Raw genomic sequence first — 40,950 nt, forward strand, 5'->3', positions numbered from 1 at the left:
TGATCAGGCCGACACGTTCCTGTACCGAGACCAGCTGGGTTTCGTATTCCTTGGTGTTTGTCCTGGCGGGCCGGCGCGCCGGGCGCCGGCCCGGTGGGATCATTTCAGGGTGATGGTGGTGTTCACCGCGCCGCCGACATCGTCCTCGTCGAACCAGCGCTGGGTGATGGTCTTGGTCTGGGTGTAGAACAGCACCACTTGCTTGCCGTAGGGGCCGAGGTCACCCAGCTTGGAGGCGCGGGAGCCGCTGAAGGAGAACAGCGGGACCGGCACCGGGATCGGTACGTTGATGCCGACCTGGCCAACGTCAATCTCTTCCTGGAAGTGACGCGCGGCGGCGCCGGAACGGGTGAAGAGGGCGGTGCCGTTTCCGTTCGGGTTGGCGTTGATGAAGGCGATGGCCTCATCCAGGCTGGCGGCATTCACCACGCAGAGCACCGGCCCGAAGATTTCTTCGCGGTAGATGGTCATTTCCGCGGTCACGCCGGAGAAGATGGTCGGACCGACGAAGTTGCCGTCCTCGTAGCCGGGCACTGTCGGGTTACGACCGTCCAGCACCAGCTTGGCGCCTTCCTCGATGCCGGTGGCGATCAGGCCGCTGATGCGGTCCAGCGCGGAGCAGGAGACCACCGGGCCGATGTCGGTGCCCGGCTCGATGCCGGCATTGACCTTGAGGGTCTTGGCCTTTTCCACCAGGTCCGGCAGCCAGTTCTGCGCCTCGCCTACCAGGATCACCACCGGCAGGGCCATGCAGCGCTGGCCGGCTGCGCCGAAGGAGGCGCCCAGCAGGTTGTTCAGGGTCTGCTGCTTGTTGGCGTCGGGCAGGACGATGGCGTGGTTCTTGGCGCCCATCATGCATTGCGCGCGCTTGCCGTTCAGGGAGGCGCGGTTGTAGACGTGAGTGCCCACCTTGGTGGAGCCGACGAAGGACACGGCCTTGATGTCCGGGTGGTCGCAGATGAGGTTCACGGCATCGACGCCGCCATGGATCACGTTCAGCACGCCTTTCGGGATACCGGCTTCCAGCGCCAGTTCAACCAGGCGCATGGTCACCAGCGGGTCCTGCTCGGAGGGCTTGAGGACGAAGGTGTTACCGCAGGCGATGGCCATGGGGAACATCCACAGCGGGATCATCGCCGGGAAGTTGAACGGGGTGATGCCAGCGCACACGCCGATCGGTTGCAGTAGGGTGTAGGTGTCTACGCCATTGGCCACGTTATTGGCCAGCTCACCCATCTGCAGGGTGCCGATGTTGGCGGCGTGCTCCACCACTTCCAGGCCACGGAAAACATCGCCCTCGGCGTCCGGCAGGGTCTTGCCCTGTTCGGCGGTGAGCAGGGCAGCCAGCTCCTTCATGTTTTCGCGGATCAGCTGCTGGTACTTGAGGAAGATGCGGGCGCGGGCGCCGATGGGGGTCTTGCGCCAGGTCTTGAAGGCTTCCTGGGCGGCAGCGACGGCGGCATTCATTTCGTCCTGGGTGGCGAAGGGTACGCGAGCCAGGACTTCCTGGGTGGCCGGGTTGACCACGTCACGCCATTGCTGGGTCTTGGATTCGACGAATTCGCCATTGATGAGCAGCTTGACGCTGGGAACGCTGGAAGAAGTCATTTACGGGTCCTGCCTGCTTTCGTTGGGTCGAGTGAGTCCCCTCGGTGCCAGGCGCCGAGCGGTCGGGTTTTCGGTCGGGAGGCCGGCGTTGGTGCCGGCCGGTGGTCAGCCCTTGAGTTGCGGGAAGTCTTCTTCGAAGTACTCCTGCTCGCCCCGTGCATCGCTTTGGCGGCGCTGCACTTCCATCTGCCGCAGTTCCACCCGGCGGATCTTCCCGGAGATGGTCTTGGGCAGTTCGCGGACGAACTCGATGCGGCGCACCCGCTTGTAGGGCGCCAGGTGTTCGCGAGCGAAGGCGAGGATGTTGCAGGCCAGTTCGGCGTTGCCGGGCTCGTCATGGGCCAGGATCAGGAAGGCCTTGGGCACCGCCAGGCGCACCGGGTCGGGGCTGGGCACGATGGCCACTTCCATCACGGCGGGGTGTTCGATCAGGGCGCTTTCCAGCTCGAAGGGGCTGATGCGGTAGTCCGAGGCCTTGAACACGTCATCGGCGCGGCCGACGAAGGTGATGTAGCCCTCGTCGTCGATCTGCGCGGTATCGCCAGTTCGGTAGTAGCCGTCGCGCATCACTTCGGCAGTTTTCTCCGGGCTGTCCTCGTAGCCGAGCATCAGGCCCAGCGGGCGTACATCCAGGGGCAGGGCCACTTCGCCTTCGTTGCCGGGTTGGCCATCGGGGTCGAGCATGGTCACCCGGTAGCCCGGCAGTGGTCGACCCATGGAACCCGGTTTGAGCTTCTGGCCGGGGGTGTTGCCGACCAGGGCGGTGGTTTCCGACTGGCCGAATCCGTCACGCAGCCACAGGCCCCAGGCGTGATGGATCTGCTCGATGATTTCCGGGTTCAGCGGCTCGCCGGCCCCCACCAGTTCCCGCAGGCGCAGGCGGCCACGGTAGTTGGCCAGGTCCTCCTGGATCAGCATGCGCCACACGGTGGGCGGCGCGCAGAGGCTGGTGATGCCATAGCGTTCCAGCACTCCGAGCAGGGCCGGGGCGCTGAAGCGCGAGGTGTTGTGGATGAAGATGCACGCACCCGCGTTCCAGGGGGCGAATAAGCAGCTCCAGGCATGCTTGGCCCAGCCCGGGGAGGAGATGTTCAGGTGCAGGTCGCCGGGCTGCAGACCGATCCAGTACATGGTGGAAAGGTGGCCGACCGGGTAGCTCTGGTGGCTGTGGAGGACCATCTTCGGCTTGGAGGTGGTGCCGGAGGTGAAGTAGAGCAGCATCGGATCGGCGGCGAGGGTTACGCCATCGGCCTCGAACTCGGCGGAGTATTCCAGGGCGGCGCTGTGTGGAATCCAGCCCTGGGCGTCCTGGCCGACGCTGATGCGGGTGCAGCCTTCGGCCAGACCGTTGAACTTCTCCAGGTTGGCGCTGCCGACCACCAGGTGGCGGACATGGCCGCGCTCGATGCGGTCGCGCAAGTCCTCGGGGGTGAGCAGGGCGGTGGCGGGAATCACCACGGCGCCCAGCTTGAAGGCGGCCAGCATGGTCTCCCACAGGGCGATGTCGTTGCCCAGCATCATCAGGATGCGCTCGCCCCGCTGCACGCCTTGGGCACGCAAGTGGTTGGCGACGCGGTTGGAGCGTGCGGCCAGTTCCTCGAAGCTGTAGCGGCGCTCGCTGCCGTCTTCTTCGACTATCCAGAGCGCCGGCGCCTGGTTGCCCTTGGCCATGTCGTCGAAGTAGTCGAGGGCCCAGTTGAACTCGACCAGTTGCGGCCAGCGGAAATCACGTACGGCGGTGTCGTAGTCGGTGCGGTGGGCCAGCAGGAAGTCACGGGCGGCAAGGAAGGGGAGGCTGTTGGGGGTCATGGTGCGTGCCCTTGATTGTTTTTGTCGGGTCTTTCGGCCTATGGCCGGGTTGGTGAGTTGAGTATAGGTGGGCGCAAATAAAATAAGAACGCGCATAAAAACCGATGCGATGTGCAAAAAAGCCATACCAATGACGTAGCAAGGGACTGCTGAAATGCAACCGGGCCGCGACCAAAACTTCTGGTGGCGGCCCGGCTTGGGGCGACTGCAAGTTAGCGCCAAGCGCTGCTTGTCCTTACCAGAGTGGCAAGGTGTAGCTGAGGATCAACCGGTTCTCGTCGAGGTCGTTGCCGAAGTTGGTCGAGCGTACGGTGGCGTTGCGCCATTTCACGCCGAGGTTCTTCAGTGGTCCGCTCTGCACCACGTAAGCGATGTCGGTGTCGCGTTCCCACTCCTTGCCATCCTCGCGCCCGGCGCCCAGTTCGACATCGTCGCCCGAGAGGTAGCGGGTCATGAAGGTCAGGCCCGGAATGCCCACAGCGGCGAAGTTGTAGTCGTAGCGGGCCTGCCAGGAACGCTCCTCGCGGTTGGCAAAATCGCTGATCTGCACGAAGTTCACCAGGTAGGCGTCGCTGCCGTTGACGTAGGCGAAGCCGGTGTCGCCGCTCATGCGCTGGTAGCCCAAGCCGATGGCGTGGCCGCCCAAGCCATAGGTGAACATCGCGCCGAAGGCCTTGTTATCCACATTGCTGCCACCGTCGTCGGTGGATCGGGCGAAGCGCAGGTCGCTCTTCAGGCTCTGGCCGTCACCCAGCGGCAGCAGGTGGTTCAGGGTCAGGTAATGCTGGCGGTAGAAGTCTTCGAGGCGGCCGTAGCCGTAGCCGGTCGTGAGGGCGTCGTTCCACTTGTAGCTGAGGTTGGCGAAGTCGAAGGCGTCGCTGGTGGTCTGGCGTGCGCGGATGTTCTTTACGCCGACGGTGGTGATGCCCATGTCCTCGTAGTCGGAGGAATCACGCTGGTTGACCTGAGTGAGGCGTCCGGCATCGAAGGTCAGGCCGTCGATCTCCAGGGAGTTGAGCTGGCCGCCCTCGAAGGTCTGCGGCAACAGGCGCGAGTCGTTGGCCAGCAGCACGGGGACTTTGGGCATCAGGGTGCCGAGCTTGAGGGTGCTTTTCGAGGCACGCAGCTTGGCGGTCAGGCCCAATTCGCCGTATTCGTCCTGGGCACGCTTGGGGGCTTCTCGGTCGCGCTTGAGCAGGCCGGATCCGGCGCGGTCTGGGCTGGAGTCCAGCTTCACGCCAAGCAGTCCGATGGCGTCCAGGCCAACGCCGATCTGGCCTTCGGTGAAACCCGACTCATAGCGCAGCAGGAAGCCCTGGGCCCATTCCTCGGCCTTGGCCTGGGGTGCGTTGTCCTGGCGGAAGTCGCGGTTGAAGTAGAAGTTGCGCAGCTCCAGGCTGGCCTTGCCGTCCTCGATGAAGTCCGCCAGGGCGGGGGCGGACAAGCCGAGGGTGCCGCCGACGAGCAGCAGGCTGGAGGTGAGGGTGTGGCGATTCATGGAGGCCTCTTGTTGTTTTTAGTGGACGAGCGAATCCGTATCGGCCCGAGCGCCGGTAACGGGGTGAGTCGGAATTGAAAAGGGGCACGCCCCAAAGGAGCGACGGGCGTGCCCGCTAACCTGTCTGCGCGAGACGCGTCAGTGGTTGCTGGCGGCGGCGGCCCCCAGGCCGGTCTGGGCGCGCACGAACTGGTCGGCGTAGGCGGCGCGTTCGCGACTGGCGCGGGCGCTTCGGTCGAGGTTGGAGACGACGACTATCACCAGGAAGGCCAGTGGCATGGAGAACAGCGCCGGTTGGTCATAGGGGAAGATCGCCTCGGCATGACCGAGTACCCCGACCCACACCGCGGGCCCGCAGATCACCAGGGCCATGGCGCTGACCAGGCCGGTGAGGCCGCCGCAGAGGGCACCACGGGTGGTCAGGCCCCGCCAGTACATGGCCATGATCAGTACCGGGAAGTTCGCCGAGGCGGCCACGCCGAAAGTCAGGCCCACGAGGAAGGCGATGTTCATCTGCTCGAAGAGAATGCCCAGGCCTATCGCGACCAGGCCGATGGCGACGGTGGCAATGCGCGACACGCGCATCTCGTCCTTCTCGCTGGCGCGGCCTTTCTTCAGCACGGTGGCGTAGAGGTCGTGGGAGATGGCGGAGGCACCGGCCAGGGCAAGGCCCGCGACCACGGCGAGGATGGTGGCGAAGGCCACGGCGGAGAGGAAGCCGAGGAACAGGTTGCCGCCTACCGCCTGGGCCAGGTGCATGGCGACCATGTTGCCGCCTCCGACAATGGCGCCGCCCAGCTTGCCGTCGACGAAGTACTGAGGATCGGTGCCGACGATGACGATAGCGGTGTAGCCGAGCACGCAGACCACCAGGAAGAAGAACCCGATGAACAGGGTGGCGAAGAGCACCGAGCGACGCGCCTCCTTGGCGTTGGGCACGGTGAAGAAGCGCATGAGGATGTGCGGTAGGCCGGCGATGCCGAACACCAGACCAAGCGACAGGGATACCGCACTGATCGGGTCTGCCAGCAGGGAACCGGGACCCATGATCTTCGCACCGCTGGCGTGAACGGCGACAGCGCGCTCGGCCAGCTCTTCGAAACTGAAACCGAACTCGCTCATGGCCATCAGCACCAGGGTGGTGCCGCCGGCCAGCAGCAGGACGGCCTTGATGATCTGCACCCAAGTAGTGGCGATCATGCCGCCGAAGATGACATAGACCAGCATCAGCACGCCGACCACCACCACGGCCAACTGATAGTCCAGGCCGAACAGCAACTTGATCAGTTGGCCGGCGCCGACCATCTGCACCACCAGGTAGCAGCACACCACGGTCAGCGAGCCAATCGCGGCGAAGCTGCGCACACTCACCTGGTCCAGCCGGTAGGAAACGATGTCGGCGAAGGTGTACTTGCCGAGGTTGCGCAGGCGCTCGGCCATCAGGAAGGTGACGATGGGCCAGCCGACGAAGAAGCCGATGATGTAGACGAAACCGTCGTATCCCTTGGCGAATACCAGGCTGGACAGCCCCAACAGGGTGGCCGCCGACATGTAGTCGCCGGCGATCGCCAAGCCGTTCTGGAAGCCGGAGATGCCGCCGCCGGCGGTGTAGAAGTCGGCGGCGGAGCGGGTGCGGCGGGCCGCCCACCAGGTGATGGCCAGGGTGGCGAGGACGAAGACGAAGAATATACCGATGGCATGCAGGTTGAGCGGTTGCTTCTGCGCTGTGATGGTGTCGGCAAAGCTGCTCAGCGGTGCCAGGGCGAGGAGGGCGAGGAGGGCTTTCATGCTTGGCCCTCCGCGAGGATTTCCGCGCTCAGTGCATCGAAGCGGGTGTTGGCGTGGCGCACGTACCAGGCGGTCAGCAACCAGCAGAGGATGATGATGGCCGCGCCTACCGGGATGCCGCGGCTGAGGTGACTGCCCTCATAGAGTGGCAGGTGCAGCCAGCCGGGTACGAAGGCCACCAGCATGATGAACAGGTAATAGATCGCTAGCACCAGGGCGCTGAGGGACCAGGCGAGGATTGCGCGCTGGCGGGCCAAGCGCTGGAACTTCGGATTGGCCATGATGCGCTCATAGGCCGGGGAGTGGGGGGAGTGGTGAGGTGTCATATCGGGCTCCGCTTTAGTTGTTGTTGTCGTGCCTTTCGCTGCTGCCTTTTTTTGGCCATGCAGCATTCCCGGCAGCGCCCCTGGGGGCGTCGCCAAGTTCTTCGTCATTGCTCGAAATTTGGTAGTCGTTACTGACCGTCGCCCCCTCCTGGGGCCTGCAGTCGGTGGACGCAATGGGAGGGTTCGGCGTGGCGGCCGTGGTCCGAACGGCCGGCCGTGGGTTGGGGAATGGGGAAACTGAGGGCGGCCCGGCAGGCGCTGGTCATCCTTGATGGGAGCGCCGGGAGTGCGGCGCTCTGGCAAGGCATGCGCCTGGCATGAAGGCCGGGAATCAGGCATGTGCTCATGCTCTTAGCCCTGAGTTCTTGTCGGTTGAGGGGCTGACACGGCCGCGAAGAAAACACTTGGCCGTGGGGCGATGGCTGTGAGTATATGTAGGTATTCATCCACTAATGAACAGGCAAAAATCCCTGATGGACATGCAAAAAAATTCCAGGCTCGATCAGGTGAAATGGGATGACCTCCGATTCTTCCTGGAAGTAGCGCGAACCCGCACGGCAACCGCTGCCGCCCGGCGCCTGGGGGTCGACTACACCACCGTATCCCGGCGCGTACGCGCCCTGGAGCAGGCGCTTGGCGCGCTGCTGTTCGAGAAGTCACGGGCCACTGGTTTCGTCCTCACGGTGGAGGGCCAGCACCTGCTGGGCCACGCCGAGACGCTGGAGAGCACATTGCAGGCGGCGTGCGAGCAGGTTTCCGGCACGCGACTGGGGCTTTCCGGTCATTTGCGCATCGGCTGCACCGAAAGCTTCGGTTCGTACTTCGTCACGGCGCAGATGAGCCGCTTCCTGGAGCGCTATCCGCATATCTCCGCCGACATCCTGCCGGTGCCGCACTTCGTCAACCTTTCACGTCGCGAAGCCGACATCGCCATTACGCTGGAACGGCCCGAGCGCGGCCCTTATGTCTGTTCCAAGCTGGCCGATTACCGTCTACGCCTATACGCCTCACCCGAGTATCTGGCGGCGCATCCGCCTATCGAAACGCGTGACGATCTGGCCGGGCATCCCTTCATCACCTACGTCGAAGACCTGGCCTTCAGCCCCAAGTTGCTGTACCTGAACGACCTGTTGCCCGGCGCCATGAGCCAGTTGCGCAGTACCAGTGTCATCGCCCAGTACCAGGCCGCCTTGCAGGGACGGGCGCTGGCCATCCTGCCGTGCTTCCTGGCCGGACCCGACCCGCGCCTGCGCGAGGTCTTGCCGGAGCAGGTCGATGTCATCCGCCAGTTCTGGCTGTCCTACAGCGAGGATCTGCGCAAGCTAAAGCGCATTACCTTGGCCGCCGAATACTTGCGCGCCTGCGCTGACCTCAACAGCCCGCTGCTGATGGGCGAGGCCGCGGAGATGCGGTACCTGCCGGCCGACTGACGTCGCGAATGCTTGCCGTAGCGCCAGGCCAGCGGTGAGCTGACTGTAGCCACCGCCGTAACCCTCGGCTTTGATTTGCGCCAGCAGCAAGTCGACTTTAGGCGCCTGCTCCAGCATTGCGTGAAAGGCACTCAGTTTGTTGAAGACCGCGCGGCGTTGGTACATCGGCTGCTTGGCCTCCGGTGCCTTGACCCACTTGCGAGTCGTGTTGCGCTCCAACCCGGTGTGCGTGGTTATCTCATGCCGCGAGTGATCCGAGGGCCAAACAATAGAAGAACAGGGCAATGGCGCTCAGAACAAGGTGATCTGTTTACTGTGGCGCCAGCCCCGACCGGCTTCGTGGTGATGCCTAAGCGCTGGGTGGTGGAGCGGACTCATGCCTGGAATGAGAGGGCTCGGTGACTGATCATGCACCACGACCGACTGCTCGCCGTGAGCGAGGCGTGGGTGTGGCTGGCCGAGGCACACATATTCGCACGCCGACTGACGACATGATTTTGTCTACACCCTCCTAGGCCTCCGTCCAGATGAACCAAGGGCCCATATCAAGACTGGCGGATGGATATCTTTTTGTCAGAAACGATGTTCAGTGCTTCTCGTTCACGCCGAAACTGCATGATTTCGGGCAATCTTTCTTCAATCCAGTCAGCCAACACCTGGACATGCGCCGCTACTTCCTGACCAAGTGGCGTCAGGCTGTATTCCACATGGGGCGGTACTACGGGAAGCGAGTATCGTGCCACGAAGCCATCCCCCTCTAGTCCTTGGAGGGTCTGGGCAAGCATCTTTTCGCTGACGCCGCCAATCTTTCGGCGCAGGTCGCTGAATCGATGGACCCCGTCTACCAGGATGATCAGCACGAGCACGCCCCAGCGGCTTGTCACGTGCTTGAGTACTTCCCGCGACGGACATTCAGCACTCAGCAATTCTCCGCGCCTTGCTTGCGTAGAGAAGGCGGTGAGAGGTGGCTCATCTTGCGTTTTCATCATACTAACCTTTATGTATGTACTTACTTTTAGTTTGTTAGTGGGGGTATGGTGACGCCTCCACTCCGACTAAACAAGGTGAAAACTGATGATCGCCATTACGGGTGCCTCTGGACAGCTCGGCCGATTGACTATTGAGGCACTACTGAAGCGCCTGCCGGCTTCGGAAATTATTGCCCTCGTCCAGGATCCGAAAAAGGCTGAAGACCTCGCCGAACAACGCATCGGGGTGCGCCAGGCTGACTACAATCGGCCGGAAACTCTCCGGGAGGCTCTGGTTGGGGTTAACCGATTGCTGTTGATTTCTTCCAGTGAGGTGGGGCAACGAGCCGCGCAACACCGCGCAGTGATCCACGCTGCGAAGCAGGCAGGTGTCGAGTTGCTGGCCTATACGAGTTTGCTTCATGCCGATAAATCAGCGTTGGGCCTTGCGACTGAACATCGAGATACGGAACAGGCCCTGAGAGAATCGGGTATTCCACATGTCCTGTTGCGTAATGGCTGGTATCACGAGAACTACACCGCGGGTATCCCGGTCGCTCTGGAGCATGGTGCGTTGCTGGGTTGTGCCCAGAATGGCCAGATCGCTTCCGCCGCCCGCGCTGACTATGCCGAAGCGGCAGCTGTGGTGCTCACCAGTCAGGACCAGGCGGGACGCGTCTACGAGCTGGCCGGAGAGCCCGCATACACGCTCACCGAATTTGCAGCTGAGGTAGCGCGTCAAGCAGGCAAGACGGTCGTGTATTCGAATCTATCTGAGTCCGATTACCGAACTGCACTGATCAATGCAGGCCTTCCGGATGGTTTTGCGGCATTGCTGGCGGACTCTGATGCAGGGGCAGCCAAGGGGCATTTGTTTGATTCCTGTGGCGACCTGCGCATGCTGATCGGCCGTCCAACCACCCCGATATCGAAAGCCATTGCGGCAGCAATCGGCGGTTGAAACAGTGTTTCTGGCTTCTGAGTGAGGTCCGGGAGGACAACCCGGGCGTCCCGTGCCCCTCAAGATGTGGCGGGTAGTGGCCTAACCCGCTGCCGCTTGCCCGGCGGGGCGCACTCTATTGGATGACTATCAGCTTCCTGGTGCCGGCGTCTTGTTGGGGGCCAAACAGTGCGAGGGCAACGGCTCAAGGATGAGTTCAATCAAGTACTGTCGCGGGCATATCACCGTGCTGGACCGCCCCAAACTCGAGGAGTTGAGTTGCGAGTGTCACGCCGTCGTCAGATAAGAGACCGACCGTCTTCTACCTTACGCGCTCCCAATTCAGCTCAAGAAACAGGACGAGCACTTTAGAGTGGCGTACGGCTAGCCTATGTCTGCTCCGGAAACCTGTTCTGTCCCTTTCTGAGTGGGCACGCCAATAAACGCCCTCAATTAGCGCAGCCATCCTTTACGTTTGATGTATACAAGCGGAAGAATCGCTGCCGTCAGTGTCAGCCCCATCGAATAGATGAAACCGTACTCCCACGAAAGCTCTGGCATTACGGCGAAGTTCATGCCGTAAAAGGTGCCCACCAATGTCGGAGGAAGGAAGACCGCAGTGATAATCGTGAAGATCTTGACGATCTGATTCTGCTTGACGTTGAGGATATTCGTCACGCCGTTTTGCAGGTAGCGGACTTTTTCGTGTTCGAAATAGGCATGCTCCTTCACCCCTGCAACGTCGGCGGCAAGTTCGTTAACAACTGCCTGTAATTCCGCTTCGCTGACGTTATCGACCTCGCCACTGAGATAGCGCACAGCGCGCGCAAGCGACAACAGCGCTTCGATGCACAACGAAATCAATTCTTCTTTTTCGTTGAGGCTACGCATCGTTTCGATCAGGTCCGGCACACCGAGCTCTTTACCACTGGAGTCGTAGCCATCGGATATTTCATCGATTTCCTCGGTACTTTTTTCTAGTTCGTCAGCTATGCGGTCGATGACGGCGTCAGCCCCATCGTTGGCCATCTGCAGTAATACGCGTAGCACTCCTTTCGGACTGTGGGTACTGGCAGGTTTGCGATGCAAGCGTTGCAGAGCGACTTCGAAGGGACGGAAGTCCGCATCATCGGAGAGGATTGCTACCACCTGTTCGCCCAGCGCGAAGGTCACATCTCCAAAACTAGGAGTTCCGTTTCCACCCAGCGCGAGCAGCTTGGAACGCATATACAGAAAATTACCGTCCTCTACGACACTACTGCTTTTAGGGGCAGTTTCAATGCCAAAACGCCGCTGCAGACTCGTACTCTCCTCGGTCGTGGGTGCGTTGACCTCAAGCCAAACCACCTCACTGTCATGTTCTGCCTGGGGTAGCCCCTGGACGATGGAAAGTGATGCGTGATTCCTCAGAATGCTTCGGATCATCTTTGAGTACTCATGCGCTTGGCGGTATGTGGGCAAGTACTCTTATCTTGCCTTTGATTTTTGCGTGGTATGGGAAGGCGAAGTCGATGATGTTGTCGTCTCCTGCTCAGACGGTTGCGTGTAGTGCACCACCGACATGACTATGGCGAGCAACAGGTACAGGGCGATCACCGCTACGATGACTTCGTTCTCAAGGCTATTGCGACTTGGTGGGTGATTCTTTCCCATGGCAAGCTCCTGGACTCGCCTCTCAGAATGGCGAAAGGCTCCCATATCGACAGAGTAGCGCTCGCTGCCAGCGAAGGTTGAATCGGGCATCAGCGGTGGGTATTTCTGGGGGGACAAGAGACTCAAGAGACAGCAGAAACCATCGGGCTGAGCAAGGGCGCGAGGATATGTGTTTTGCAGGCGGCTGACCTCTGGCGGCGATCCGCTCACAGTCCCATTACCGGCTCGGTCTCCGGAGCTGGCAGCAGAAAGAAGAACAGTCCCTGAGGTGGGGCGACCAGTGTGTCGGTGATCTTGATGCTGCTGCCCTTGTGGCGCTTCTTCTTGCTGTCTTTGTCCTCGGCGAGGAGATCACCGTTGGAGACGGCGATGTCCAGCGCCTGCTTGACCCGCGACTCGTCCGCCATCGTGTAATTGGCCAGCGCAACCTTGATGCAGCCCACCACTGGGTTCTAGGTCATTTCCATCCATTCGATGCTGGTCTGCGTACTCAGGACACCGTCAGTTCTGTCGCGCGTCAGGGCGGGCCGGGTAGGTCGGGCAGTTCGACGTGTTCCTCACTGCGGCCGTAGACATCGTCCAGGCGGGTGATGTCATCTTCGCCAAGGTAGCTGCCGGTCTGCACTTCGATGAGCACCAGCGGAATCTTGCCGGGGTTGCTCAGCCGGTGGACCGACGCAATGGGGATATAGGTGGACTGGTTCTCGGTAAGCAGGAACACCTTGTCGTCACAGGTGACCTGGGCGGTGCCGGAGACCACGATCCAGTGCTCGGCGCGGTGATGGTGCATCTGCAGCGAGAGCTGGCCGCCGGGGTTGACCGTGATGTGCTTGACCTGGAAGCGCCCACCGGTATCGACCGAGTCATAGGAGCCCCAGGGCCGGTAGACCTGGCAGTGGTTCTCGGTTTCGCTGCGCCCCTGTGCCTTGAGCCTTTCGACCAGTTGCTTGACCTCCTGCACGCGGTCTTTTCTGGAGATCATGATGGCATCCTTGGTTTCCACCACGACGATACCTTCCAGGCCGATCACCGAGACCAGCTTTCCGATGCCATGCACCAGGCAGTTGCGGCTGTCCTGGAGTACCACATCGCCCTTGATGACATTGCCGTCGGCATCTTTCTCGTGCACGTCCCAGATCGACGCCCAGCAGCCGACGTCGCTCCAACCGGCGTCCAGCGGCACCACGCAGGCGCGCGCCGTCTTCTCCATCACCGCATAGTCGATGGAGTTTTCCGGGCAGCTGGCAAAGGTGGTTTCGTCTATCTCGATGTACTCGCCGTTCCGCTTGCTGTGTTCCAGTGCCTGCTGGCAGGCATCGTGGATCTCGGGGGCGTGCTCCTTCAGTTCCTCGAGGTAGCGGCTGGCCTGGAACAGGAACATGCCGCTGTTCCAGAAGTAGTCGCCGGATTGGACGAACTCCCTGGCGCGTTGCGCATCGGGCTTCTCGACGAACTGGGCGACGCGACTGACCCCCTCCGGCAATTGCGCGTCGGGCTCGGAGCGAATGTAGCCGTAGCCGGTTTCCGGCCTGCTCGCCGGCACGCCGAACAGCACCATCTCGCCGTTCTCGGCGGCGTCGCTGGCAAGCGCCACGGCTTGCTGGAAGGCCTCCTGGTTTTCCAGCACATGATCGGAGGGGAGCACCAGCAGCAGTTCGTCGCGGCCGTCGTTGCTCAGTTGCATGGCGGCGATGGCCACCGCCGGCGCGGTATTGCGACCGAAGGGTTCGAGCAGGATCGCCTGGGTGGTGAACTTCAGTTCGGCGAGCTGATCCTGGACGATGAAGCGGTGGTCTTTGTTGCAGACCAGCAAGGGTGCCTGCATGCCTTCGAACGCCAGGCGCTGCAGCGTCTGCTGGAACAGCGTGTGCTCGCCGGTGAGGACGAGGAATTGCTTGGGGAATTGCCGGCGCGATAGCGGCCAGAGTCTCGAGCCGCAACCACCTGACAGAATGACGGGGATCATGGGGTCTCTCCTGTTGTGAACTTGAAGTTGTTGCATGGCCTCTGCCCTCACTCATTGGCCAGTGGGCGTTTGACCCAGACCGGCGCGAGCCTGCCGCCGCTGCTGGTGACGTACAGGCACACGACCTCGCCGCGATCGAGGGAGACCGGCTTCAGGTCACTGACTTTCTGGTTGCCGGCGAACAGCGCCAGGTTGACCTTGACCGGGTTGATCTCGCGGTCGCCATAACTCTGCGGAGCGACGTTCTCCACCACCGCGGTCTTGCCGTCGGCGGTTTTCAGGCTCAGTGACTTGTCGCTGAGGTTCTGCACCCGAACCAGGGCCTTCTGCTTGTTCCGGTAGGGCTTCTCTTCCACCAACCGCGGCTGGCCAGTGGGCAGGTTGACCAGGGTGTAGAAGCGGCCCGCACCGAGCTGCACCGGCAGGCTCTGGCTGCCGACCTGGGCGCTGTAGTTGCCGCCGGGAAGGAAGCTGAAATCGGTGCTGGCCAGTGGGCCGACATCCTCGAGCCTGGCGCTGCCGACATTGGCGCTGACCTCCTGGTTGCTGGCGTTGTACAGGCGCACGAAGGTCGAACCCTTGGGTGCGGCGGGGCCGTAGAGGGCGGCGTCGTCGGCTTGTGCCTGCCAGGTGAACAGGCTGGCGAACAGCAGGGCGCCGGTGGCGATCAGAGGGTGCCTTGAGCGTGGGTGGGTCATGGGTTTCATGGTCGGTTGCTCCTCGAGGGGCCGAATCGATCGGCCTGGGTAGCCAGGCGTCGACCTGCCGCGCCATCGGCCTCGAGCTGGTCGATCCAGGTCGGATCGAATTGGCTTAGGTCGGGGGCCATTGGCAGGTAGCGTTCGGGGAACTCCCAGATCAGCAGTTGCGGCGGGGAGTCCTTGAACGCGTCGGATTGCAGGTACTTGAGCATCGGCAGCAGCGGTCCCTGGCCGCTTTCGGCGAAGTTGAGGATGTCGCTGCCCAGGGCTTGGCGCAGGGCGCCGAGGAAATTCCAGTCGGGCGCGGCGCTGTAGCTGGTGCCGACCAGCACCACCGGGAAGCGGATATCGGCGAACAGTGCGGTGGCGTCGTCGCCGGGGCCGGAAGCCAGGCTGTGGGTTCGACGCGGCTGCAACTGGTCCGGTGGCGGCAGCAGGCCGCTGAACAGCGGATCGAGCGGGAGGAAGCGCACCAGGTCGCCCAGGTAGGGCTTGCCGGCGGCCTGTTCGGTGACGAAGCGCTGCCGCTTGCCAGCCAGCGGCGCATGGCGTTGCACGGCCCGGGCAAGGTGTTGGGCAACCCGCTCGGCGCCGTGTGGGGTCCAGTGCGTATCGGTACGCAGGAACAATGCATCCCTGGCCTTCTCCTGCTGCAGGTTGGCGAGCAGGTCGGGGGCGAGGATGCCGTTGCAGTGCGCCGCGTCGTGCAGCCGCCGGTAGAGCCCGCGCTGTTGCCGGCCCGGCCGCTCCTCGCCGAGGTGCTCCGGGTACAGGCGTGCCTTCGCCGGGACGATCGCCAGCAGCAGCTTCACCCCATACTCGTCGAGCCGCTGCTGGACGCCCCGGATCAGCCTGAGGTTGGCCTCGATATGCTGCATGCCGTGGGCCACAGGCTTGAACTCTTCATCACTGAACAGCCAATCGTGACGGCCCAGCATCACCCCCGGCCGGCCTTCGTCGAAGACGCTGTAGTCCAGTGCCGCCCATAGGTTGGTGCCAGGGCGCTTGAGGGGGAACTTCGCTTCGTAGTGGGTTTCCACCGCCTTGGCCAGGGTGCCATCGAGCAGGGACGCATCGGCAGGCAGGCTGACGTCCATCAACCCACGCAGTGACCAGGCGCCGATCCCCAGCAGCGGGGCCAGGAACAGGGCGATATGGGCAAGGCGTGAGGTCGGACTCATGACGCGCCTCAGAACTGGAAGTACAGGAAGGGCGAGTAGCTCTGCGCCGAGAGCTTCAGCACCGAGGCGCAGAACAGCAGGAGCAGCAGTGGGCGCTGCAGCGCGGCGGACCAGGCCAACAGGCGGCCGCTTCGGCTGGCGCTGACGGCAGGTGGCAAGGCCTCTCCGGGCGGCTCTTCGGCAGCGACCTTGGGTGCGGCATGGGCGAGCGGCTTGCTATAGAAATCGTGCAGACCAAAGAGCGCGAGACTGGCATAGGCGACTACCAGGGTGACGACCTGGAGGTCGGTGAGGCCCGCCTGGCCGAACTCCGATAGCTGCCAGCCGCCGAAGCTGAACATCGCCTGGTACATGCGCGCGGCGACCTGCAGGTTCTCCGCGCGGAACAGTACCCAGCCGAGAATCACCACCAGGAAGGTGGCGCCCCACTTCAAGGGGTTGAAACGCTGCGGTGCGGCGTCGACGCCAAATGCGCGCTCGATCGCCAGCCAGAGGCCGTGCCAGGCGCCCCAGAGCACGAAGGTGAAGTTGGCGCCGTGCCACAGGCCGCCGAGCAGCATGGTCAGCATCAGGTTGCGATAGGTGGCGAGGGTGCCACCGCGGTTGCCGCCGAGGCTGACGTAGAGGTAGTCGCGCAGCCAGGTCGACAGGCTGATGTGCCATCGCCGCCAGAATTCGCTGATCGACTGGCTGATATAGGGCTGCTTGAAGTTCTCCAGAAAGCGGAAGCCCATCATCAGGCCGAGGCCGATGGCCATGTCGCTGTAGCCGGAGAAGTCGAAGTACAGCTGCGCGGTGTAGGCCAGAGTGCCGAGCCAGGCATCGGCGGCACTGGGGTTTTCCAGGGCGAAGCAATGGCTGACCAGCGGCGCCAGGGTATCGGCGATGAACACCTTCTTGATGAATCCCTGCATGAACCGGGTGCAGCCCTCGGCGAACTTGTCGAGGTTATGGGTGCGGTGGTGGAACTGGCCGGCCAGGTCGCGGAAACGCAACACCGGGCCGGCGATGAGGTGCGGGAAGATCGCCACGAAGGCGGCGAAGTCGATCAGGCGATGGGTGGCCGGGGTGTCGCCGCGGTAGACGTCGATGATGTAGCTGATCGACTCGAAGACGTAGAAGGAGATACCGATCGGCAGCAGGATGTGGCTGATCACGAAGGGTTGCATACCCATCGTGGCGATCAGCGCATTGAAGCTGTCGACGCCGAAATTGGTGTACTTGAAGTAGCCGAGGATGGCCAGGTCCGCCGCCACGCCGAGCAGCAGCCAGTGCCTGGCGGACAGGGTGCGTACGCCCGCGGCGCCGACCTTGAGGCCGATCCAGTAGTTCCACAGGGTCACCACGGCGAACAGGGCGAGGAAGTCGACCCGCCACCAGGCGTAGAACAGATAGCTGGCGATCAGCAGCAGCAGGTTGCGATAGCGTGCCCCGCACAGGTAGTACAAGCCGAGAAAAGTCGGCAGGAACAGAAACAGGAACACGTTGGATGAAAACACCATCCGCGTTTCCTCCATTGAAGAACTGTCAGGGCCAAGCGGCCCACCCGTTTCTCCCCTGGTGTTGCAAGGTCGTGCGCCCCGCCGCCTCTAGGCGCGATCGGGGGTGTTGCGCCGCCCCGTGTGTGGGGCGGATACAGGTTCTTCGTTTGCCGCGGATGCGTCCGCCGTACACACCCTGTTTGTCTCAGCCCTTCCTCGCTGCCGAGGGATCGAACAATCGGGTCAGGTCGCCGCCGAGGCGGAAGTTCCTGAACGGCTGCATCGACTGCTTCCACTTCAGCGTTTCTGCGCTGCAGCGGTAGAGCGTGCAGTAGGGTTCCAGCCAGGCGAACTTGCCGTCTTCCTTGAGCTCGGACATGGCCTGGCGCTTGCCTGCCTTGTCGGCGAAGGCGTCCGGGTCATCGAGGCCCTGCAGCACCCGCTCGGCCAGGCGGCGCAGCGCGGCGTCGTGGTCTTCGCGCAAGTCGACGCCGTTGGCCTGCGCGAAGGCGGCGATCATCGCCAGGGGCGGCAGGCTGTAGTTGTGGTAGGCGAGGGCGCGCTGCTCGCGCTTGAGTTCGTTGGGCAGGAAGCCGTCCCGGTCGACCTGGCCGGCGGCCACGCGGAACTGCGCCACCGACCAGTCGAAGAGGTCGCTGCGGTCGGTCGCCACGGCGGTTGCCATCACCGACCAGGCGGCCCAGTAGGAGTGGTTGTTGATCTCTTTCAGCGGCAGGTCGCTCCAGTCCTTGACCGTCTGCTCGGCCAGCTTGACGAACCACGACTCGATCAGCCGGCTCTGCCGGGCATAGGGTTCGAGTGGTTGCGACCTTGAGAACTTCAGCCGCAGCCAGGCGGCGGACAGGCTGCCCAAGGCCCATTTGCGCATGGACTTGCCGGTGTGGTTGAAGTTGGTGGACAGCAAGGCGTTGGCCCGGGCCCAGTCACCGAGCCACTGCAAGGTGCATTGCAGGCTCTGGGGCTGGCCATCGCGCATGTAACGCATCACCTGTTTGTTGACGCCGCGTTCGAGATCGTTGATGGCCTTGGTCTTCGCGCGGAATTCCTCTTCGGCCTCGCGATTGAGGGTCGCGCGCGCCCCGTCGGAACCTTCGTACTTGCTGCGGAAGACCAGGGCGTCGGTATAGGGCTTCGGCGTCGCCAGGGTGCAGTCCTGCGGGTCACCTTTCCTGTCTCGTTCGACCGCGGCGTAGTACCCGGGCGGCGGCACCAGTCCGGCGCCCTGCACGGCGCCGCTGACGAGCAGGGTGCAGGCCAGGAGGCCGGGCAGCAGGCGTTGCGCGTGCATCATGTGCTCCTCATGGCTTGCTCTGGGCCGTCTGCTGCGCCGGTGCGGTGAAACGGTTGCGCTGGCACACCTTGACCTCGACCTCGAGCGGCTGGCTGCCCGCTGCCGGTCCTTGCAGCTCGAGGGAGAGCAGGATCAGGTCGGCCCAGTCCGAATCCGAGCGCAATTCGAAGGCGAAGCGTCCGTCGGTCTCGCTGGACCTGGGTTTCTCGATCTTCAGCGTCTCTCGCCGGCCGTTGAGGTGCCAGAGGGAGGCTTGCAGGGTCTTCACCGAGGTATCGGCGAAGCGGATATCCACCTGGTATTGGCCGTTGCGTACGTTCTTCAGGCCGTCCTGGCCGTTGACCAGCACCTCATTGCTGCCAGGGCGCAGCTTAGTCTTGGCCGAGAGTATCGCCGGCTTGCCGACGCAGCCGTTGTCGAGCATGGCGAAGATCTGCCGGTAGATGGTTTCCTGGTCCAGGCGGTAGAGCGGTGAGAATTCCCAGATCAGGATCTTCGGCGGGTTGTTCAGGAAGTCCTGGCTGCCGAGCAATTGCAGCATGGCCTCTTCCAGGCCACCGCCGGGCAAGGCGGCATTGAACACGTCGGCGCCCAGGTGTTCGGCGAGGAAGCCGGCGAAGTTGTAGTTGGGCCCGCTATGGCTGGTGCCGATCAGGACGATCTCCGGGGTGCCGGTATCGCCGAAGAGCTCGTCGTTGCCGCTCGCAACCTTCGGTTCGGTGACGAACTGGTCGGTGTATTCAGGGGCGTAGCTGATGTTGCACAGCTGCCCGGCGACCTTGTGCAGGGTGCCTCTCTTGCCCATGCGGCCGACCACCTTGCTGACGAATTCGCGTTTGGGGATGTCCTGGTAGGCAGGCAACTGCTTGATGGTGTCCGCCACCAGCCTGGCGGTGCGATCCGCGCCATAGGGGGTCCAGTGCTGGTCACCGCGGAAGTAGAAGGCACGCTCTTCCTTTTCGCCGGCCAACTGTGAAAGGTCCGGCACGGCGAAGCCCATCCGCCGGAAGCGGCCGAGCATGGCCTGGTAGTTGGTCAGCGCCCGTTGATAGTCGAAGCTGGCCATCTGCGCGGGATTGAGCTTGTCGCGATTGACCAGGCCGCGAGTCGGTTGATAGACCAGCACCACCTCGATGCCCTTGCTCTGGAAGGCATCGTGCAGGCGTTGCAAGCGACGGTAGCCGGCCGGAGAGGTTTTGAACTCGGTGCGCAGGTCCTCGCGGGTGCGGAACAACCAGTCACCCTGGGCCTGCACCAGGGTGACGAAGTTCTTCTGGTAATCGGTGGTGTACAAGTTGGGGTTGTGTGCCGCCGGGCACAGGCTGCAACAGGGCGTTGCCCGATAGACCGGGCCTTCAGCCTGCACGGCACTGGCGGCAAGCATCATCAGGATCAGCGGCAGGTAAAACAGTGGAGTTGCGTTCATAGGGTCACCTCAGTCCTGAAGTCCTGCCTGGCTTTCCACCAGGCCGATTCGCACGGCCTTGCGCTGGCGCACCAGCAGATCGAGGATTTCGTTCTGGCGCTCGCCCAGGATGCCGCTGAGGCTGATGCCCGAGGATTTCCCCGGCAGCGCCATGTCCACCCGGTACAACTCGATGGAGAGCGGCGAATCGATTGTCAGCGGGGTGCTGCCGTTGCCGGACAGCTGACCGCCGACCAGGGTCATCGACACCTTGGTGTCGTAGGGGTCGATCTTGAGGTTGCGGCGCTTATCGGTGAGCTTCCTGGTGTGTCCGTATACGCCGCTCAAACCATTGCCGACGACGAAGTTCTCGTACAGGCGGATATCCACGCTGTTGCGCAGGCGGATACCGTGGCGGGCATTGCCGATCACCCGGTTGCCCCACAGCAGGTTGTCGGAGCTTTCGTAGAGAGTGATGCCATCGGCCCGGTTCTCGTACACCTCGTTGTAGGCCACCAGGTTGTTGCGGCTGTTTCGGTCGAGGACGATGCCGGAAAGCTGGTTGTCATGGATCTGGTTGTTGAAGATCCAGCTGTGGTCGACCTCGCGGGAAATGATGATGCCGTGCTTCTCGCGGGTCCCGCTCACGGTGTTGTTGGCGATGACCAGCCCCTGCGAGCGGTCGTGCGGGTCGATTCCGTAGACCTGGCTGTCGCGGTAGGTATTGCCCTTGAGCACCACATCCTTGGCTTCGTAGCAATAGAAGCCGAACCACAGGTCGGCGAACTCGGAATCGAGGAGCCAGCCCGTGGGCGCAGCACGGCGCAGGCGTCTGCTGATGTCCGGCGTGTGCTGCGACAGGGACATGCCATAGGACTTGTTGCTGTTGTAGCCGAGGCTACCGAGGAAACTGTTGACGATGTAGGTCTCGGTGCCGCCCCAGGACAGCACGAACGGGCGGAATTCCCCGGGTTTGCGCAGGGTCGCCGCGGCATTGTCCTTTTCCCGCCAGCCGATGATCTTGCTGTCGGTGACGAACAGCTTGCCGTCGTTGATCAGGAAAGCGCCGCGCTCCTGCGACAGGCGCAGGGTCTGGCGGTCGATGTGCAAGGTCGCACCGTGGGCCACGACGATCGGCAACCGTGCCAGGTAGATGCCCTCGGCGGCGTTGTTGAAATGCTGCTTGGGCAGCTTCTTCGCCAATGTGGCGAGGTCGACGTAGCCGCCTTCGATGAAGATCGCCTGCGGCATGCCACGCTGGCGCCTGACCCACTCGGCGAGGCGATTGTTGCCACCGACGAATTGCTTCAGCGTGTCCTGTTGCAGCATGCGCCGCAGCGTCACCCGGCCGGTTTGGTCGCGTTGGATCCTGGCCTGCACGGCTGCGGCGGTGTAGCCCGACAGGTCCGGCAACTTGGGTACGGCCAGGCTCAGCGGCCCGACCGGCACACTGGTAACGGTGTAGGTCGGCGCCTTGCGAACCTCCTGGGCAGTGGTGTCCACCGATGGCGCGCTCGGCTGTCCCGCCGGTGCACTGCTGGTCAGCAATGCCCCAATCACCAGGACCACCGTGGAGCAGCATGCGCGCCACCGGGTGTACATCTTTGCAGTCCTCCTCAGCTCATGGGCGTCAGAATCGCCAGATCACGTCCACTATGGCGCGGTGCATCGTCGAGTCGACGCCACTGCCATAGGCATCGCCGGAGAAGAACAGGCCGCCACGCAAGCGCACCAGCGCTGAGGGTTCGTCGATCGCCTGGCTCATGGAGGCCGGCAGCAAACCCTCCTTGAAGTACTTGGTGAGCACCAGGTCGACCTCCTGGCCGATGTCCTTGTCGTCTTCGGTCAGCGCGGCGTTGATTCCGCTGTCGCCAAGCGGCTGGTCGCCGTCGACGCGCCAGAAGCGGTGGTAGACCAGGCTCGCATCGTATTCATCGCGCAACTGCCAGGAGCCGAACAGGGTGGCTACCTGCAGATTGCTCAACTCGCCGCGGAAGGCTTCGCCGAAGCGGTGCACGCGCGAACGCGTCCCGGTGAAGTTGTTGCGATTGCTCTCCAGGCCGGTCTGCTGGAAGTTGTCCTCGCCGTCATCTCCGCCGCCGCTGCCACGGGCGTAGGCGATACCGGCCCGCCAGCTCGGGTCGAAGCTGAAGCGCAGGCCGAGGTCGGTGCCCCAGGCGTTGACGTTGGCGCTTTCCTCGCCGCTGGCAATGGGCTGGCCGCCGGGCCCGCTGGTGGTGAGCAACTGGTCGCGGTCGCCGCTCAGCCAGATCACGCTCGCCCAGTAGTTCAGCTGTTGCTCGTTGCGCCAGTTGAACGCGTCGCTGTTGGCGCCCAGGCCAACCCAGGTGAGGTCGCCGGTGGTGTCCTTGTCCAACTGATCGACCTCTTCGCCAGGACTGGGCAGGTCGCCGTCGTCATGGCTGTAGTGCAGGTTGAGACCGACCCAGTGGCCGGGCGTCCACTGGGTGGCGATATCGCCATAGAGGTGCTGGCGGTCCTCGTCCTCCGGCGCCAGTTCGTCGATATCGGTGCGGTACTCGCTGAAGCGTTCGGCCAGCCCGAGATGGGCGCGGAGGAGGGTGGTGTCGAAGGTCCAGTTCAAGGCTTCGATGTTGGTGTCGCGCCAGAAGCTGTCGTCATTGCGCAGGCGCTGGCGGCCCAAGCGCAGCTCTTCGCCCGGATAAGCGGTGAAGCCGGAATAGCCGATCCAGAATTCGCGCATGGCCAGGTAGCTGTCATCGGCCTGCCGGTCGTTGTCATTGTCGCTGCTGGCACCCTCTTCCAGGTCGGGGGATTGCAAGGGGTCGGTTTCGATGGTGTCGGTGGCCGCCACCGCCTGGGCCATGGCGTAGGCGCTCCAGTCTCCGCGCTGCAAGTAGAACCAGGGGCGCACGTCGATACCGATGCCGCTGACGTCGCCACCGTTGCGGGTACCGAGGTCGCGGTCGTCTTCGGACTGGGCGGTGATCTTGATGTCGAGCCCGAACGGCTTGTCGTTCGTCGTCGCGGCCCATACCGGTGCGCCGCAGAGTAGTGGAACGGTCAGGCAAACCCGGATCCATTGATGTCTATTCATAGTCTGTACCGTTAGGGACGAAGGTCGGCGGTGTTGCTGGCGGCCGGTTCGACGCTGAGAACTTCGCCGCTGGCCGCACGGAGCATAGTGCTATCACCGCGAAACTGCCGCTCCTCCTGTAGCCGCTTTTGCGCCTCGGCGCGCTGGGTCGGCGACAACTGCTGCGCCAGTTGCGCCGAAAAGGCCGGCGCTTCGGGCTTGCCGGCCTGTTCCGCGAGTTGGCTGAAGACATAAGCGTTGATCAGGTCCGGCTGGACACCGCGGCCCTGGCTGAACAGCTGCGCAAGGGCGAAATCGGCGCTGGCGTGGCCGCTGCGGGCGGCACTGAGCAGGCGGTCGAGAGCCTCGTCCGGGTCGACCTCGCCGAGGTAGCCGCGGCGATAGATCTGCCCCAGGTAATAGTTGGCACTCGGCTCGGTAGCCGCGGCCTTGAGCAGGTGTTCCTCGGCCTTGGCCGGGTCCTGCGGTACCACCTTGCCTTCGTAGTAGAGCTTGCCCAGCAGCAGCTCTGCGCGCGGTTCGCCGGCATCGCGGGCGCGTTGCAGGTATTCCAGCATCTGCTCGGTATTGCCCGGGGCCGGGTCGTCGTAGAGCAGGCGGGCGAGGCTCACCCAGGCCGCCGGGTAGCTCGGCGCTATCGGTTCCAGCAAAGCGGTTGCGGTCTCGATATCAGGCGTGCCGAGCGTCGGGTCGGCCAGCACCTGGGCCACCGAATCGACCCGTTGGGGTGGTACCCGGCCGTTCTGGTAGGCGTTCTGCAGCTGGGCGATGAGGGCTTGCTGGTGTTCGCGCTGCCCGCGCTTCTGGTAAACCGTGGCCAGCTCGACGTAGCAGGCATCCTGTACCGTGAGGGCCGCCTTGCAGATGCGTTCGATCTCGTCGAGATGCTGGTCGTAGGTGCCCTGGGCCCGGTACAGCAGCACTTGCGCCAGTTCCGCCTGGGGCTGGCCCTCGGCACGCCACTGGCTGACCTGTTGCTGCGCATTGACCGTGGGGAAGGTCTGCGGGTGTTGCACGTAGAGCAGGGTCAGCGGCAGCACCGTGTTCTGTTCGCCGGCGGCCATGGCATCTCTGAGCAGCGTCTCGGCTTCGCGCTGCTCGGCCACACTGGCGCCCGGTTTGCTGGCCAGCAGCCGCCCCAGGCGCGCGGACGCACGCGGCGAAGTGGCGGCGGCCTTGCGGTAGGTCGCCTCGGCCTGGCGCCGCTGTTCCGCGTCGCCGGTTTCCAGCTGGATGTCCGCGAGGCCCACCTGGGCGTCGGCGTAACCTAGGTCGGCGAGCTGGCGGTAGTTCCGTTCGGCCGTGGCGGTGTCGCCGCGGGCCATGGCTTCCTGGGCCAGGCGCTGATCGGGCAGGCCCGTGCAGCCGGCCAGGCTCAATGCGCCGAGGAACAGGAGAGGGCGTAATCGTATGTCAGCCACGAGCAGATCCTCCAATGAGCCAAGCGCCTAGTAGAACTTGTCGATCAGCCCGGCAAACGATGGCCCCCGGCTGACGCTGACTTCCACCGGCCGGCCGGCGAGGGCATTATCCAGCGGCTGGTCGGGTTTGATCTGGACACGGATGTCGGTGGACAGGTCGTTGAGGGTGGCAGAGTTCAGGGTGCTGCTGACGATGGTGCCGCTGCGCGCCTGTTCTTCACCGGCGACTACGAAGCTGACCTGGCTTCCCGGTGGGACCGCCCTGAACTTGGCATAGGGAAAACTCGCATCGATGCTGGCCTCGCTTCCTTTCTGGGCGAGCTGGAAGATCACGTCGCCCTTGCTCGCGAATTGCCCGTCGGCCACCAGCTGGCGGAGCAGGGTGCAGTCGCACGGGCTGGTGACCGTCCCACTCATCTGCCGGCCCAACAACTCCTCGAGACGTTCGGGCTTGATCTGGCTGTCGGCCAGTTGGCCCTTGAACATATCCATCATCGAGGTCTTGAAAGTGGCGATCGGCGCACCCTTGGTCACGACCCCGTCTTCGCGGATCAGGCTTTGCACCGTACCTTCGCGCGGCATGGTCACTTCCATGCTGGGGACAGTGACCAGTGCGGACTGGGCGTGGGTGACGAAGTACAGGTCGTACAGCGCCGAGACGATGAAGAAGAACGCCGCCGTACCGACGACCAGCACGGCGAGACTGAGGACCATTGCCCGCAGGCGGCCGAACCATCCCAGCCCGGAGTGCCCCTTGTTCTTGCGCGGTGCGCCGAAGTTATCCCGCTGCAGGGTGTTGAGTAGCTCGCCGACGCCGACCAGTTCACCGGAGAGGTGTGCGGTGATCAGGTGGCGCAGGGCGATGATGTCGCGCGGCTTGAGGTTGTGGAACTGGCAGCCGACGCGGTTGCTGGCCGGATCGAAGGAGCGCACCTGGAACTCGACGCGCATGACCAGCGCCAGGTCGTCGATGGCGAAGGTCAGCTCACCCTTGTGGTAGTCACCGACCTCGACCGGGTGCTTGCCTGCCAGGTAGCTGAAGCCGCCGGCGGAAAGTTCCTGGAGGCTGTGCTCGACCACTTGGTGATGCTTTCCGGCGAAACGGATCCTGGCCGGAATCCGCACCCGGGTATGCTGGCGCTGGATTTCCGATTCATGCACGACATTAACGGCGGTGTTCATGGCGGCGTTCCTACTCGATTCCATTGGCGTGGCTCACACGACCAGCAACAGCGTGGCGATGAACAGGCTGGCGGCGGAAAAGGTCATCGAACGTGAGGACCAGACATTGAACCAGCGCTGGAAACCGCCGAGGTTGCGGTTGAGCCTGGTGTTCTGGCGGGTCCAGGACTGCTGGTCGAGGCGGAAGAAGACATGGATCTTCACCAGCGCGCCGACTATCTGGTTGTAATAAAGAAGCAGCGGATAAGCCGGGCCGACGGGATGACCGGTGACCGTCAGCAACAGGGTCAGGATCAGTCGGGTGAAGCCGATCCACAGCAGGTAGATCAGCAGGTAGGCGATGCTGTACTTGAGACTGGCGATGATGGCCACGGCCAGGCCGAGCAGGCAGGTCCACATCGACACGCGCTGGTCGAACAGCACCAGGCTGGTGAACCAGCCGAGGCGCCCCGGGCCGAGCTTCATCGCCCGCGAGTTCTGCCGCAGGTTGTTGCCGTACCAGCGGAACATCAGCTTGCGACTGGCCTTGAAGAAGCTTTTCTCCGGCGGATGCTCAATGGTGTCGATCGCCGCATCGGGCACGTAGAAGGTGTCGTAGCCGAGACGCATCAGGCTGTACCAGCTGGACTTGTCGTCACCGGTGAGGAACGGGAAACGGCCGAGCCGCCAGTGGTCGAGATAGTCGTTCTCGACGTCGGCGATGAACCGGGGGTCGGTCGCCACCTGGGCGCGGAACATCGACAGGCGCCCAGTCATGGTCAGCACCCGCTTGCCGAGCGCCATCGAGCACATATTGAGGTGGCGCTGGGCGAAACGTAGCCTGTGCCATTCGCGCATGAGGTAGCCGCCGCGCACTTGGCAGAATTCGTTGGTGGTCAGCCCGCCGAGCTTGGGGAACAGCCGGAAGTAGGGCACGGTCCTGCCAATGATGCCCGGCTCGAGGATGCTGTCTCCGTCGACCACCACGACGACCGCATCGGACGTCGGCAGATGCCGGGAGATGGCGCGAAAACCATTGGCCAGGCCGTCGCGCTTGCCGGTGCCGGCGATACGCACGAAGTGCAGCTTGACCCGTGCCGGCGGGTCGTACCTCGCCCACATACGCTTCACCAGCGACTCGTCCGACAGCTCCACTATGGAACAGACAACGCTGGCGGGGTGGCCGCAGGCGATGGCTTCCTCGATCACCGAGCGGTAGACCATCGCGGTGGTCAGCGCATCGATGCGGAAGCTGGTGACCAGCAGGCACACATGGGGGAGGGCGGCCGACTCGAAGGGCTGGCGCGCCTGGCGCCGGTAGCGCGGGAAGACGACGTAGAGGAACAGCAGGCCGCGGAGGAAGTGGGTGAGGCCCATGGAATAGCGCCAGATGCCGACCACACCGAGCAGCAGGAGAAAGTCCTGGGACGTGGGGTCGAAAAGCGTCTGCGGCATTGCCAGGGCGAGAACCATCAGCAAGCTGAGGTAGAACAACCACCCGGCGATATTGATGAAACCCTGCGTGAACCTCTCCATCGTCTGCGTCCGTGATCTGTTTCGCACAGGGCGAATGGCTTGCTCGCTCAGGCCAAGCCATCGCCAACCGGTTTCAGTCGCTCACCAGCAGATGCCCTCGCGGCAGTCGTCGCTACGCTGCGCCATGAAGCCAACCAGGTCGACCACATGCTTGCCTTCCGGCACTTGCTGGACGAGAGCCCGGAAGCGTTCGTCGGCATTGCCGAGGACGATGATCTCCGCATTCGCGATGACGCTGTCGAAATCGCTGTTGAGCAATGACGAAACATGGGGGATCTTCGATTCGATGTAGTCCTTGTTGGTACCGTGGACCCGGGCGTATTCGACATTGCGGTCGTAGATGCTGAGTTCGTAACCCTTGCCGATCATCATCTCGGCCAGCTGTACCAGCGGGCTCTCGCGCAGGTCATCGGTGCCCGCCTTGAACGACAGACCGAGCAGAGCGACCTTGCGCTTGCCATACCCGGCGATGATGTCGAGGGCGTGCAGGACCTGCGCTTCGTTGCTGTGCATCAGCGCCCCGATCAGCGGCGTTGCCACATCCAGCTGGCCGGCACGATAGGAGAGGGCGCGCACGTCCTTGGGCAGGCAGGAGCCGCCGAAGGCGAAACCGGGGCGCATGTAGTACCTGGACAGGTTCAGCTTGTGGTCCTGGCAGACCACGTCCATCACCTCGCGGCCATCGACGCCGACGGCCTTGGCGATGTTGCCGATCTCGTTGGCGAAGGTGACCTTTGTCGCATGCCACACGTTGCAGCTGTACTTGATCATCTCCGCCACTTCGATGCTCTTGCGCACGACAGGAGCGTCGAGTTCTTCGTAGAGAGTCTGCAGCAAGTCGCCGGAATGCCGGTCCAGTTCGCCGATCACCGTCATCGGCGGGAAGTTGTAATCCTGGATCGCGGTGCTTTCGCGGAGGAACTCGGGATTCACCGCCACGCCGAAGTCCACCCCCGCTCGCTTGCCGGAGCAGTCCTCGAGAATCGGGATCACCACATTGTTCACGGTACCCGGCAACACCGTGCTGCGCACCACGACCGTGTGTCGCTCGGACTTGTCGCGCAGGGCGAAACCTATCTCGCGGCAGACGCCTTCGACGAAGTTGAGCGCCAGGTCGCCGTTCTTCTTGCTTGGCGTGCCAACGCAGAGCAGCGACACATCGGTGGCGGCGATGGCTTCGGAAACATCGGTAGTCCCTCGCAGCAGCCCCGCCTGGATGCCTTGTTGCAGCAATTCCTGCAAACCCGGTTCGACGATCGGGGATTTCCCCTGGTTGATCAACGCGACCTTGGTCGGCGAAATATCCACGCCGACAACTTCATGACCTCGCGCGGAAAGGCAGCCGGCGCAGACCGCGCCAACATAGCCGAGCCCGAAAATGCTCAGACGCATTTCTTTTCTCCTTAATCGTCAAGTTCATTAGGTTCATCATGTGCGCCAATAAAGTGCATGACCGATAAAGTGAATCGACTTAGTTACAGTGCTCGGCAAAATTACCGGGAAGCCAATCGCGCCCATGACAAAAGGCGGCTCCCGGCCGAAAAGTCGGTACCTGATCCTTCCTGGAAGTTTTTTCATTCGACAAGACGAGGCGGTCCACAATGCCCCGTACAGACCTGTCTCGAACTGCGGTTCATATAGTGTCTTGCTTGCCGCTTCCGAACCCTTGGTTCGAACCTGGCAAAGAACCCTGCAATCGATGAACAGCCGGTGATGAAACTCTGACCAGCAGTGGCAAAAGAAAGTTAGGGCCGTGTGTCGCCATTTTTAAAATGAATCGCTATGGCGATTAGCGCCAAGTAGCCTCAGACGATCTGGGGCCGTTGTTGTCCTGGCGTGATACCTGACCTGTTTGCACCCCACTCCAAAGGAGAGGGGCGGCTCATGGTGGATTGAGGCATAACCTGCCGTTGTTCCAGACGAAGGATCACGACGGAGAAATTGCGCTGCTCTCCACCGGCAAAGCCCGAGTGATTAGGAACTCAATCGCTCGGCCTGCTTTTTGGGTTGAGCCCGAAGCGGAAAACTCTTTGAGGCATCCAGTGGGGACAGGGCAAAGATTCAACGTGCAAAAGGATGGGAATATCTAATTCCACATTCGTTTAAGCCAGGACTTGAAACCCTCGAAATCGCTTACATATTTCCCGTCGACAGGGACTGGAGCCGGGAGCTTCGAGTCTCCTGCCCAAGATCATGTCCGTCAGCCGGGAGGAGGTTTGTCATGTACGAGTCCCTTCTTAATCTGTCGAGCGATCCTATTGCCGAGTTCGAGCGGCTGCAGCGCGAACTGCAACAAGTCCTGGGACCAGGTCTTGCGCGTCCAGGCAGCATTCGCGCGCTGGCCAGCGGTGCATTCCCTGCGATCAATGTGGGCAGCACGCCGTCCAGCATGGAGGTCTATGCCTTCGTGCCCGGTGTCGACCCGAGCAGCCTGGATCTGCAGATCCATCGAGGGCTGCTATCGATAGCCGGCGAGCGCCGGCCAGTGCGGAGCGCGGAGGAGGGCAACTGCTCCGTGTACGCCAACGAGCGTTACGCCGGGCGCTTCAAGCGCACCGTGAGCCTCAACGATGAAGTCGATACCGACAAGGTCGAGGCGCGCTATTGCGACGGCGTTCTTCGCATCTCGCTACCACGGCGGGAGGCGGCTCAACCCAGGCGCATAGCCATTCAGTAACAGCATCGGTTTGAAGGAGGAATCACCATGAACGACAAGCAAGCGGTCGGGCGCGGCGAGACTGAAATCCAAACACTGCTGCCGCGTGTCGACGTCTTCGAAGATGACGACGGAATCCAGGTGTTTGCGGATCTTCCGGGCGTGCCCAGGGAGCGTCTCGTGGTCAACGTGGAGGGTGACACGCTCTTGCTGGAAGGGGAGATCATGCCGGCGATGTCCGAACAGTTGGAGGCCGTCTATGCCGAGGTCCAGCTGTCGCGGTTCCGGCGAGCCTTCACCTTGAGCTCCGAGCTGGACACGACGCGGATCGACGCTGAGCTACGGGACGGCGTGCTGAGCGTGCGCGTTCCCAAGCATGCGCATGCGCAGCCGCGCAAGATCGTTGTGAAGGGCGAGTAGGGCCTTGAGCCTACGGAGGTCGACCCCATGGACAAACTAGCTGAACTCAAGCATGGCCTGGAAGAGACCTGGCATTCGCTGGGGGAGGGCTGGCGCCAGCTTCGCGAGCGTGCCAGCGAGTCCCTGACGCGTTTCACGCCGGTCAACCGTAGCAGGCATTCGCTGGAGGATGCCGCCTCGCCACCGGCACTTGCCTCGAATTGGGGATTGCTGGCCGGCGATCTTTACGAGGATGGCGAGCAGATTGTCGTCCGCCTCGAGGTGCCAGGCATGGTGAAGGAAGATCTGGACCTGGAGGTACGCGGCGATGTGCTGTTCATCCGCGGAGAAAAGCGCCTCGAGCAGGAACAGGGCGATGGGCGCTACCGGGTCCGCCAGTGCACCTTTGGCCATTTCCGCCGCAGCTTTCGGCTGCCGGCGCCAGTGATTGCCGAAAAGGCCAGGGCCAAATGCAGCAACGGCGTGCTGCGTATCGAACTGCCCAAGGAAGAGCGCGCGCGTGGCAGGCGCATCGAGGTTCGCTCGGGTTGATGCTGCGACTTCATCTTGTCCGTCACAGGCAAGGGACAACCCTCGTCACCTGGACTGTCCGCCCGCGACAAGCTCGCGGGCGGGCAGTTCTTTAACCTTGGAAGTAGACAGCGTCGGTGCTCACCACGCCAGGCTACTCGGTGCCATTAGGCAGAATCTCAAGAGATGGAGCAGGCCAACCGGCAGTCACCTCGATATCGCATTTAACATAATATAGATTATGCGTACTTTTGGATCCTCACAGCTGTGTCGATCTCGCCAACATTTTTGACGGCGTTTTTTAAAAACGGGACTTTCGTTTTTTGAAAACGGGACTCTTAAATTTCAAAGGCTTACGTGTGATTTTGCCGTTGTGAGCCCTTACCTTTCTCAGTCCCGTTTTTAAAAAACGAGACTGGCTCTTCTTCAATGGTACTGACCCGAGTCCGTCCTCTGCATAGTACAGCTGCTACGAAAATCTTGAGCGTTTCCTTTGCCGTCCACCGTTCGCTGCGCCCGCTACTGCGTACAGGATGATTTACGGATAGTGGTTCACAACAGGCTAACTGCACAGCTCACTATGCGCCTTAACCTCACGATCAAGGCCTGCTCGGCCATAGAAGTGAATATCGCTTTGCGCGCTACGAAGCCTGGGTAAAGCGCCGAGCAACTCTGCTAGGAGCTCTAGGGTTAGCTTGCTGGCTTCAGCGAGCGGATGATCGTCGCGTTTGCGCATGCTGTCTGAACAGCTGGTTATCGCCACGGCGCGCTACGAAACCTGGGTAAAGCCCCGAGCCACTCCACCAGGAGCTCTAGTGTTAGCTTGTCGGCTCCAGTTGGCGGACGTTTGTCGTGTTACGCATGCTGCTTGAATTTCTGTCTGAGACAGCTCGCATTTCATCAAGCTTCTCACTAGGAAACCTCGGAATAATCTGGGCTAGGCTAGTGCTAGGGATTTATTTGCCAAACACGGGCGGTTGCCAAAATTTGTAATTCATGCTTCCATTCAGAGTATTCACTTTTTCTCAGCGCGCTACATCAACTTCTATAGTTGCTCCTGATATAGAAAAATCAGATTTTCGCGTCGCCCCTCCTTGTTTTTTCGCCTAATCCATAACTTCGCATAACACCCCTTATGTTAAATATGGTGTTGATTTTCAACGTGTTCCTGCATGTGAGTCCGCTACAGAACCCTAGACGGAATCTTCGGCAGATCTTGGTTCGGTGCTCAAGGCAATAGCAGACTGGGCGTCCTCATAGCTCGAGTACCCCGCTGGATTAGCTGCCTCATTCAGTGCCTGCGTGTACGGAATCCCTTTAGCTTTCTTGATTGACTTAGCAAGACGCTTGATCACGTCCAGGGTGGTCGGCCGAAGCTGGTCAAATGACAACATTTCACTTCCTCACGTGACGACAAAACAATAGGAATGCCACAAAGGTTAGATGACGTCAGTAGGTTATCGGCTACCGCTGAGTTCCATTGGAAGATGTGCGTTCCCCTCCCCTAACCAGCTTTGATCGCATCTATAACCGCCATTGCCTCCTCCTTTCCTTGGGAGGTTTAAGTACGCCGTGTCATGCAGCCCACGCGCGGACCGCTCGATGACCACGCCGAACTGCTCACGGCTGTGTCCAGCCAGCGATTAATCAGCTTCAGATCGGGGCTGAAATTGTGCAAACAGATGTGAAGGCCTTTGCTGGCTTCACCTGCCGAAAGGCCCATGCCAGCGCCGTTTCCAAAGATTTGGAAATGTGAAGAAGAAAGGGTGGCGAGCTGTGCCTTGCATCAACGAAAACTGCCACCCTCATACCCACATCGGCCCCTGCCCCACACCCGGTTGCTCTGGTGTGCTCTAGAGGAAAGTGCCATGGCAGTTCGGGTCATATTGAATGGATTAGCCCGTCAGCAAAACTAGCCTTATGGCCTAATCTTTAGCTCAAATCCCTTGTTTAGCTGCACAGCTAAACAAGGGATTTGAGCTAAAGAAAGCCTGAGCTCTAGCCTGTTTGGGTGACGACTCGTTGAGGTGCGATGGGCTGAGAGATGCAATAGAGTGGCGGTCGGCGATTTAGTCGCCGGCCGGCCGCTCTGGACTTCATGAGCGGGACTAGCCCTCCGACGCACCATGCGGCGTTGCGGAGAGCTGGGGGCGAGTTGGAAGCGTTTACAGGTCCGGGCCTCCAATGGGAAATGTGCGCCCTGCTACCCGCTTCAGTAGTGTGTCGCTGATGAGCAACCGGTCGGACTCGAAGCCCCCGAGGAACTTCAGCAGCACAATCGAATCCTGCGTTCTTTGATGCTAATCGTTAGACTGAACCACCACCGTCGCAGGCCCATTCTGAGTGATGCAAAGCGCCAGTGTCGCGGCATGCGGCATGCGGCTTGTGAGGTAGCTGATCGTTTGTACGCGCGTTGGAAAGCGTCCACGGAAACGGTCTGAGGACTCTCAACAAGCCGATGTAAGCCTGAGCCTGGACCTAGTCATATTCGGCCTCATGTCCGTACAGGCCCGTTACTCAATACTCGAACTGAAGAAAGGGTTGTAGCCGTATCTCGCACCCAGTGATTCCTGAATGTGGCCCTGTAGGAGTACCTCGCCTTTGCTTGGATAGTGGCGGAGCAACTGTGTGGCTAACGTCCGCATCTCCTTGCTCTGTGAAGGATCTCGTTCAAGACGCTCCAGAAACTCGCGCGCCTGGATTACTGCTCGGGTGCGTTCAAGAGGTATGGTCATGCGGCTGTCCTCTGGTTCCCGTCACCGGCGAGGTGCCGGGGAAGGCGACATCAACTTTCAGCATCGGCGCTGAAGACCAATCGCCAGTCTTGCCGTGGCAGGTTCTTCGATGCTTCATGGTCGAAATAGGTCGTTCCGGATTTAAGCACATAGGCGTAACTGGTCCCTCGAGCCAGTTCTATGCCCTCAACTGCCTTCAATTTCTCCATCCGCCATTCACCAGTGCCGTTCATATGTCCTGGACTCACCAGTTGGACCTGCTGAATCTTCCAGCCGTTGGCTTTCGCAGCGGCCAGATCCACTAGATCTGGCACCGTGTAGATGAGCAAGGTCGTTGTGCGAGCGCCCTCTTCGTCCAGGTCCAGTGCGGAGACATGGAAATAGGGATAGCGGCCAAGATACTCAACGTACCGCCACGAATGGCCTCCTCGCAGAAGAGCGCCTACAGGGACTTCCGCATGCTCAAACGTGAGGAACATTCTGGCTTACCTCGGCAAAATGAACACTATAGTTTGTAGCATTATAGTGTTCGCCATCGCTTTATAGTTCCTTTTGCAGGTACCGCAAATGGAACTGAATATGGCCTTCGGCCAGGCCCTCAAGCGCTCGAGACACGTCGCAAGACGAACCCAAGAAGATTTTTCTCCGGTAAGCAGCCGCACCTACATCAGTCAGCTTGAGCGAGGGCTCAAATCCCCGACCCTGGAAAAGCTCGAAGAGCTCAGTGAGCTGCTCGGGGTGCATCCTGTAACCTTGGTGGCAGCCACGTACATGCTCAAAGACCTGGTGGGTGCGGGTGAGCTGCAGTCGAAACTGGTTCAAGAATTGAAAATGTTGGGGTTTGACGCCTCTGAGGAACACCTGGAGCCTGGGCGGTAGGCCTACAGAACAATCTCGTGGCTCGCCTCGTAGTCACACGGAACTCCCCCGCCTCAACGTGGTGAGCCGCTAGTGGACAAGCTTTGGTGCACTGTAGATTGACGGCTAGCCTCTTCCCAAATAGCATCGCGTCAGACCATAACCCCCACGCCTCGGGCGGGAAATTCCCGTACTGCGCACCAGGGGGTTTCTTTTTGCCCAGATTCCGGCCAGCGCGGGCAAGTGGCAGGCCTTCCAAGTTCCCAGAACCCCTGACCCGCTTCAGCGCATTCCAGGGGCAGTTACCACCCCCACACTCAGACTACAGGATCGAAATGTTCGCCCGGCTTTCACCTGCTCAGCTAAGGTCAAAGCCGAAATCGAGAACTGCGAATCCCCTGCCCTCGCCGCTTGCTGGTTCAACCCGTCACTACTGGCAGAGGCCGGCCAAAATCCGTCATTTCCGACAGAGGGCGCCACGCTTTCAAGCACGTTCTATGGGGGCAATCGTCCAGTCGTAAGGATTGCGCATGTATATTGGCGAGGCTCTATCGCCTGCTCGGAATACCGTGATGGCTGACCAAGAATACGACAAGATGATGGCTCGCTATTTAGCGGACATGGAGAAACAGTCCCGCGAACAGCTTGCCGCAGCAACTGACCTGATTGCGAAGTTCACCGCTCTGGCTGCATCCAAAGGCGTGATCCTCGGCGCGAACTCATTCGAGTACATCCAGACAATCGGCATCGTTGCCAAGGCGCCGGGCATCGCAAGGGCGCTATTGGGACCAATAAGGGCCGAGCGCGACGGAGTGCTGCCGTTCAACCAGATCGCGAGCCGATTCGCTCCCAGCCTCCATTACGAAGGATGCTTTGCCGGGCCCGACTATATTTTGATGGCCCACCCCTGTTACCGGCGTGGAATGCATCCAGTCAACAACTGGGCCCCGAGGTTTATAGACCTATTCTGGCGGTTCGACGGCCCTGGCATAGAAAAGTACATTGCCCTCGACGAAGACCGGGTCCGGATCGACGTCGGCGGGTTGGGCTATTTCGAGGCCGACACTTGGTACGGTGCGCCCTTCGACGAGGACATAGGAAGAATCAAGCCTGGAATCGTCAAGCTGCGCCCCCCCATGGATCTCGAAGCTCGGCATGTCTCCATCTTCTTCGCCAACGCGTACTGTCTAGACATCAAGTGGAGCGAATCGAATGGCATTAAGTCGTTCCAGGCCCTCGAAATGAAGACGGAGGACATTCGGATTAAGGTTGATGGGCAGCAGTATTTCCCCGCCCGCTACCTGCACGCCGAATTCGACCTCGCGACCAACTGTTTTAGGCACTTCGACGGCGCGATCCAGCTTTTCACGGAGGAGGAGTACGTCCAGAGGCGGGACTCCGACTTCAACATGACAATGAAGAACGCTGCTCACATCAAGGCCCGGTCGAGCAAGGTCTTCAAGATCAATGGACCGCTGAGAACAAAAGACTGGGTCGAGTTCTGCTGCCACTTCTATATAGCCAATCCGCTTACCTTCGAGTACTTCAGCGGTGAGTATCCTAAGCACATCACTGAGGCCCTGGAAAAGATCAAGGGCCACGCCGAGACCTAACCGAGTTGCTTGGAGATGGTCCGTTACGGGTCGAACCCGGCCTTTCACGACAGGCAGAGATCGGCCAGGAGCGGCCTTTCGAAGTATCAAGTGAGCCAGTGGTGATTTACTTCATTTAAATAATTGCTGCTCAACTATTTCAATGCAGCGCTTTACAAAGGCATCCTTTGCGACAGGGTCATCTTGATATATGTTCTTGAAGGCACGTCTCATAATTTCCTTGTAGCTGTTTTGGCTCAACATTCTGGAGGAAATAAATCTAAACTTCCCTGAGCCTTGCTGGGCAACAGACATGGTATATATTTTTCCAGCCATGCCCGAAATAGGAAGTTCTAAATTCTCTCCATCGATTCCAGCATCCAGATCTGAAAATATCACACACCTTGTCCCATTATTATTATCTGGGCATGGAACTAGCAAGGTTCCGAACTGGGACGAGTAGCTCACAACTTCCCTGAAGCTTAGCCCGTGTTTAATAGCATTTTGACCATTTTTAGGAGGGTCATAGTCATAAAGCTCAGAGGTTGAATAGATGTGATTACCCAAGGATAGATCTGCATAGAAATCCGGAAGCAAGAACTTCAAAGCATATCGCTGTATGTCCACTCCGAGATAGAAATTAACTTTCCTTTTGCGTCTTATTATTTCGAGCAGTAACCCTGCTCGCGCCCTTGATAACCCCTGCGACTTTGTGCTCTTCTGAAAATCTTCGTTAGTTATGTTTTGTAAAATACTTAAAGCATCAACGGGTGGCACACCATTAAAAAGATCCATAGCTAATGAATTCGTAAGTTGACTTTTGCTCTGAGTGACGATTTATAGCTGAAAGCCGCCGTCCGTGAGCGGTATCAATCGGCCAAAATCGGTCGCTAATGCTTGAACTCAACGGCCTTGCGCGGCTTTATGCGTAAGGTCCGGTTGAATGATTGGTTAGGCCGACTTGGAGCGTGTCGTGCGCTCCCGAAGCAAACCAACCTCTCTAATAAAGTTTCGTCGATCCTCCTCAGGTAGTTCCAGAATGAAAGCACATTTATTGCCTAGCCCATTAAAAGATGCGCCAACAACAAATGCGCGTATCGAATCGACAATCCATACTCGATCGTGGAGTTCATCTGTTTTTCGGCAGGTAAGCTTTATGCCGCGATCCTGGCAAAGCTTGGTGAATCCATCGGCAACTTCAGCGTCACGCTTTCTTGGTTTTACATATAGCTCTATGGCTTTGACGGTATTGGGAATGACGTCATCAACCCCAGCCAAATAGGCTGATTTTGAATTCTTATTGTTTGACAGAAGGAAATATGGATCGCAGATGACAAGTTGTTTCGCTCCAGAAAAGCCGTTACGCATATAGTCAATAGCTTCTGCTCTGGCAGCTGTGCCAACTCCAGTCATTAGTTGAACAAAGTTGTCTCCTTCTTCGCTTGCCATGCGACATGTAGGAATGGCGCGCTCCAAGAGGGCATCGACTTTCTGGTTTAAACAATGAAGGCGGTATTCAAATTTTTCATCCCAAAAAGGGTAAAAGAATCCCTCCCTGCGAATTCTTCGTAGAGCATCTTGATCACTATCGCTACGCTCAGCAATGGAGATTAGCTCTTTAAGATGCGCAATGAGAAGTTCCTTGCTTGGCATGAGGCGTCCTTAGATAGGTCTAACGATTAAGCTAGCGGGCGGCCAAAAGCGTAGCTTTTGGACGTCTAGCGAACGTGCAAAAAAGGGACAGATCTATTTTCTGTACTCCCACCCCACGAGTCAGCTTTATAGAAGAAAAAATAAAATTGTCTTTTCGCAGATGACTCAAGCGTTGGCTATGCCCAGCTTCTTGGCGTGGCGCCGCGTTTCAGTCTCGGGCACAACCCTTACGTCGACCGAAAGGCGTTCTGCCAGCTCAGCGAGTTGAGCGGGGAGATTTCTCTGGATCACAAGCACAGCATGCGCATCAGGAATCTGTAGAAGCGCGCGCTGCCAAGCGATGCAAATCGCGCGGTACTTTACGCATTGATAGATACCGCGCGAGAGGTCGGCATCGTTCGAAATGCGGGACTTCACTTCGACCGCAATGATGGAGTCACCCTTGCGGAAGCAGACGTCGACACAGTCTCCTGAGGGCAGCGCTTCCTCAACCATTCCGAGCCATCCGCGGATGCTTTCATCGATCACGATGGCTGGATGGTTCAGGACATAATCCTTCAGCAGACGATGATCTTCTGATTCGCCTTCTCCCGAGAATCCATTGGTTGGAGGAGGAATGACTTCGTCGTCAGCCTCCAACGTCAGTACCGGCTGCAGCAAATCCTGCAGCTCATAGTGCTCCAATAGACGGGCCCAATTGCGACATCTAAAAATGTCTTGGGTCGCCTCCTGGATGACGTTCCCTTGCTTCGTCCAATCCAGGTTTTCAAACCTGCGACCTTTGGTGTAGCGCCTGAAATAAGGGTCGCAGCCACTGCCTGGACGCCGGTTGGTCTTATTGACAACCAGAATGTTCAGCGGCGGCAAATCGAGGCCGAGTTCTACTTCCGTTTCCGCCAGCGCGTTTCCAAGGGTGCCCGCAGCATTGCCATATGCAGCGGCGTGAACGTTGTAGTTCATCCAGCCTCGCCGGACTATCTCTTGATCCAACTCCTTGTAGGTGATGGTGCGGTGGTTCTGTGCACACCAGACTAGGATCGGGACCAACCTACGAGCGGTTTCAATCGTCCATGTGCTTCCCTGCAGGCTCGGTGGTAACGGCATCTGTTATCTCCCTTGGTTCTAGATGCTGAATCTAATATCACCTTGCCAGCCATTAGGCTAGCCGGCGCGCAGTTGTCCCCCCGCCACGCCTGTTGGCTAAATTGGGCGCTTTTGCTTCAGCCCTGCGGAGTTCCCAAGGGGCCGGGGTGGCAACTGGATGTGGGAACTACCTGCGAAACCCTGTAGCGGAAAGGGGCACAGAGTCTTGTACCGAGGAGCGGTAGATAGCTCCGAAAGGCCGCATTTGGCCGATCGCAGTCACTCATGACCGGCTGGAGCCGCCCTATAGCGGCTACTCGCGAACGGCAGTTACCGGCCGATTACGACTGGTGGGGCGGTGGTCAGGTCGAGTGCAAGCGCTGGCCAGGACTAGCGCGATTGCGTAGTCATGTCAGACGAAACTCCGCAGTCTTGCGGTAAGCCGAGCTTTCGGCGTCGAGACCCGGTTGATCAAACGGTAGTTCTTTAAAGATTGGGCGAGCTTGCAAAAAGCACCGGATGGCCACCTACGCGGGCTAGCCGGATCTCATAAGTTGTGCGTTCGGGGCCGAAGAAATTCTCAGCTCTGAGGCCGGTCAAGTTCGCCTTATACTGGAAAGGTTCGGTAATCCCTTTGAGAACGCATTGAACAAACCTATCTTTGTTGTTGATGAACCAGGATCTAGCCTGCCTCCCTAGTACACCTGTGCCGCTATCGTTAAGAGGGCGTTTGGCAGCGAACGCGTGGCAGTCTGTTAACGTGAATTTCAGTGGCACCCAGAATAGCTCGGTACCGCCCATCGACACATGAGCAAGGAGATTCGCCTCGCCTGGGCATCCCTCAGGTAAATTGCCGTCCGACTCAATAGAAACTTCCCACTCTGCCTGGCCTTGAATGAGTCCAGCATCAAACCCGAGCCTAGTGCCGATTATCGAGATTCGCTGAGCGACAACTCGTGCCCAGCCAATGCGACCAGTATCAAGAACGCAGAGATAACGATAGAAACGCGTCAACGTGAACAGATCCCGACCATTAAAGCTCCAGGAGGTGAAGGGCTTCGAATCGACCTTCAGTGTGTACTTTCTCGACCTTGGCAGATAAGTAACGGTAGCGATCGTAACGTCCAAGGCAAGGGGCGCTGATTTGATGGCGTTTACGATTTCTGTGCGTGTTTTCTCTACCAGCTTGTTTTTCCCTACGAGATGCCCGTTAACCATGTGCTGAGCAGGTTTGCAGGCTTCCGAAAAACGGCTGTATAGATCCTGTAGGTCGGGAAGCAGGTCGCTCATGGCCTCGATCATTTCAAGGGACACTCTGCTTGCCTGGAAAAGCCAAGGCTTCACCTTCTGACGGACATCGTCGACCTGTTGCAGGTCGCGAGTTACATGGCTCAATTCAAGGTTCTTTAACCCTTTCCTTGTCAGATTTTGACTGCCGACGGTGGCGATTTGCCCCCGAGCAATAATGACTTTGGCATGAAGGTCAGGAAGGTGCAGGACCTCGTGTCCCGCTTCAACCAGTCGCTTTATCGCTCTCAGGTCTGAAGCTCCAGAGGCAAAGAGTTCCAGTTCGAAGCGAGTGTAGATCTGTCCGCTCTGATTCTGCTCAAGGATCTGCTGCGCGAGCGGGCCCGTAATGTAGGGCGAAAGGATCAAAACGAGATCGGAGTCTTTCACTTTATCCCAAGTGAGATTCGCATTCTTAACGTAGGACATCCTGATCCCTTTTTCCTGTCGGTACCTGTTAGAGTCTCGCCAATTTTGCCCCTTGATGGAACACCGAGATGGACACCGCCGCGATCTGGTTCACTGAGGATCCTAATTGAGGAGACACTCTCCACAAAGTCTGGACCATTCCCGCTCCGGTCGACATTCTCAGCCATTGTTTGGGGGAAATCAGCCCCTTGCGACTGGCTGCTTCTGGCCGGTTAGCGACCGTTGGTATGGCCAGCCACCCTTGTCCTCCCTCACATGGAGGACAAAGATGGTCAACTAGGTCCAAGGGCGCTAACCGACCCAAAGCGGATATCGTCAACGTCCCGAGTTGATCTCATGCGCTGGACGCATGGGAAGCGGCCAACCGTTGATCGGGCTTTGACTCGAGTGCGGGATGCTTCGGCGGAAAAACTGGGCACTCCTACTCTAACCGGTTCATTGAGCGAGGCGGTTTGAAGGGAGAG

34 protein-coding genes and 3 pseudogenes are annotated in these 40,950 nt (G+C 60.4%); 9 read left to right on the forward strand and 28 right to left on the reverse strand.

Going from position 1 to position 40,950, the window contains the following annotated elements:
* Positions 1-99: 99 nt before the first annotated feature.
* From AAHM40_RS22985 to AAHM40_RS23005, 5 genes are all read right to left on the reverse strand, one after another.
* Entirely contained in the window at positions 100-1,608 is a 1,509-nt protein-coding gene (locus AAHM40_RS22985; RefSeq protein ID WP_342246740.1) for a CoA-acylating methylmalonate-semialdehyde dehydrogenase, read from the reverse strand.
* Between the two features lie 105 nt (positions 1,609-1,713).
* Positions 1,714-3,417 (reverse strand): AMP-binding protein, encoded by a 1,704-nt coding sequence (locus tag AAHM40_RS22990; protein ID WP_342246741.1) that lies wholly within the window; start codon positions 3,415-3,417, stop codon positions 1,714-1,716.
* A gap of 235 nt (positions 3,418-3,652) precedes the next feature.
* Positions 3,653-4,915 (reverse strand): OprD family porin, encoded by a 1,263-nt coding sequence (locus tag AAHM40_RS22995; RefSeq protein ID WP_342246742.1) that lies wholly within the window; start codon positions 4,913-4,915, stop codon positions 3,653-3,655.
* Between the two features lie 138 nt (positions 4,916-5,053).
* On the reverse strand, positions 5,054-6,703 hold the full coding sequence (locus AAHM40_RS23000; RefSeq protein WP_342246743.1) for a cation acetate symporter: 1,650 nt from the start codon (positions 6,701-6,703) through the stop codon (positions 5,054-5,056).
* Complete coding sequence (locus tag AAHM40_RS23005; RefSeq protein WP_342246744.1) at positions 6,700-7,029, reverse strand: DUF485 domain-containing protein; 330 nt, start codon at positions 7,027-7,029, stop codon at positions 6,700-6,702. Before AAHM40_RS23005 ends, AAHM40_RS23000 begins: the two co-directional genes overlap by 4 nt.
* 473 nt (positions 7,030-7,502) lie before the next feature.
* On the opposite strand from AAHM40_RS23005, the gene AAHM40_RS23010 reads away from it, so the two are divergent.
* Positions 7,503-8,459, forward strand: a complete 957-nt coding sequence (locus AAHM40_RS23010) for a LysR family transcriptional regulator (RefSeq protein ID WP_342246745.1) — start codon at positions 7,503-7,505, stop codon at positions 8,457-8,459.
* A 30-nt stretch (positions 8,460-8,489) separates the two neighbouring features.
* Here AAHM40_RS23010 and AAHM40_RS23015 read toward each other — a convergent pair.
* Positions 8,490-8,744 (reverse strand): annotated as a pseudogene (locus AAHM40_RS23015) (hypothetical protein); the annotation flags it as partial.
* Between AAHM40_RS23015 and AAHM40_RS23020 the strand changes: the two are divergent.
* Positions 8,706-8,954 (forward strand): annotated as a pseudogene (locus AAHM40_RS23020) (IS5/IS1182 family transposase); the annotation flags it as partial. The pseudogenes AAHM40_RS23015 and AAHM40_RS23020 overlap by 39 nt on opposite strands.
* A gap of 50 nt (positions 8,955-9,004) precedes the next feature.
* Here AAHM40_RS23020 and AAHM40_RS23025 read toward each other — a convergent pair.
* Positions 9,005-9,445, reverse strand: coding sequence for a winged helix-turn-helix transcriptional regulator (locus AAHM40_RS23025; RefSeq protein ID WP_342246746.1), 441 nt, complete (start codon positions 9,443-9,445; stop codon positions 9,005-9,007).
* A gap of 88 nt (positions 9,446-9,533) precedes the next feature.
* On the opposite strand from AAHM40_RS23025, the gene AAHM40_RS23030 reads away from it, so the two are divergent.
* Positions 9,534-10,388, forward strand: a complete 855-nt coding sequence (locus AAHM40_RS23030) for an SDR family oxidoreductase (protein ID WP_342246747.1) — start codon at positions 9,534-9,536, stop codon at positions 10,386-10,388.
* 199 nt (positions 10,389-10,587) lie between these two features.
* A pseudogene (locus AAHM40_RS23035) lies at positions 10,588-10,674 on the forward strand (Crp/Fnr family transcriptional regulator); the annotation flags it as partial.
* A gap of 146 nt (positions 10,675-10,820) precedes the next feature.
* Here AAHM40_RS23035 and AAHM40_RS23040 read toward each other — a convergent pair.
* The 15 genes from AAHM40_RS23040 to AAHM40_RS23110 all read right to left on the reverse strand — a co-directional run bounded on the left by AAHM40_RS23040 (position 10,821) and on the right by AAHM40_RS23110 (position 28,655).
* Positions 10,821-11,792, reverse strand: coding sequence for a CorA family divalent cation transporter (locus tag AAHM40_RS23040; protein WP_342246748.1), 972 nt, complete (start codon positions 11,790-11,792; stop codon positions 10,821-10,823).
* A gap of 42 nt (positions 11,793-11,834) precedes the next feature.
* On the reverse strand, positions 11,835-12,020 hold the full coding sequence (locus AAHM40_RS23045; RefSeq protein ID WP_342246749.1) for a hypothetical protein: 186 nt from the start codon (positions 12,018-12,020) through the stop codon (positions 11,835-11,837).
* Positions 12,021-12,226: 206 nt separating this feature from the next.
* Positions 12,227-12,463, reverse strand: a complete 237-nt coding sequence (locus tag AAHM40_RS23050; RefSeq protein ID WP_342246750.1) for a hypothetical protein — start codon at positions 12,461-12,463, stop codon at positions 12,227-12,229.
* Between the two features lie 74 nt (positions 12,464-12,537).
* Complete coding sequence (locus AAHM40_RS23055) at positions 12,538-13,986, reverse strand: mannose-1-phosphate guanylyltransferase/mannose-6-phosphate isomerase (RefSeq protein WP_342246751.1); 1,449 nt, start codon at positions 13,984-13,986, stop codon at positions 12,538-12,540.
* Positions 13,987-14,033: 47 nt separating this feature from the next.
* Positions 14,034-14,693 carry an alginate O-acetyltransferase AlgF gene (locus AAHM40_RS23060; RefSeq protein WP_446731609.1) on the reverse strand — a complete coding sequence of 220 codons (660 nt, stop codon included), beginning with the start codon at positions 14,691-14,693 and terminating at the stop codon, positions 14,034-14,036.
* Positions 14,690-15,868: an alginate O-acetyltransferase gene (locus AAHM40_RS23065; RefSeq protein WP_342246752.1), complete on the reverse strand. Its 1,179-nt coding sequence runs from the start codon at positions 15,866-15,868 to the stop codon at positions 14,690-14,692. Before AAHM40_RS23065 ends, AAHM40_RS23060 begins: the two co-directional genes overlap by 4 nt.
* A gap of 8 nt (positions 15,869-15,876) precedes the next feature.
* The gene (locus AAHM40_RS23070; RefSeq protein ID WP_342246753.1) at positions 15,877-17,370 is read right to left on the reverse strand and encodes an MBOAT family O-acyltransferase; all 1,494 of its coding nucleotides are present in this window, start codon (positions 17,368-17,370) and stop codon (positions 15,877-15,879) included.
* Between the two features lie 184 nt (positions 17,371-17,554).
* Entirely contained in the window at positions 17,555-18,658 is a 1,104-nt protein-coding gene (locus AAHM40_RS23075) for a mannuronate-specific alginate lyase (protein WP_446731610.1), read from the reverse strand.
* 10 nt (positions 18,659-18,668) lie between these two features.
* Positions 18,669-20,087: an alginate O-acetyltransferase gene (locus AAHM40_RS23080; RefSeq protein WP_446731611.1), complete on the reverse strand. Its 1,419-nt coding sequence runs from the start codon at positions 20,085-20,087 to the stop codon at positions 18,669-18,671.
* 9 nt (positions 20,088-20,096) lie between these two features.
* Positions 20,097-21,668: a mannuronan 5-epimerase AlgG gene (gene algG / locus AAHM40_RS23085; RefSeq protein WP_342246755.1), complete on the reverse strand. Its 1,572-nt coding sequence runs from the start codon at positions 21,666-21,668 to the stop codon at positions 20,097-20,099.
* A gap of 28 nt (positions 21,669-21,696) precedes the next feature.
* Positions 21,697-23,145 (reverse strand): alginate export family protein, encoded by a 1,449-nt coding sequence (locus AAHM40_RS23090; RefSeq protein WP_342246756.1) that lies wholly within the window; start codon positions 23,143-23,145, stop codon positions 21,697-21,699.
* A gap of 11 nt (positions 23,146-23,156) precedes the next feature.
* Entirely contained in the window at positions 23,157-24,566 is a 1,410-nt protein-coding gene (gene algK / locus AAHM40_RS23095) for an alginate biosynthesis TPR repeat lipoprotein AlgK (protein ID WP_342246757.1), read from the reverse strand.
* A 27-nt stretch (positions 24,567-24,593) separates the two neighbouring features.
* Positions 24,594-25,748, reverse strand: a complete 1,155-nt coding sequence (locus AAHM40_RS23100; RefSeq protein ID WP_342246758.1) for a PilZ domain-containing protein — start codon at positions 25,746-25,748, stop codon at positions 24,594-24,596.
* Positions 25,749-25,781: 33 nt separating this feature from the next.
* Positions 25,782-27,263 (reverse strand): glycosyltransferase family 2 protein, encoded by a 1,482-nt coding sequence (locus tag AAHM40_RS23105; protein ID WP_342246759.1) that lies wholly within the window; start codon positions 27,261-27,263, stop codon positions 25,782-25,784.
* 81 nt (positions 27,264-27,344) lie between these two features.
* A complete protein-coding gene (locus AAHM40_RS23110) occupies positions 27,345-28,655 on the reverse strand; it encodes a nucleotide sugar dehydrogenase (RefSeq protein WP_342246760.1) in 1,311 nt (436 codons plus the stop codon).
* Between the two features lie 829 nt (positions 28,656-29,484).
* On the opposite strand from AAHM40_RS23110, the gene AAHM40_RS23115 reads away from it, so the two are divergent.
* The 3 genes from AAHM40_RS23115 to AAHM40_RS23125 are packed head-to-tail and all read left to right on the forward strand — an operon-like array spanning position 29,485 to position 30,870.
* On the forward strand, positions 29,485-29,940 hold the full coding sequence (locus AAHM40_RS23115) for an Hsp20/alpha crystallin family protein (protein ID WP_342246761.1): 456 nt from the start codon (positions 29,485-29,487) through the stop codon (positions 29,938-29,940).
* A gap of 27 nt (positions 29,941-29,967) precedes the next feature.
* Entirely contained in the window at positions 29,968-30,339 is a 372-nt protein-coding gene (locus AAHM40_RS23120; RefSeq protein ID WP_342246762.1) for an Hsp20/alpha crystallin family protein, read from the forward strand.
* A gap of 27 nt (positions 30,340-30,366) precedes the next feature.
* Positions 30,367-30,870: an Hsp20/alpha crystallin family protein gene (locus tag AAHM40_RS23125; protein WP_342246763.1), complete on the forward strand. Its 504-nt coding sequence runs from the start codon at positions 30,367-30,369 to the stop codon at positions 30,868-30,870.
* 2,492 nt (positions 30,871-33,362) lie between these two features.
* Here the strand turns inward: AAHM40_RS23125 and AAHM40_RS23130 are convergent.
* Positions 33,363-33,584 (reverse strand): BPSL0761 family protein, encoded by a 222-nt coding sequence (locus AAHM40_RS23130; RefSeq protein WP_342246764.1) that lies wholly within the window; start codon positions 33,582-33,584, stop codon positions 33,363-33,365.
* A 50-nt stretch (positions 33,585-33,634) separates the two neighbouring features.
* Entirely contained in the window at positions 33,635-34,063 is a 429-nt protein-coding gene (locus tag AAHM40_RS23135) for a hypothetical protein (protein WP_342246765.1), read from the reverse strand.
* An 88-nt stretch (positions 34,064-34,151) separates the two neighbouring features.
* Between AAHM40_RS23135 and AAHM40_RS23140 the strand changes: the two genes are divergently transcribed.
* Together AAHM40_RS23140 and AAHM40_RS23145 are read left to right on the forward strand one after the other, a co-directional pair.
* Positions 34,152-34,463, forward strand: a complete 312-nt coding sequence (locus AAHM40_RS23140) for a helix-turn-helix domain-containing protein (RefSeq protein WP_342246766.1) — start codon at positions 34,152-34,154, stop codon at positions 34,461-34,463.
* Positions 34,464-35,014: 551 nt separating this feature from the next.
* Positions 35,015-36,055, forward strand: coding sequence for a hypothetical protein (locus AAHM40_RS23145; protein WP_342246767.1), 1,041 nt, complete (start codon positions 35,015-35,017; stop codon positions 36,053-36,055).
* 111 nt (positions 36,056-36,166) lie between these two features.
* Here the strand turns inward: AAHM40_RS23145 and AAHM40_RS23150 are convergent, their stop codons facing one another.
* The 4 genes from AAHM40_RS23150 to AAHM40_RS23165 all read right to left on the reverse strand — a co-directional run bounded on the left by AAHM40_RS23150 (position 36,167) and on the right by AAHM40_RS23165 (position 40,486).
* Entirely contained in the window at positions 36,167-36,829 is a 663-nt protein-coding gene (locus AAHM40_RS23150) for a hypothetical protein (protein ID WP_342246768.1), read from the reverse strand.
* Positions 36,830-36,985: 156 nt separating this feature from the next.
* Entirely contained in the window at positions 36,986-37,687 is a 702-nt protein-coding gene (locus AAHM40_RS23155) for a hypothetical protein (RefSeq protein WP_342246769.1), read from the reverse strand.
* A 165-nt stretch (positions 37,688-37,852) separates the two neighbouring features.
* Entirely contained in the window at positions 37,853-38,647 is a 795-nt protein-coding gene (locus AAHM40_RS23160; protein WP_342246770.1) for a hypothetical protein, read from the reverse strand.
* 609 nt (positions 38,648-39,256) lie between these two features.
* Complete coding sequence (locus AAHM40_RS23165; RefSeq protein WP_342246771.1) at positions 39,257-40,486, reverse strand: phospholipase D-like domain-containing protein; 1,230 nt, start codon at positions 40,484-40,486, stop codon at positions 39,257-39,259.
* Between the last annotated feature and the right edge of the window lie 464 nt (positions 40,487-40,950).

The organism is Pseudomonas sp. OTU5201 (assembly GCF_038440135.1).
GTDB classification, from domain to species: domain Bacteria; phylum Pseudomonadota; class Gammaproteobacteria; order Pseudomonadales; family Pseudomonadaceae; genus Metapseudomonas; species Metapseudomonas resinovorans.

What these genes read in the sequence shown, in the direction of transcription:
- AAHM40_RS22985 (WP_342246740.1), bottom strand. Translation starts at nt 1,608, where the DNA reads ATGACTTCTTCCAGCGTTCCCAGCGTCAAGCTGCTCATCAATGGCGAA.
- AAHM40_RS22990 (WP_342246741.1), bottom strand. Translation starts at nt 3,417, where the DNA reads ATGACCCCCAACAGCCTCCCCTTCCTTGCCGCCCGTGACTTCCTGCTG.
- AAHM40_RS22995 (WP_342246742.1), bottom strand. Translation starts at nt 4,915, where the DNA reads ATGAATCGCCACACCCTCACCTCCAGCCTGCTGCTCGTCGGCGGCACC.
- AAHM40_RS23000 (WP_342246743.1), bottom strand. Translation starts at nt 6,703, where the DNA reads ATGAAAGCCCTCCTCGCCCTCCTCGCCCTGGCACCGCTGAGCAGCTTT.
- AAHM40_RS23005 (WP_342246744.1), bottom strand. Translation starts at nt 7,029, where the DNA reads ATGACACCTCACCACTCCCCCCACTCCCCGGCCTATGAGCGCATCATG.
- AAHM40_RS23010 (WP_342246745.1), top strand. Translation starts at nt 7,503, where the DNA reads ATGGACATGCAAAAAAATTCCAGGCTCGATCAGGTGAAATGGGATGAC.
- AAHM40_RS23025 (WP_342246746.1), bottom strand. Translation starts at nt 9,445, where the DNA reads ATGAAAACGCAAGATGAGCCACCTCTCACCGCCTTCTCTACGCAAGCA.
- AAHM40_RS23030 (WP_342246747.1), top strand. Translation starts at nt 9,534, where the DNA reads ATGATCGCCATTACGGGTGCCTCTGGACAGCTCGGCCGATTGACTATT.
- AAHM40_RS23040 (WP_342246748.1), bottom strand. Translation starts at nt 11,792, where the DNA reads ATGATCCGAAGCATTCTGAGGAATCACGCATCACTTTCCATCGTCCAG.
- AAHM40_RS23045 (WP_342246749.1), bottom strand. Translation starts at nt 12,020, where the DNA reads ATGGGAAAGAATCACCCACCAAGTCGCAATAGCCTTGAGAACGAAGTC.
- AAHM40_RS23055 (WP_342246751.1), bottom strand. Translation starts at nt 13,986, where the DNA reads ATGATCCCCGTCATTCTGTCAGGTGGTTGCGGCTCGAGACTCTGGCCG.
- AAHM40_RS23060 (WP_446731609.1), bottom strand. Translation starts at nt 14,693, where the DNA reads ATGAAACCCATGACCCACCCACGCTCAAGGCACCCTCTGATCGCCACC.
- AAHM40_RS23065 (WP_342246752.1), bottom strand. Translation starts at nt 15,868, where the DNA reads ATGAGTCCGACCTCACGCCTTGCCCATATCGCCCTGTTCCTGGCCCCG.
- AAHM40_RS23070 (WP_342246753.1), bottom strand. Translation starts at nt 17,370, where the DNA reads ATGGTGTTTTCATCCAACGTGTTCCTGTTTCTGTTCCTGCCGACTTTT.
- AAHM40_RS23075 (WP_446731610.1), bottom strand. Translation starts at nt 18,658, where the DNA reads ATGCACGCGCAACGCCTGCTGCCCGGCCTCCTGGCCTGCACCCTGCTC.
- AAHM40_RS23080 (WP_446731611.1), bottom strand. Translation starts at nt 20,087, where the DNA reads ATGAACGCAACTCCACTGTTTTACCTGCCGCTGATCCTGATGATGCTT.
- algG (WP_342246755.1), bottom strand. Translation starts at nt 21,668, where the DNA reads ATGTACACCCGGTGGCGCGCATGCTGCTCCACGGTGGTCCTGGTGATT.
- AAHM40_RS23090 (WP_342246756.1), bottom strand. Translation starts at nt 23,145, where the DNA reads ATGAATAGACATCAATGGATCCGGGTTTGCCTGACCGTTCCACTACTC.
- AAHM40_RS23100 (WP_342246758.1), bottom strand. Translation starts at nt 25,748, where the DNA reads ATGAACACCGCCGTTAATGTCGTGCATGAATCGGAAATCCAGCGCCAG.
- AAHM40_RS23105 (WP_342246759.1), bottom strand. Translation starts at nt 27,263, where the DNA reads ATGGAGAGGTTCACGCAGGGTTTCATCAATATCGCCGGGTGGTTGTTC.
- AAHM40_RS23110 (WP_342246760.1), bottom strand. Translation starts at nt 28,655, where the DNA reads ATGCGTCTGAGCATTTTCGGGCTCGGCTATGTTGGCGCGGTCTGCGCC.
- AAHM40_RS23115 (WP_342246761.1), top strand. Translation starts at nt 29,485, where the DNA reads ATGTACGAGTCCCTTCTTAATCTGTCGAGCGATCCTATTGCCGAGTTC.
- AAHM40_RS23120 (WP_342246762.1), top strand. Translation starts at nt 29,968, where the DNA reads ATGAACGACAAGCAAGCGGTCGGGCGCGGCGAGACTGAAATCCAAACA.
- AAHM40_RS23125 (WP_342246763.1), top strand. Translation starts at nt 30,367, where the DNA reads ATGGACAAACTAGCTGAACTCAAGCATGGCCTGGAAGAGACCTGGCAT.
- AAHM40_RS23130 (WP_342246764.1), bottom strand. Translation starts at nt 33,584, where the DNA reads ATGACCATACCTCTTGAACGCACCCGAGCAGTAATCCAGGCGCGCGAG.
- AAHM40_RS23135 (WP_342246765.1), bottom strand. Translation starts at nt 34,063, where the DNA reads ATGTTCCTCACGTTTGAGCATGCGGAAGTCCCTGTAGGCGCTCTTCTG.
- AAHM40_RS23140 (WP_342246766.1), top strand. Translation starts at nt 34,152, where the DNA reads ATGGAACTGAATATGGCCTTCGGCCAGGCCCTCAAGCGCTCGAGACAC.
- AAHM40_RS23145 (WP_342246767.1), top strand. Translation starts at nt 35,015, where the DNA reads ATGGCTGACCAAGAATACGACAAGATGATGGCTCGCTATTTAGCGGAC.
- AAHM40_RS23150 (WP_342246768.1), bottom strand. Translation starts at nt 36,829, where the DNA reads ATGGATCTTTTTAATGGTGTGCCACCCGTTGATGCTTTAAGTATTTTA.
- AAHM40_RS23155 (WP_342246769.1), bottom strand. Translation starts at nt 37,687, where the DNA reads ATGCCAAGCAAGGAACTTCTCATTGCGCATCTTAAAGAGCTAATCTCC.
- AAHM40_RS23160 (WP_342246770.1), bottom strand. Translation starts at nt 38,647, where the DNA reads ATGAACTACAACGTTCACGCCGCTGCATATGGCAATGCTGCGGGCACC.
- AAHM40_RS23165 (WP_342246771.1), bottom strand. Translation starts at nt 40,486, where the DNA reads ATGTCCTACGTTAAGAATGCGAATCTCACTTGGGATAAAGTGAAAGAC.